Genomic DNA, 57,503 nt, shown 5'->3' on the forward strand with positions numbered 1-57,503 from the left:
GCCACCAGCGTCCCATTCCCCGCGGCTGTCGCCGCGCCCTCTTTACTGAAGGGGGCTGTGCCGCCAGATGGGTTGCGTGGGCTTTATTCAAATGCGGTGTTTGCTGCGGGTCTCGTAGAGCCACCCCATGGGTGGCTGCTGTTCGTTCCGGCGTCGCGTGCAGCCACCCATGGGGTGGCTCTACCTTTTCGGCGTCGCGTGCAGCCAGCCTTGGGGTGGCTCTGCCTGCGCCCAGCTCGCGATCAGCTGCCGTAGAGGGCCTTCCTTGGGGCGCCGGTGAGTTCTGCGGCCAGCTTGGCCGCGGTGGACGGCGGGAGGTGCTCGCTGAGCTTGGCGTACATGCGGCGGCCGGCGGCCAGTTGCGCCTGCTCGTCGTCGGCGGCGCCCTGCACCATCACCACGAACTCGCCCTTGCGCTGGTTGTCGTCCGCTTCCACCTGCTGCAACAGCGAGGCCAGGGTGCCATCGAGGACGGTTTCGAACAGCTTGGTCAGTTCGCGCGCGAGCACCGCCGGGCGCTCGGCGCCGAAGGCGGCGACCATGTCGGCCAGCGATTCGGTGATGCGGTGCGAGGATTCGTAGAACACCAGCGTGCGGGTTTCCCCGGCCAGGCCCTGCAGGCGTTCGCGGCGGCCCGAGCCTTTGGCCGGCAGGAAGCCTTCGAAGGTGAAGCGGTCGCTGGGCAGGCCGGCCACGCTCAGCGCGGCAATCGCCGCGCAGGCTCCCGGCACCGGGCTCACCCGGATGCCCGCCTCGCGCGCGGCGCGCACCAACCGGTAGCCCGGATCGCTGACCAGCGGCGTGCCCGCATCGCTCACCAGGGCCAGTGATTCCCCGGCCAGCAGGCGCGCGACGATGCGCTGGGACAACGCGTCTTCATTGTGGTCGTGCAGCGCCACCAACGGCTGCTGGATGCCGAAGTGGGCCAGCAACTGGCCGCTGCGGCGGGTGTCTTCGGCGCAGATCGCGGCCACCGAGCGCAGCACGTCCTGCGCCCGCGGCGTCAGGTCGGCCAGGTTGCCGATCGGGGTGGCAACGACATACAGCGTGGGGACAGCACTCATCGCAACGGCACTCGTGGGTCAAGGGTAGAATCGTACCGTTCCCCGGCCCTGGCCGCTGCCCCCATCGAATGGACCTGATCATGAACAAGCCCGTCGCACGGATCTCCGCCCTGTCGTTGTCGCTGCTGCTGATGGCCGGCTGCGCCACGACGAGCCTGACCAGCGCGCCCGAATCGCCGGCCCAGGCCCAGGCGCTGGCATTGATCGATCAAGGCAAGCCACGCGATGCCGCCGTGCAGCTGGAAGCGGTGGCCAACACGCTCAAGGGCAGCGCGCGCGCCGCCGCGCTGGCCGATGCCGCCTTCGCCTGGCATGAAGCAGGCGACAACGCGCGCGCCCGCAGCCTGCTGGCGCAGGTCACCGCACGCCAGCTCAGCGGCGCCAGCCAGCAGCGCTTCCACCTGACCACCGCCGAACTGGCACTGGCCGACAAGCAGCCGGCACAGGCGCTGGCCGCGCTGAAGGAGTCGGCCGACACCGTCGCGCCGCAGCTGCGCACGCGCTGGCAGCTCGCCCGCGCCGATGCGCTGGCCGCCAACGGCGACATCGTCGGCGCCGCGCAGGAGCGCGCGCGCGCGCACGCCGCGCTGACCGGCAAGGCGCGCAGCGACAACCAGCAGACCATCGCCAGCCTGCTGGGCAGCCTCGACGACGCCACCCTGCGCAGCCGCGCCGCCGCGTTGCCGGCCAACGAGCCGCTGTACAACTTCGCCGGGCGTGCGCTGATCGCCCGCGGCCTGCCGCTGCCGCGCCCGTTCGATCGCGAACAGGCCACCCAGTTCGATACCAGCAAGCGCCCGCCGGCCGCCCGCGACGGCTACCGCCCGCCGGTCAAGATGGCCGTGCTGCTGCCGCTGAGCGGTCGCCTGGCCACGGCCGCGCAGCCGGTCCGCGACGGCCTGCTCAGCGGCTACTACGGTGAAAGCCGCCAGCGCCCGGACATCCAGTTCATCGACACCGCCGGCACCGCCGCCGGTGCGGTGGCCGCCTATGACAAGGCCGTGGGTGCCGGCGTGGACTTCATCGTCGGCCCGCTCGGCCGCGACGAAGTGGATGCGGTGTTCGGCCGTGCCCAGCTGCCGGTGCCGGTGTTGGCCCTCAACCGGGGCAAGAGCAGCCCGCCCGCCGGGAGCGCCGGTTTCTCGCTGGCTCCGGAAGACGACGGCATCATCGCCGCCGAATACCTGCGTGGCCGCGAGCGCACCAAGGTGCTGGTGGTGCACAGCAATGACGACAACGGCCGCCGTGCCGCCGCCGCGTTCCGCGAGCGCTTCACCCAGCGCGGCGGCCAGGTGGTGGCCACCATCGGCGTGAACGAAGCGGTCGGCGACATCGGCGCGCAGGTCCGCGCTGCCGGTACCGTGGAGGGCGTGCTGCTGGCGGTGAAGGCCCCGCAGGCACGCGCGCTGGCGCCGCAGTTGGCGCTCGCCGGCGCCGGTGGCGCCACCCGCGTGGGCACCTCGCAGCTGACCATCGGGGCGGGCAAGGTCGAGGACGACATGGCGCTGGACGGCATCGTCTATCCCAACGAAGCATGGAACGTGCGCAGCGTCGCCGGCCTGCCGTCGGCCAGCACCGCCGGGCAGATCCTGCCCAACGCGCGCGGCGCGGCCGGGCGCCTGTTCGCGTTCGGTTTCGATGCGTGGAAGATCAGCGCCTACCTGGACAAGATGGCCAATGAGGGCGGCCTCGACGGTGCCACCGGCACCCTGTTCCTGGACAGCAATGGCAACGTGCTGCGCGTCCCGGCCTGGTCGACCTTCAGCGGCGGCCGGCCGATGCCGATCGCCAACTAAGCCGGTGCCAACCGCGCGGGCGCAGCGTGGCGCGGCGGTGGAAGCCGCCGCGCAGGCCTACCTGTGCAGCGCCGGGCTGACGCCGGTCACCCGCAATGCCCGGTATCGCGGCGGCGAGCTGGACCTGGTCATGCGCGACGGCGACACCACTGTCTTTGTCGAAGTGCGCTACCGCGCCAGCGCCGGCTTCGGCGGCGGCGCCGCCTCGGTGGACCTGCGCAAGCGGCGCAAACTGTTGCTGGCCGCGCAGCTGTTCCTGATGGCGCACCCGGCGCTGGCCGACCGACCGTGCCGGTTCGACGTGATCGAGGCCAGCGGCGAGCCGCCGCGGTTGAACTGGCTGCGCGATGCCTTCCGGCTGGAGGATTGTTGATGGCGAGCGTTTCCTGATGCCCAGTGTGTTCACCCACGCCGCGATCCCGCTGGCGCTGTGGTGCGCGTCCGATCGCGGGCGCGTCTCCACGCCGCTGCTGGCCGCCGGCGTCGTCGCGGCGATGCTGCCCGATGCCGACGTGCTGGCCTTCGCCCTGCACATTCCCTATGCCGACAGCTTCGGCCATCGCGGCGCCAGCCACTCGCTGCTGTTCGCCGCCTTGCTGGCCCTGCTCGCCGCGCTGCTGCATGCACGCCTGCGTGCCGGCGCGGTGCAGGCGGCCGCCTTCGTAGGCCTCAGTGCGCTGTCGCATCCGCTGCTGGATGCCTTCACCTCCGGCGGCCTCGGCGTGGCGTTGTGGTGGCCGTGGAGCGGCGAGCGCCTGTTCGCCCCGTGGCGCCCGATCCGCGTCTCGCCGTTTGCCGGCCAGTTCTTCAGCGCGCGCGGCCTGGCCACCGTTTTCTCCGAGCTGCGTTGGGTATGGCTGCCACTGGCCGCCGCCGTGGTCGGCTGGAAGTTGATCCAACGCGCCCCTGCCACTCCCCGGACGCCCTGATGCATACCGACCTGCCCGCCGCCTTCCTGTCCACCGTGCACGCGCTGTTGGGCGAGGACGGCTGGCGCACCGATGACAGCGCCCTCGCCGCCGCCGCGCAAGACAACTCGTGGCGCCAGCAGGTGCCGCTGGGCGTGGCGTTCCCGCGCGACCGCGGCCAGGTGGTGGCGTTGGTGCGGGCCTGCCGCGACCATCGCGTCGCCCTGGTGGCACGCGGTGCCGGCACCGGCACCACCGGCGCAGCGGTGCCGGTCAACGGCAGCATCGTGCTGTCCTTCGCGCGGATGGCACGCATCCTCGACATCCAGCCCGGCAACCGCTGCGCGGTGGTCGAGCCGGGCGTGCTCAACGGCGACCTGCAGCATGCCCTGGCACCGCATGGCCTGTTCTGGGCACCGGACCCGTCCAGCGCGGACATCTGCAGCATCGGCGGCAACCTGGCCTGCAATGCCGGCGGCCCGCGCGCGGTGAAGTACGGCACCAGCCGCGACAACGTGCTCGGCCTGGTCGCGGTCACCGGCGCCGGCGAGCTGATCCAGTGCGGCGGCGCCTATACCAAGGATGCCACCGGCTACGACCTCACCCACCTGCTGGTGGGCAGTGAAGGCACGCTGGCCCTGATCGTGGAAGCCACGCTCAAACTCACCCCGCTGCCGGTGGCGCAGGCTGGCCTGCGTGTGCTGTACCGCGACGCCGATGCGGCCGCCGCGGCGGTATCGCGGCTGATGGCGCAACCGGTGGTGCCCACGCGGCTGGAATTCATGGATGCGCGCAGCCTGCAGCTGCTGCGCCGCAATGGCGCCGAAGTGCCCGAGGCCGGCGCGATGCTGCTGGTGGAGGCCGACGGCGACCACGACACCCTGCCCTACCTGCTGCAGGCGCTGGCCAACGCGGCCGAGGGCGATGGCATGCTCGCACTGGACGTGGCCATGGAGGGTGCCGCACGCGAGAAGCTCTGGGCCGCGCGCAAGGCGCTGTCGCCGGCGCTGCGCAGCATCGCGCCGGGCAAGATCAACGAAGACGTGGTGGTCCCGGTCTCACGCATCCCCGCACTGGTGGCGGGGGTGCAGGCGCTGGCGCGCGAGCATGACCTGGTCATCGTCACCTTCGGCCATGCCGGCAACGGCAACCTGCACGTCAACATCCTCTACCACCCCGACGATGCCGCCGAGAACGCACGCGCGCATGCGGCGCTGCCGAAGATCTTCGCCTTGACCCTGGCGCTGGGCGGCACGCTGTCGGGCGAGCATGGGATCGGCCTGGCCAAGCGCGATTTCATGGCGCAGGCCTTCAACCCGGCCACGCTGGCGGCGATGCATGCGATCAAGCGGGCGCTGGACCCGGACGGCATCCTCAACCCGGGCAAGGTGCTGCCGCCGGCCGCCTGATGCCGCGGGCCTCGCCGAGCCCGGCGATGCTCAGTCGGCGAAATGCTGGTAGCCGCCCGGGCCGCGCTCGCCCTCGCACTGCACGCCCTGCCCGTCCACGATGCGGCCGATGCGGGTGAGTGGCAGGCGCAGCGATTCGGCCAGCGCGTGCAGCGCGTCGCGCTGGTCGGCGGCAGCGGTGAAACACAGCTCGTAGTCATCGCCGCCGCGCAGCGCACAGTCGCGCGCGGCATCGCGGCCGAGCACGCCACGCAGCGCGGCCGACAGCGGCAACGCGTCGGCGTCCACCTCGGCGCCGACGCCACTGCGCGCGGCGATGTGGCCAAGATCGGCCAACAGGCCATCGGAGATATCCACGGCCGCGTGCGCGAAGGCGCGCAGGCGCAGGCCCAGCGTGACCCGCGGGATCGGGCGCAGCAGGCGCAGGCGCAGCGCTTCGTAGTCGGCCAGCAGCGTCGCGGTGGCGACGTTCAACTCACCGCGTTGCCACAACTGCAGCGCGCCGGCGGCATCGCCCAGCGTGCCGCTGACCCAGATGTCGTCACCCACCTGGGCACGGTCGCGGCGCAGCGCCTGGCCACGCGCGACCTGCCCCATCGCGGTGACCGAGAGCGACAGTGGGCCACGCGTGGTGTCGCCGCCGACCAGCGCGATGGCGTGTTCGTCGGCCAGCGCGAAGAAGCCGTCGGCGAAGGATTCGATCCAGTCCGGGGAGGCATCGGGCAGGGACATCGCCAGCGTGCACCAGGCCGGGCGCGCGCCCATCGCCGCCAGGTCGGACAGGTTGACCGCCAGGGTCTTCCAGCCGATATCGAACGGCGCGGTGTCGTCCGGAAAATGCACGCCGCCGTTGAGCGTATCGGCGGTGACCACCAGGTGTTCATTGGGACGCGGCTGCAGCAATGCGGCGTCGTCACCGATGCCGAGCAGCACGTCCTCGCGTTCGGCGGTACGGGCGCGGATGCGGTCGATCAAGGCGAATTCGGCGAGGGACATCGGCAACTCCGGCAGCGGAACATCCGCCGAGTGGGGCCCGACCGTGGGTCGGATCCGGCAAGACCGTTGGGGTGTAGCGCCGACCGTGGGTCGGCTGCCATGAAACCGGAGATCATCCCGGCTGCGACGGACCGCGCTTTGCGCGGTCAGCCGACCAGCGGTCGGCGCCAGGGACGCGCAGCGGCGGGATCAGCCGCCGGCGGACACTCGACCGGCTCAGTGGCCGCTTTCGACCTTGCGCCATTCCACGGCCGCGCGATCGAGCACGCCGTTGACGTAGGTGTGGCCGTGTTCGGAGCCGAAGCGTTTGGCCGATTCGATGGCTTCGTTGATCACCACGCGGTACGGCACGTCCATGCGGTAGCGCATTTCGTAGGCGGCCACGCGCAGCGCGGCACGCTCGATCGCATCCACCTCTTCGATGCCGCGGTCCAGGTACGGGGTCAGTGCCTCGTCCAGGTCCTTGCGGTTGTCCAGCACGCCATGCACCAGCGCTTCGAAGTAGGCCAGGTCGGCGATTTCGCGGGCCTGTTCGTGGGCGAACTGGGCGATCACCGACTGCGCGTTGCCACCGGAGATCTGCCAGGCATAGATCGCCTGCAGGGCACGACGGCGCGCACGCGAGCGCAGCACCGGGTCGATGCCATCACGGCGGACCGGCTTGCCGGACGGCTTGCCCGGGTTTGACTTGTTCACGGCAACTGCTCCAGAAGATTGACCATTTCCAACGCCGTCAGTGCGGCTTCCTCACCCTTGTTGCCATGGCTGCCACCGGCGCGTGCCTCGGCATCCTCGGCGTTTTCCACCGCCAGCACGCCGTTGAGCACCGGCACGCCGAAGTCCAGCTGCACGCGCATCAGGCCCTCGGCGCAGCCATCGGCCACGTGTTCGTAATGGCGGGTATCGCCACGGATCACGCAGCCCAGGGCGATGATCGCCGCATGCTCGTGCGCGGCGGCCAGGCGGGCGGCCACCAGTGGCAGTTCCCACGCGCCGGGCACGCGGATCACGTCGATGGATGCTTCATCGATGCCGTTGCCGGCCAGGCTGGCGCGCGCCCCGGCCACCAGGACATCGGTGATGCGGGCGTTCCAGCGGCTGGCGAGGATGGCGAAACGGCCCTTTTCCGGGGTACGGAGGTCGCCTTCGTAGTGGCTCATGTTCGGCGTGGGGTCCAAAAGGTTGATTAGTTTACCGCGCACGGGCGCGCCAGAGGCTCAGCGGTCGCCAATTCGGCCACCGCATCGCCGTGCGCCCGGGCAGGGGCGCGTCAGGCCGGGCCGTCCAGCCGGGCACGGCCGGCGGAACGGGCCCGGGTCCACCCGGCTCAGGGCGTGACCGTCTCGACCACTTCCAGGCCATAGCCGGCCAGGCCGACCTGCCGGCGCGGGGTGCCCAGCACGCGCAGCTTGCCCAGGCCCAGGTCGGACAGGATCTGCGCCCCGGCTCCGTTGCGGCGCCACTGGCTCACGTCCTTGTCCTTGCCGGGGGTGACCGGCGCCGGCTGCTGGCGCAGGCGGGCCAGCAGGCTGTTGCTGTCGCGCGGGGCCGACAGCACCACCATCACGCCACGCCCGGCGGCGGCGATCGCGCGCAGGGCATCGGTGGAGGCCACGCCAAAATCATCGCGGCGCCAGTGCAGCAGGTCGGCCAGCGGGTTTTCCACCTGCACCCGGACCAGGGTCGGCTCGGCATCCGGGGTGCCACGGACCAGGGCGAAATGCAGGTCGTGGGCGATCCGGTCGCGATAGGTGACCAGCTTGAACGGGCCGAACTCGGTGTCGATGTCGCGTTCGTCCACGCGTTCGACGGTCTTCTCGGTGGCCAGGCGATACGCGATCAGGTCGGCGATCGAACCGATCTTCAGTCCGTGCTCGCGGGCGAAGACTTCCAGCTCGGGGCGGCGCGCCATGCTGCCGTCCGGGTTGAGGATCTCCACCAGCACGCCGGCCGGCTCCAGCCCGGCCAGCATCGCCAGGTCGACCCCGGCCTCGGTATGCCCGGCACGGGTCAGCACCCCGCCCGGCTGGGCGATCAGCGGGAAGATGTGGCCCGGCTGGTGCAGGTCGGCCGGCCTGGCGTCCGGCTTCACCGCAGTGCGGATGGTGTGCGCGCGGTCGTAGGCCGAGATGCCGGTGGTGACGCCCTCGGCGGCCTCGATGCTGACGGTGAAGTTGGTCTGGAACTGCGCCGTGTTGGCCTGGACCATCGGCGCCAGGCCCAGGTCGGCGGCGCGCTCGCGGGTCAGCGGCAGGCACACCAGGCCACGGCCGTGGGTGACCATGAAGTTGATGTCCGACGGCTTGACCAGCTCGGCGGCCATGATCAGGTCGCCTTCGTTCTCGCGGTCTTCGTCATCGACGACGACGACCATGCGGCCGAGGCGGATGTCCTCGAGGATCTCGGGGATGGAGGCGAAGTTCATGCGGTGGCTCCCTGCTGCGGACCATGCGCCGGCACGGCGATCAGCCGTTCGACGTAGCGGGCGACCAGATCGATTTCCAGGTTGACCGCACTGCCCACGCCGGTGGCGGCGAAGGCGGTGTGGGCGACGGTGTGCGGAATCAGCGCGACCTCGAAGCCCTGGTCGTCGACCTCGTTCACGGTCAGGCTGACCCCGTCCACGCAGATCGAGCCCTTCCTGGCGATGTAGCGCAGCAGCGCGGCCGGCGCGGCGAAGCGCCAGCGCTGGGCGCGGGCGTCGTCATGGATGGACAGGACCTGGCCGAGGCCATCGACATGGCCGCTGACCAGGTGGCCGCCGAGGCGGTCGGTCGGGCGCATCGCGCGCTCCAGGTTGATCACTGCGCCATCGGTCAGCTGGCCGAGCGTGGTCAGCCCGAGCGTCTCGGTGGAGGCGTCGGCCTGGAAGGTGGTGGCGTCGTGGGCAATGACGGTCAGGCAGACCCCGTTGATGGCGATGCTCTCGCCCATCTGCACGTTCTCGAACGGCAGGCTCCCGACATGGAAGGTGAAGCGGACATCGCCGCCCAGGGTCTCGCGTGCGGCCAGGTGGCCGACGCCTTCGATGATTCCAGTAAACAAGGAACGTTCTCCGCGGAAAGTGAGCGAAAAACGCCGCAAGGCATATAGGCACGCACCAGGCCGAAGGCCTGGTCGCACCGTCTTCTTTCATCCGGACTATACCGTCGGCTCCGGCATCGGACCGGATCTGCTGACCTTCCGGCGGAACCGGAAGCGCTCGCGGGCTCGTGCTTGCGCACCTACCGCCGGTGGGGAATCGCACCCCGCCCTGAAGACGTTTGTGTACCGGCGAACCGGCCTGGCCATTGTAGCAAGCGAAGCTGACTGCTCGCTTTTTGTGAAGATATGGTTAAAATCTGCCCGCGCGGCAGTGATCGCCGCCCCTGCCGCCCACGAAGGGCTGGCTGAAATGGACCTCAACGTCATCAAAGGAACCTGCATGCGCAAGATTCTCCTGGCCGCCGCCCTGCTGGCGACCACTCCGTTCGCGGCCTCCGCCGCTGAAACCATGAGCTACACCTTCGTGGAAGGCGGCTGGACCCAGCTGCAGCTGGACCGCAACGGCGCCGACTCCAAGCCGAAGCTGGACGGCGGCTACCTGCGCGGCTCGTTCGCCATCGCCGAACAGGTGTACGTCTTCGGTGGCTACAGCATGGTCTCCAAGACCTACACCTGGGACTACTACGGCTACAACGGCCGACTGAAGCAGGAGCTGCGCCAGCCGGAGCTGGGCATCGGCTACCACATGCCGCTGACCGACCGCCTGGACTTCACCACCGACATCGCGTGGCTGCGCATCAACAACGAAGCCAAGCTGTCCTACGACGGCGAGGAAGTGGATCGCCTGAAGGACCACACCAACGCCGGTCGCGCCACCCTGGGCATTCGTGGCAAGCCCTCGGCCCGTACCGAAGCCTGGCTGAAGGCCGGCTACATCGACGGCAGCGACATGGACGGCACCTGGGTCGGCACCCTCGGCGGCCAGGTCAACTTCACCCAGGCCTGGGGCCTGGTCGGTGAAGTGCAGGCGTACGACGACGTCACCCAGTTCTCGGTGGGCGTGCGCGCGAGTTTCTGATCGGGCAGCGACGGCTTCCGCCGCGCCATGATCGAACGGGCCCCGAAAGGGGCCCGTTTTTTTTGGGTTGCTCTCCCAATGGAGGGGAGTCGTGCGGGCCGCGCACCTGACTGCCCTTCGCCAGGCGCGGCTGCCGGGAAACGCGTTAGGCTTCGCCCCCTTCGCAGTGGACGCTGAACATGATGACGACCTCCCGGCTGCTCGCCCTCCCTCTCCTGCTGTGCGCGCCGCTGCTCGCCACCGCCGCGCCGGCGGCGGGGCTCACTCCCGAACAGACCTTCGACCTCTACGCGCGCGTTCTGCTCGAAGACGACGCCGGCGCGGCGCGCACGCTCAATGATGCGCTGCGCCCCGCGTTCGACGGCAAGGATGCGGTCACGCCGGCCCACGGCGAACTGGCCGGCGCGATGGCCGCGCCGTTGCAATCACTGTTGGCGAAACAGGCGGGCGGCGCCAGGGACAGCGCCGCGGTACCAGCGCTGATGGCGGCCAACCTGCGCCAGACGCGCTGTCGCGCCACCCATGCCAAGGTCCGGGACAATACGTACGTGGACGATGCAAAGATCGCCAGCGTCAGCTTCACCTGCCAGGTCACGGTGCTGGACGCGCTGCGTCCCTTGTTCAGCGCAGGGCTGCGCGATGATTCGGCCGAGAACCTCAAGCGCTTCACCGACGCCTACCTGCTCGCCCTGCGCGATGCGCCGCGACGTGAATTGAGCGGGCGCCTGGATCTGCATCCGGCCAAGGACAACGGCTACTGGTACAGCGGCAATCTGGACGCACTGGTGTCGCCGGTCGTGGACGCAGTGTTGCCGTTCAACGCGTGGCGCCAGGACGCCCTGGCCGACGCGGCGCCCAAGGTCACCGGCGTGCCGGCCTGCGATCTCCTGCTGCTGCAGCACCGCCAGTGCATCGCCAATACCGCGCCGGACCAGCTGCCGGGCGTGGAGGCGATGGCCGACGAGCTGAAGGCCAAGGCCGCGACCTCGACGCCGGCGGCGATGACACAGGAATGCAAGGCACTGCGCTCGATGGCCGAAGCGATGTGGGACGACGACTGCCGGTGAAGGGCGCGCACCGGCTGCGCGATCTGCAACCGATTGCATTTCAACGCCACCCCGGGAACGGGAGAATGTCCGATCACTCACGTTCGGGCCTGCTCGCATGTATCGCTCTCTGTTCCCGGTCCTGTTGCATGCGTCAACGGTGGTCGCCCACCCTGCGGTGTCACCCGAGGTCGAGTACACCCTGCAGGCCCGGGTACTGCTCCAGGACGACAACGACGCACGGGCGACGCTGTTGGCGGTCAGCCAGGATGCCGTGCCCGAGGGCACCCTCGATTGGGACGATGTCATCGATGATCTTCCCGCATGGCTGACCCGCGAGGGCATCCAGCCACCGTCCCGGGCAGTGATGCAGGAGCTGTCCGAGGCGCTCCGGATCCGGCTGCCACGGGTCACCTGTACGGCACGCGACGTCGTGCCGTTGGGCAGTCCCGAGATCGCGCAGTACACGCTTGCGTGCATGGTTCCGGATGTCGAACCGGCCTTCGCCGCCTACCGCGCGATGCGCACTGGGGATGATGCAGACCGCGACGCCCTGAGCGATGCTTTTTTTGCGACGTTCGCCGCACGCCTGCGCGGCGACACCGCGGTGGCCCATCTCTCCACGGCCGTCGGCTGGTCGTCGTTCCGTCATGGCGATGTCCATGCCGCGCGTGCCGAACACCTCTACCGCACCGTACTGTTCGGCCTGCTGCCGTTCGCCGAGTGGGATCGACGGATCGCGTCGGACGCGGGCCGGGACGGCCACGAAGGGCCGGGCGACTAACATCACCGGGACGTTGATGGGGCACGGAAAAGAGGGCCCAGGAGCTGGTCCGGGATGTGAACGAACAGCAGACGTTGGACTACTGCAACAACGAGGTCCAACGGCTCGTGATCGCCGCGACGGGGGATTTCAATGCTTATGAATGGCGCGGCCTAGGGCCGCAGCAGCAGCCGCAGGTCCTCGCCGACCTGACGCTGGTCGACCACGCGCAGACGGCGCTGCTGGTCCATCGCATGGATGCCCAGCCCGGACAGCAGCGGCAGGCCATGCTCGCCGAGCACCGTGGGCGCCTGGTAGAGCAGCAGCTCATCGACCCAGCCACCGGCCAGCAGCGCGCCGGCCAGGGTAGCGCCGGTTTCGGTGTGCACCTCATTGATGCCACGCTCGGCGAGCAGGCGCAGCACCGCGCCCAGGTCCAGGCGGCCGTCCTGGCTGGGCACGCTGGCAAACTCGGCGTCGGCCGCGTCCGGCGGGCTCACCGACGCATCGTGCACGTACAACGTCGGGGCCCCGCCTTCGCGCACGCGCGCGCACTCCAGCGAGCGCAACCGCGTATCGAGCACCACGCGCAGCGGCGGCAGCACCTCGGTGTCGGGCAAACGCACGGTCAGCATCGGGTCGTCGGCCAGCACCGTGTCGGCGCCGGTCAGGATCGCGCCGGCACGCGCACGCCAGTGCTGCACGTCCTCGCGCGCGGCCGCGCCGGTGATCCATTTGGAGCGGCCATCGGCCATCGCGGTGCGGCCGTCCAGGCTGGCGGCGAGCTTGACCCGCAGCCACGGCCGGCCGCGCTCGATGCGCGACAGGAAGCCGCGGTTGAGTTCGCGCGCCTGCGCTCCCATCAGTCCTTCCCCCACCGCGATGCCGGCCTCGCGCAGCAGCACGAAGCCGCCGCCATCCACCTTCGGGAACGGATCGCGCATCGCCGCGACCACGCGACCCACGCCGGCCTCGATCAGCGCCAGCGCGCACGGCGGGGTGCGGCCATGGTGCGCGCAGGGTTCCAGGGTGACGTAGGCGGTGGCGCCGCGCGCGCGCGCGCCGGCCTGGCGCAGCGCGAACACCTCCGCATGCGGCCCGCCGGTGCGCTGGTGCCAGCCCTCGCCCACCACCTCCTGGCCCTGGGCGATCACGCAACCGACCATCGGATTGGGCCGTGCGGTGTACGCCGCGCGTTCGGCCAGGCGCAGCGCGTGCGCCATGTGCAGGTGGTCGAGGGCGGAGAAGTCGGTCATGGCAACGGGAATCCGGCGGCAGGCATGCAGCGCAGATGGTAGCCCGGCAAGGGTGGCCGCGACGCGGCCGGGTTCAGCCCTTTTTCTTCTTGGTCAGCGCGATCACGTCGCCCAGCAGTTGCAGCTGTTCGGTGCTGGAGGGCAGTTCGCGCTCCAGCTTTTCGATCTCTTCGCGGAAATCGGCCACGTCTTCGAAGCTGCGATAGACCGAGGCGAAGCGCACGTAGCCGACATGGTCGAGCTTGCGCAGTTCGTTCATCACGAACTCGCCGACCTTGATCGAGGGGATTTCACGTTCGCCGCAGATCCGCGCCTGCTGCATCACCGCGCGCACCGCCAGCTCGATCTTGTCTTCGGGCACCGGGCGCTTCTGCAGCGCGCGGTCGAAGCCGCTGCGGACCTTGCGCGAATCGAATGCTTCACGACTGCCGTCGCTCTTGACGATGGCGGGCAGCTTGAGTTCGATCGTTTCCAGCGTGCTGAAGCGTTCGTTGCAGGCCTCGCACTCACGCCGACGCCGGATCGTCGCCCCGTCTTCAGAGACGCGCGAATCGATCACACGGGTATCGGCATGCTGGCAGAACGGACAGTACATGGAACGCCTTGCATCAGGAAAACGTCGTGCCGTGGTCACGGCAGCGTCGCAACGGTACCTGAGAGGGACCGGCTACAGCAAATGGCAGGGCCGAAGGCCAGCCCCGCCTAGGCGGCCCGCCGACGCAGCCAGACCAGGTGCGCCGCGCAGGAGAGCAGCGGAATGCCGGGCAGCAGCAGGATCAGGGCAACCGCCCGCTGGGGCGCCCCGGCGACCTCCACGGGGAACAGCGCCTGCAACAGGCCCAGCCAGGTCGCGGCTGTCGCCACGATGCCGACCCGCAGGCCGGCCCATCCCGCCGGGCACGCCCGCAGCGCCTCGGCACCCCCGCGCCACCAGCGCAGGGCCAGCGCGGACCACGCAACAACGATGAGGCCGACGCTGGCGAACCAGGCCATCGCCCAGCCAGGCACATCGCCCGGCCCACCATACTGATGCAGCACGTCGCGCAGACACAGCCCGACCCCCACCGCGACCGCCACGGCATGCGGGACGCCAACCAACCCCAGGTGCAGCAGCAGCGCGCGCTGCTGCCGGTGTGGCGGCACCATCCGCTCAGCTGCCCCGGGTCCGACGCAGTTGCACCAGCCGGGCGGCGGGCAACGCCATCGGCGGCCCGGCCAGCAGCAGGACCAGCCCCAGCGGGCTCTCGGTGGCGTGCCAGACCGCCATCCCCACCACCGGCACCGACGCCAGCATCCCCAGCCACAGCGCGGCCCACGCCCAGCGGCCACTCGCGCGCAGCCCGTCGCGGCCGTGACGCAGATAACAGCCACTCAACCACAGCCAGCCCGCGATCCCGATCAGGCCGGCCGCCCCCCAGCCGCCCAGCAACAACCGGGAGGCGCGGTCCAGGTAGGCCGGCTCAACGAAGGCGACCCACACCCCGATCACCGCCAGGGTGCCGCCCCCGGCCATCCCGAGGATGCCGGTGACCAGGGCCAGCACGGCGTAGGTACGCCGTTGCCGGCCCTCGTCCATGTCAGCCGTAAACCGGGTACTTGCGGCACTGCGCGCTGACCGCCTCGCGGACGCGGGCGATCACGGCCTCATCGGCCGGGGCGTCGAGCACGTCGGCGATCCAGTTGGCCAGGTCCACGCAGTCCTGCTCGAGGTAGCCGCGGGTGGTCACCGCCGGGGTGCCCAGGCGCAGGCCCGAGGTCACGAACGGCGAGCGCGGGTCGTTGGGCACCGAGTTCTTGTTGACGGTGATGTGGGCCTGGCCGAGCGCGGCTTCCGCGTCCTTGCCGGACACGTCCTTGCCGATCATGTCGACCAGCATCAGGTGGTTGCGGGTGCCGCCGGAGACGATCTTGTAGCCGCGCGCGATCAGGGTGTCGGCCATCGCCTGGGCATTCTTGACCACCTGCTGCTGGTAGGCCTTGAAGCCCGGCTCCAGCGCTTCCTTGAACGCCACGGCCTTGCCGGCGATGACGTGCATCAGCGGGCCGCCCTGGATGCCCGGGAACACGATGGACTGCAGCTTCTTCTGCAGTTCTTCGCTGGCGCCCTTGGCGATGATGATGCCGCCGCGCGGGCCGCGCAGGGTCTTGTGGGTGGTCGAGGTGACCACGTGGGCGTGCGGCAGCGGGCTCGGGTAGACGCCGGCCGCGACCAGGCCGGCGACGTGGGCCATGTCCACGAACAGGTAGGCACCGACCTTGTCGGCGATGGCGCGGAAGCGCGCCCAGTCCACCACCTGCGAGTAGGCAGAGAAGCCGGCGACGACCATCTTCGGCTTGTGCTCGACGGCCAGGCGCTCGACTTCGTCATAGTCGATCAGGCCGGCCTCGTCCACGCCGTACTGCACGGCGTTGAACAGCTTGCCCGACGCATTGACCTTGGCGCCGTGGGTGAGGTGCCCGCCGTGGGCCAGCGACATGCCCAGGATGGTGTCGCCCGGCTGCAGCAGCGCGAAGTACACCGCCTGGTTGGCCTGCGAACCGCTGTGCGGCTGCACGTTGGCGTAGTCGGCATCGAACAGCTGCTTGAGGCGGTCGATGGCCAGCTGCTCGGCGATGTCCACGTACTCGCAGCCACCGTAGTAGCGCTTGCCCGGATAGCCTTCGGCGTATTTGTTGGTGAGCTGGCTGCCCTGCGCTTCCATCACCGCCGGGCTGGTGTAGTTCTCGCTGGCGATCAGCTCGACGTGGTCTTCCTGGCGCTGGGTTTCGGCGGCGATGGCCTTGGCCAGTTCGGGATCGTAGGTTTCGATGCGGACGTCACGCGGGAACATCGGTTACTCCAGGCAGGTGAGAGAAGCGATAAGCGGTTCATTGTAAGCCCGACGACCGGGACTGGCCCCTGCCGGCAGGCACGGGCGCGATCATCGAACCGGCGCGCCCAGATGCACGATCTGAGATGGCGTTCCTTGAATTGTTCAGATTAATTCATTTCAAACGCTAAAGTCGTTCAGCCAACAGCCGATACCGCCGACTCAGATCAAAACAGGGGTTGGCTGTGAATCATGTTTACCGCGTGGTCTTCAACCACGCGCTCAAGTGCGTCCAGGTGGTATCCGAATTCGCCCGCGGCGGCCGTGCGCCGGCCCGTGCCGGCGCGCGCCGCGCGCCGCGCCTGGCGCCGCTGTTCAGCGGCATCGCGCTGGCCTGCGCGGCCCCGGCCGCGATGGCCGGCGTCAACGGCTGGAACGAGTGGCGCGCCTCGATCGACAACAATTGGGGCACGGGCGGCAACTGGGAATTCGGCGAGCCCACCGCCGGCTCGGTGGCCGCCTACATCGACGGCAGCCGCACGGCGGTGGTGTCCCAGCCTGGCGAGCAGACCGACCACCTGCACGTCGGCTATGCCAGCCGCGGCGATCTGTCGGTCCTGGGCGGCGGCACGCTGACCTCGGGGACCATCTTCGTTGGCACCGGTGACGGCGGTACCGCTGCCACCGCCGACGGGCGGGTGCTGATCTCCGGCGCCGGGTCGACCTGGACCTCGCTCACCACCCTCGGTGTCGGCCACCTCGGCCGGGGCCTGGTCGACATCGACAACGGCGGCACGCTGTCGATCGGCCTGGATTCCTACATCGGCGCCGGCATCAGCGGCGTGGGCGCGATCAACGTCAGCGGCGCGCAGTCGCTGTTCCGCACCGATCGCAACCTGCTGCTGGGCAACCAGGGCAATGGCACGGTGCGCATCCTCGATGGGGCGCAGATGACCAGCCTCGCCGGCTTCGTCGGCAACACCGACACCGGCGTGGGCCTGGCCGAGATCTCCGGCACTGGCAGCCGGTGGGTGAACACCGACGTGCTCAACATCGGCCAGCTCGGCAAGGGCACGGTCAGGGTCGAAGACGGCGCCAGCGTGGAAGTGGGCGGCGCGCTGTACATCGGCAACCAGGCACTCTCGGCGAGCAACCGCTCGCGCGGCGACCTGCTGGTCTCCGGCACCGACGCGCGTTTTGTCCAGACGGGTAGCGTCGCGGTGATCGGCAACGCGGGCGTTGGCGCGATCGAGGTCTCCGACGGCGGCGCGGTCAGCCTGGGCGCCACCACGTTCGGCCTGGCCGGCAGCGGCGTCGGCACCGCCTGGGTGACCGGCACGGGCTCGCGCCTGGAGGTGGCGTCGCTGCGGATCGGCGTGGATGGCTGGGGGCGCGTGGATATCGCCGACAGTGCCACGGCAACCGTGCGCGGCAACATCCTGCTGGGCAGCAACGCCTCGGGCGTCGGCACCCTGGTGGTCGGCCCGCAGGCGGTGCTGGCGGTCGGCGGCGCGCTGCCGGCCAGCATCACCACCGGCAACGGCACCGGCACCCTCGAACTGGGCGGCGGCACCCTGCGTGCCAACAGCGTGCTGCGCGTGGACAGCAACGTGCTGCTGGCGGCCGATTCGACCGTGGAGACGGTCAACAACGTACTCATGCAGCGCGCCATCAGTGGCACCGGCCAGCTGCGCAAGACCGGCGCCGGCAGCCTCACGGTGAGCGCCGACAGCAGTGGCTGGAGCGGCGGCACGCTGGTCGATGCCGGCACCCTGGCGGTGTATGGCAGCAAGGCGCTGGGCACCGGCCTGGTGGCCTTGGCCGACGCGACGCGCCTGGAACTGGGGGATGCGGTGGTGCTGGACAACAGCGTGCAGCTGCGCGGCGAGGTGGCCGTGTCCGTCGGTACCGGCAGCAGCGCCACGCTGGCCGGCGGGCTCAGTGCCGGCAGCGGCGGCGTGCTGGTCAAGACCGATGGCGGCCAGCTGGTGCTGGCGGGCAGCGCCTACAGCGGCGCCACCCGCGTGGACGATGGCCGCGTGCTGGCCACCGGCAATGCCCTGCCCACCGGCAACATCGCGATCGGCAGCACCGGCACGTTCCAGATCGACACCACCCGCGTGCTGCAGTACGCCGGGCAGCTCAGCGGCACCGGCACCTTCGCCCAGGGACGCCACTGGCTGACCCTGAGCGGCGACAGCAGCGCCTTTGCCGGTACCACCGTGGTCGACCAGGGCCGGTTGATGGTGGACGGCGCACTCGGCGGGCAGGTGAACCTGGACAACGGCGCCTACCTGGCCGGCAGCGGCCGCGTGGGCAGCGTGCACCTGCGTTCGGGCAGCGTGCTGGACCCGGGCCCGAACAGCGCCGTGGGCCGGCTGACCATCACCGGTGACCTGGTGTTCGATCCGAGCGCGACCTACCGCGTCCACGTCGCCGCCGATGGCAGCAGCGACCACGTGGACGTGGCGGGCGTGGCCACCCTGGGCGGTGCCGGCACCGTGGCGGTGGCGGCGGACGGTGACTGGAAGGTGTCCACCCGCTACACCGTGCTGAGCGCTGGCGACGGCGTTGCCGGCACGTTCGGCGGCGTCACCAGCAACTTCGCCTTCCTCGACCCGAGCCTGGCCTACGACGCCAGCAACGTCTACCTGACGATGGCACGCAACGACGTGTCGATGCCGGACGTCCAGCTGGCGTTCCCGGACGTGGTGGTCAACGACAACCAGAAGGCAGTGGCCGGTGCGGTGGAAGCCCTCGGCGAGGGCAACGCGGTGTATGACGCAGTGGTGCGCCTGGAGATTCCGCAGGTGGTGCCGGCCTTCGACAGCCTCAGCGGTGAAGTGCATTCGGCCAACCGCGGCGCGCTGCTGCAGAACCGGTTCCTGCACGACGGCATCGACCGGCACCTGGATGGCCTCGCGATGAGCGGCGGCATCGCCCCCGGCGTGCGCGTGTGGCTGGCCGGCAGCGGCGGCCAGCTGCACACGGACGCCACTGCGGCCAATGTCGGCACGCGCACGCAGCAGCACGGGCTGATGGCCGGTGCCGGCTGGCAGGTGGGCGAGTCGCTGCAGTTCGGCGTGGCCGCCGGCCAGCAGCAGCTGGACACCCGCCTGCGCGAGCGCGACGCACGCGCCGAGACCGATGCGACCGAGTACGGCGTCTACGCCGACTATGGCTGGCAGGGCCTGCGCCTGCGTGGCGGCGTGACCCGCGCCGATTACCGCACCGACAGCATGCGCACGGCCCAGATCGGCACGACGTTCGCCGAGTCGCTGTCGGCCCGCGAAGATGCCACCGCCACCACTGCTTTCGTGCGTGCCGGTTGGACGTTCGGCGGACCGCGTGTGCAGCTGACGCCGGAAATCGAGCTGGCCCAGGTGCGTCTGGAGAGCGATGGCAGCCAGGAACACGGTGGCCATAGCGCGCTGCAGATCGCCTCGGCCGATAGCCGTTACCGCACCGGTCTGGCGGCGTTGAAGGCCGACTGGGATATCAGCGGTGGCCTGCAGGACAAGGCGGTGGTGACCGCACGCGTGGGCTGGCAGTACGCCGACGGCGACCGTCTGCCGACGACCACGGCTCGCTTCGTGGAGGGCGCGCAGGAGTTCGGTATCGCCGGCGCGCCGCTGGCACGCAGCAGTGTGCTGGCCCAGCTCGGTGTCGCCGTGAGCCCGAGCGCCAACAGCCGCGTGTCGCTGCAGGTGCAGGGGCGCGATGGCGATGGCCAGCGCGACATGGGTGCCCAGCTGGACTGGTCGGTCGGCTTCTGATGTGAGGGGGACCCGGATGTGCCGGCCAATGGCCGGCACAGCCGGGAAAGGGCGCGCCTGCGGGCGCGCCCTTTTTTCTTTTCTCTCACTGGAGGGGAGCGTCGCGTTCCAAGGTCCGCAACACATGGCGCACCGCGTTACGTGGGGTCGCGCAGTCCAGGCGCCGTGGGGATCGGAGGGTGTCTCCGCTGGGGATGGTCGCGAGCCCGAGGGCCCCTTAGCGGCCGGTAGGCCCCTGGTGTAGTGTCCCCCGGCCGCGGAGCGGCCTCCTCCTTTATTTTGCCCAGGAGCCTACCGGCCGCAAAGGGGCTCGGCTGCGCCAGGCAGGTGGAAGCCAGGCTTTTCTGACGTCCGTCGGTGGGTCGGGCGCTGGGCCCCCATGCCCTTTCCGGCGAATGTCCCCCGGCCGCTGCGCGGCCTCCTCCTTTATTTCGCCTCCAAGGGCATGGGGGCCCAGCGCCCGACCCGCCGACGACCGCGTCTGGAGAGCCCCAACGCGCGCCTAGCGCAGCGAATGCGAACCGTTTTAGAGCGGGCTACGCGGCTCCACAACGAAATGCGGCGCCCCTGAGGGCGCCGCATGGGTTGGACAGAAACGGTGGGCTTACCGGCTGTTGATCACGTAGTCGGCGATGATGCCGGTGGCGATGGCGACCAGCAGCAGGTTGCCGCGGTCGTCGCGGATCCAGTGGTGGCCATACGGCGGACGACGCACCGAGTAGCGGTTGTAGTCGTTGACCACGTAGACCGGGCCCCGGTAGTACTCGTTGTAGCGGTGACCCCGCGCCCACCCGTAGCCGCGACCCGGGCCCGGGCGATAGACCACGCGCGGCGGCGGCGGTGCCGGGCGGTAATGGCCACGGTTGTCGTAGTAGCGACGATCGTGGTGCGCCTCGCGGCGGTCATCGCGCCAGTCGCGGCGGTCATGCCGGCGATCATGGCGGTCATCGTGGCGGTCGTGGCGGTCGTGCCCACGACCACGGTGGTCGTCATCGGCGAAGGCCGGTGCCACCGCGCCGAGGGCAAGCAGCGAGGCAACGGCCCCGACGACAAATCGATTCATGCGCATGATTGGCCTCGCTTGGTGGATTGATGGCTCCATCATGCGCACGGCATCTGAACGGTTTCCGGCTGGAAACGGTTTCCACTTCAAGGGCCTTGACGGCCCATTCAGGCCCCGGCAAGCCCCGCCCCATGGGCCGACCGGCGACTGTCATCGCTTCCGGCTATAATCGGGAGTACCCCTTTTATTCATCTGTTCCCGTTCCGCATGGAACGGGGGCAGGGTCGCGCCTTCGGAGACCTCATGTCCTCGCAATACATCTACACCATGAACCGCGTCAGCAAGGTGGTCCCGCCCAAGCGGCAGATCATCAAGGACATCTCGCTGTCGTTCTTCCCGGGTGCCAAGATCGGCCTGCTGGGCCTGAACGGCGCCGGCAAGTCCACGGTGCTCAAGATCATGGCCGGCGTGGATACCGACTTCGAGGGCGAAGCCCGCCCGCAGGCCGGCATCAAGGTCGGCTACCTGGCCCAGGAACCCGAGCTGGACCCGACCAAGACCGTGCGTGAAGCGGTCGAGGAAGGCGTGGGCGAAGTGCTGCAGGCCCAGGCCCAGCTCGACGCCGTCTACCTGGCCTACGCCGAGGAAGGCGCCGACTTCGACAAGCTGGCCAAGGAACAGGAGCGCCTGGAGGCGATCCTCGCCGCCGGCGACGCGCATACCCTGGAAAACCAGCTGGACGTGGCCGCCGATGCGCTGCGCCTGCCGCCGTGGGATGCCGTCATCGGCAAGCTCTCCGGTGGTGAAAAGCGCCGCGTGGCGCTGTGCCGCCTGCTGCTGCAGAAGCCGGACATGCTGCTGCTCGACGAACCGACCAACCACCTCGACGCCGAGTCCGTGGAGTGGCTGGAACAGTTCCTGGCGCGCTACACCGGCACCGTCGTGGCGGTCACCCATGATCGCTACTTCCTGGACAACGCCGCCGAGTGGATCCTGGAACTGGATCGCGGCCGCGGTATTCCGTGGAAGGGCAACTACACCGACTGGCTGATGCAGAAGGACGAGCGCCTGAAGCAGGAAGACAACCAGGAGAAGTCGCGCCAGAAGGCGATCCAGAAGGAACTGGAATGGTCGCGCCAGAATGCCAAGGGCGGCCGCACCAAGGGCAAGGCCCGTCTGGCCCGCCTGGAAGAGCTGCAGTCGGTGGACTACCAGAAGCGCAACGAAACGAACGAAATCTTCATCCCTCCGGGCGAGCGCCTGGGCAACTCGGTGATGGAGTTCAAGAACGTGTCCAAGAAGTTCGGCGACCGCCTGCTGTTCGACGAACTGAGCTTCCTGGTCCCGGCCGGCGCGATCGTGGGCATCATCGGCCCCAACGGTGCCGGTAAGTCGACCCTGTTCAAGATGATCACCGGCCAGGAAAAGCCGGATTCGGGCGAAATCACCGTCGGCCCGACCGTCAAGCTGTCCTACGTGGACCAGAGCCGCGATGCGCTGGAGGGCAACCACAACGTCTTCCAGGAAATCGCCGGCGGCCTGGACATCCTCAACATCAACGGCATCGAGATCCAGTCGCGCGCCTACATCGGCCGCTTCAACTTCAAGGGCCAGGACCAGCAGAAGCTGGTCGGTTCGCTGTCCGGTGGTGAGCGTGGCCGCCTGCACATGGCCAAGACCCTGCTGCAGGGTGGCAACGTGCTGCTGCTCGATGAACCGTCCAACGACCTGGACATCGAAACCCTGCGTGCGCTGGAAGATGCGCTGCTGGAGTTCCCCGGCAACACCTTCGTGATTTCGCATGACCGCTGGTTCCTGGATCGCATCGCGACCCACATCCTGGCGTTCGAAGGCGACTCGCACGTGGAGTTCTTCCAGGGCAACTACCGCGAGTACGAGGAAGACAAGCGCCGCCGCATGGGCGACGACGCCGCGCCGAAGCGCCTGCGCTTCAAGGCGCTGAAGTAACGGAACGAGAAACGGCCGCGCACTGCGCGGCCGTTTGCATTTGGGTAGGTCATGACCGTTGGTCATGACACAGGCGCGCACCGCGCGGCCGTTTGCATTCTGGCAGGTCACGACCGTGGGTCGTGACGCCTTATCGTCACGAGATTCCACCATGTCCCTCCCCGAGCGCCTGTTCCAGCTGCAGCAGCACGGCACCTCCGTGCGCACCGAAGTGCTGGCCGGCCTGACCACCTTCCTGACGATGTCCTACATCGTCTTCGTCAACCCGGACATCCTGGCCACCACCGGCATGGACCCGGGCGCGGTGTTCGTCGCCACCTGCCTGGCCGCGGCACTGGGCTCGCTGGTGATGGCGTTTGCGGCCAACTTCCCGGTCGGCATGGCCCCGGGCATGGGCTTGAACGCGTTCTTCGCCTTCACCGTGGTCGGCGCAGCCGGGCTGCCCTGGCAGCAGGCGTTGGCCGCCGTCTTCATTTCCGGGCTGGTGTTCCTGGCGCTGTCGCTGACCGGCGTGCGCGCCTGGCTGGTGGCCGGCATCCCCAGCTCGCTGCGTGCGGCGATCGTGGCCGGCATCGGCCTGTTCCTGGCGATCATCGCGCTGCAGAAATCCGGCGTGATCATCGCCAACACCGATACCCTGGTCGCGCTCGGGCCGCTCAACACCGCCCCGCCGCTGCTGGCCCTGGGCGGCTTCCTGCTGATCGCGATCCTGGAAGCGCGCAAGGTGCGCGGCGCGATCCTGATCGGCATCCTGGCCGTCACCGGCGCCGCATGGCTGCTGGGTGATGTGCAGTTCCATGGGCTGGTGTCGCTGCCGCCGAGCCTGGCCCCCACGTTCCTGCAGCTGGACCTGCCCGGCCTGCTGCACCACAACGGTGGCGCGCCGATCGCCGTGCTGCTGCAGGTGGTGCTGGTGTTCGTCCTGGTGGAGGTGTTCGATGCCACCGGCACGCTGTACGGCGTGGTCGGGCGGGCGGGCCTGTTGAAACTGCCGGGCGCGCAGAAGCGGTTCGGGCGCGCGTTGCTGGCCGACAGCACCGCGATCGTGGCCGGCTCGCTGCTGGGCACCAGCAGCACCACCGCCTTCGCCGAGAGCGCCTCGGGCGTACAGGCCGGTGGCCGCACCGGGTTGACCGCGCTGGTGGTCGCCGCGCTGTTCCTGGCCGCGCTGCTGTTCTCGCCGCTGGCGGCGATGGTGCCCGGCTATGCCACCGCCCCTGCCCTGCTGTTCGTGGCCGGGCTGATGCTGCGCGAGCTGGTGGACGTGGACTGGGGCGACCTGACCGAGTCGGTGCCGGCGGCGCTGTGCGCATTGGCGATGCCCTTCACCTATTCCATCGCCAATGGCCTGGCCTTCGGCTTCATTGCCTATGCGGTGCTCAAGGCCGGCACCGGCCGCTGGCGCGACGTGCATCCGGCGGTGTGGCTGGTGGCCGGCCTGTTCGTGCTGCGCTACGCGCTGGAGTAAGCGCCACGGTTCACCCCTCCGCAACGCGGCTCTGGGATGATGGCGGCATGAGCGATGCTTCCCTGCCAGCCGATCTTTCCTCGCCATTGCGTCGCCGCCTGTTGCGTGCGGCGCTGCTGGCGCCTGCGGTGGGCGCGTTGGCGGCCCTGCCCGGCTGCTCGATGCCGGTCCAGGTGGATGGCACCTTCCTGCAACCCTGGCGCAGCCACCTGGACTGGACGATGGTCGACTGGCAGCGTTCGATGCAGCTGGCCGGTCGCCTGGGATGCAAGAGGCTGGTGCTGCAGTGGGCCGGCATCCACGGCGCGCCGGAGGGCGATTGGCTGCTGCCGGACGCGGGCCTGCGGATGCTGTTCACCGCCGCGGGCGAAGCCGGCATCACGGTGCGGGTGGGCCTGCCGTTCGAGCAGTCGTGGTGGACGGCCATCGGCGGCGATGATGCCGCGCTGCAAGCGTTCTTCGCCGACAGCCTGGCGCGCGCGCAGCAGTGGCTGGCGCAGGCCCCATGGGCACGCCTGCAGGCGTTCGGTGGCTGGTACCTGCCCTACGAGATCGAGCAGTACCACTGGGCCGACCCGGCCCGCGTGCAATGGCTGGTGCAGTGGCTGCACGGCCTGCAGCAGGCCGCGCAGGCGCGCGGTGGCGACTGCGCGATGTCCACCTATTTCAGCCGGCTGCAGACCGAAGGCCGGCTGGAGACGGTGTGGGCCAGCGTGCTCGACCAGGTCCCGCTGCGGCCGATGGTGCAGGACGGCGTGGGCGTCGCCGGCGCTGGCAACGTGCAGGAACTGCGGCCGCTGCTGGCGCTGCTCAAGCAACGCGGCGTGGCCTTCGATGCGATCGTCGAGTTGTTCCGCGAACTACCGGGCGGAAACGCCGACGGTACCCAGTTCAAGGGTGAAACCGCCGACCCGGCGCGTATTGAACGGCAACTGGCTTGGGCGCGCGACAGCGGGGCCGAGCACGTGCTGGTGTATGCGCTGGACCCCTGGCTGTCGCAGGACACGCCGCAGGCCAAGGCATTGCGGCGTCACTGGGGCCTGTAAGGCCTGCCTCCGCCACCGACCGACGGTCGGTAGCGACAGGTTCGTGCCGTACGCGCGTTACAGCGTGCGGCCGATGATCTCGCGCAGGATCTCGCTGCTGCCGCCGAAGATGCGCAGCGCGCGTGCATCGGTCCAGGCGCGGCCGATGCCGTACTCGCTGCTGTAGCCGTAGCCGCCGTGCAGCTGCAGCAGGTCATCAAGCACCGTGCCCTGCAGTTCGGTGGCATTGAGCTTGGCCATCGCCGCCACCGTCGCATCCAGCCGGCCCTGCATCTGCTCGCCCAGGCACTGGTCGAGGAAACTGCGCAGCATCGCCAGTTTGGCAGCCGCATCGGCGAGCACGAAACGGGTGTTCTGGTGGTCGATCAGGAAGCGCCCGAATGCCTTGCGCTGGCGCACGTAGGCCACGGTCTCGGCGAGCATGCCTTCGGCCGAGGCCGCCGCACGCAGCGCGATGGCCAGGCGCTCGGCGGCCAGTTGTTCACCCAGGTAATCGAAGCCGCGCTGTTCTTCGCCCAGCAGGTGCGAGGCCGGCACCACGACGTTGTCGAAGAACAGTTCGCTGGTGTCCTGCGCATGCTGTCCGATCTTGGGCATCGGCGCGCCACGGGTGACGCCGGGCCACGCGGTATCCACGCAGAACAGGGTCAACCCGCGCGCACCCAGCTCCGGCGCGACGGTCGCCACCACCACCACCACGTCGGCATTGCTGCCGTTGGTGATCCAGGTCTTCTGGCCGTTCAGCAGGTAATGCTCGCCCTGGCGCTCGGCGCGGGTGCGGATCGCCTTGAGGTCGCTGCCGGCGCCGGGTTCGGTCATGGCAATGGCACCGATGGCCTCACCGCGGGCCATCGCCGGCAACCACGCATCGCGCACGACATCGCTGCCGTACTGCATCAGGTACGGCGCCACCATGTCCGAGTGGATCGAGAATCCGATGCCCAGGTAGTTCGCGCGCGCCAGTTCTTCGGTCACGCACGCGGCATGCCCGTAATCACCGCCGAGGCCATAAGGCTCGGGCAGCTGGCAGTTGAGCAGGCCGGCCTCGCCCGCTGCGCGCCACAGCGACCGCGGGGTGATGCCGTCGCGCTCCCACTGCGCGTAATGCGGCGAGATGTCGCTGTCGATGAAGCGACGCACCTGCGCGCGGAACAGGGCGTGGTCGTCGCGGAAAACGGAACGCTCGGACATGGGATCAGCGGCCCACCGCGTCGGTGCCACTGAGCTGGCCCTGCAGCACCGGGGCGGCCGCCGTGCCGGTCAGGAACAGGCTGTAGTGATCGCCGGGCTGTAGCGCCGGCAGCGCCAGCGGGGCGCTGTCCTTGTTGCCGCAGCCGGCTACCAGGCGCGCCTTGACCGGGTTGATGCCGCGCGCACTGCTGCTGCCGGCGGGCACCGCCGGGAACACCACCGGCCCCTTGTCGGCCATGGCCAGGCGGCCCTGCGTGCAGCCGCTGGCAAGATTGTAGAAACGGATCTCGGCCTTGAGCGCGTCGCTGGTGCCGCCGCCATCGGCCAACACCGCCAGCGGCTTGGTTGGCGTGGCGGCATCCAGCACCAGCGTGGTGAAGCTGCCGGCGGCGACCTGCGCCTGGCTGCGCGGCTTGCCGGCCACGCGCAGGTTGAACGGCTTGCCGCCTTCGACGATGGCGTAGCGGGTGGCGCGGGTGGCCGGGCCGATGCTCTGCTCGGCACCGTTGCCGACGGCAACCTTGAGCGCGGCGCTACCGGGATTCAACACGCGTACGAAGGCCGAGCCGGCCGGCGGCCGCGGCGCGTACAGCTGCGCGAGGCGGCCTTCCTGGCCCCCCTGCTGCGCGTAAGCGGCCAGCGGGGAAAGCACCAACAGGGCGGCGGTGAGCGGGATCAGGGTGCGCTTCATGGTCTGGGTTCCTGGCTGCGGAGCGTGCGCGCCAATGCATAGCGCTGCTCCAGTTGTCTGCGGTCGACCTTGTTGCTGTTGCCGGTGGGCAACGCATCCACGGCGATCAGTTCGGAGGGAATCATGTAGGGTGGGACGCGGCGGCCGAGCTGTTCCTTCCAGTCGTGCAACGCGGCGGGCAGCGGCTGCACCAGGCCTTCGCCGGGCTGGGCCAGTTCGACGAAGCCGATCATCCGCACCAGGCTGCCGTCGGGCCGGCGCAGCACCACCGCTGCACCCGCCACCACGCCGTCCAGCGTGGACAGCGAGGCATCCACTTCCGCCAGCTCGATGCGGTAGCCGTTGAGCTTGATCTGGTCGTCCCTGCGGCCGCGGAAGTACACGCGGCCCTGGTCGTCGAGATCGCCGAGGTCGCCACTGCGGTAGGCGCGCTTGCCGTGGTGGTCGAACAACACGCCTTCGTCCAGGTCCGGGCGGTCCAGATAGCCGCGCATGACGTGGTCGCCGGCCATGCAGATTTCGCCATCGTCGATGAAGACCTCGGCATACGGCTTGGCCACGCCGATCGGGAACGGGTTCGGGGCGGCCGCACGCAGCGCCGGGTCGATCTCCACCCAGGTGGTCGAGCAGGTGGCTTCGGTGGGGCCGTAGGAGTTGATGATGCGCGCCTGCGGGAAACGCACCCACAGTTCCTCGGCCACGCGCGGGGTGAGCGATTCGGCGCCGAACACGAAGACCTTCAGCGACGGCAGGTGCTCGGCGTTGAAGCGTGGGTTGAGCATCTGCTGGCGCACGAACGAGGGCGTGGAGGCCCACACCGCCACCGCCGAATGCCGCAGGTGCTCGACGAAACGCTCGCTGTCGGCGATCACCTCGCGCGGGCACAGCACGCAGCTGCCGCCCAGGCCGAGCGCACCGCACAGGTCGAACAGCGAGAAGTCGAAGCTGAAGAGCATCTGGTTGAGGAACGCCGGTGCTTCACCCAGCTGCAGGCAGTCGCGGATCCAGCCGGTGAACAGCGCCACGCTGTCGCGGCCGATCTGCACGCCCTTGGGGTCGCCGGTGCTGCCCGAGGTGAACATGATGTAGGCCAGCTCCGGCACGCGCAGCGCGCGCGGCGCATCGGCGCCAGGGCCGAAGGTGTCCGTGGCCGCATCGTAGATCGCCCCGGCATGGGTGAGCTGGGTGATGCGCTGCAGCCGCGCCGCCGGGTTGATGGTGTCCACCGGTACGTAGGTGACGCCCAGTTGCAGGCAGCCCAGCATGGCCACCACGAACGCGGACTGCTTGTGCCCGGAGATCACCAGCGCATGCCCCGGCTGCACGCCGGCCACCTGCGCGCGCACGATCCAGGCCTGGGTCGCCGCGTGCAGCGCGGCCCAGTCCAGGGTGCCATCGGCATCGTGCAGCGCCGGCGCGTGCGGCGCGCGGTCCAGCTCGACGAAGCGGCAGTGGTCGAAATCGAAGCGCATGCGGGCGGCTCCTGAAGAGGGGGAAGGCTCAGCGCTGGTGCGCGGCCACGTAGTCGGCCAGCACCTGCACCGAATCGACCAGCGCATCGATCTCATCGACCGGCAGGGTCACGCCGAGGCGGTCCTTGACCTCGACCATCAGCTGCACCTTGGACATCGAGTCGAACAGGGACTCCATGTATTCGTCCGGCTGCACGCGGGTGCCGATCACCGCTTCGACGATGTCGATCAACTGGGCCTGGAGGGTCTGGATATCCATCGGGTTCACCTTGTCAGAACTGGAAGTAGAGGAAACGGGATTCTTTGTGCAGGCTCAGCAGCGACAGGCCCAGCATCAGCAGCATCACCAGCAGCCATTGCCAGTTGGGCTGCCAGCGCATCCACGCGCGCGGGGCCGGGCTCGGCTTGGCCAGCGACGGGCCGTACACGCCCATGATCTGCTGCGCATTGGGTGCCAGCCAGACGATGGCCAGCAGCACCAGGATGTAGAGCAGCTGCACGTGGTGCCCGGCCAGCAGGCGCCAGCTGTCGCCCAGCCCCATGCCGCCAAGGTAGCCCAGGTTCTCCAGGCTTTCCCAACCACGCACGCCGAACATGGCCTGGACCAGCTCCCAGGCATCGTGCACGCCGTCGGCGCGGAAGAACGCCTGTGCCACCAGCACCGCGCCAAAGGTGAGCAACACGTAGCCGGCCTGCTGGTACCAGCGCAGCTGGCGCAGCGCGGCCGGCTTGCGGCCACCGACGAACACGCGCCAGGCATGGTTGATGGAGAGGTAGCCGGCATGCAGCAGGCCGAAGATCAGGAACTGCAGGCCGGCGCCATGCCAGATGCCGGCCAGGCCCATCGCCCACACCGTGGGCAGCACGATCATCGACAGGAAGCCGCCGGCCGAGGCCACCGCGGCCGGGCCGGTGGCGCGGCCGTGGCGGGTGCGCCAGCGGGTCACCGCCATCGCCACCGGGTAGTACAGGTAGGCGGTGATGTAGCGGGTGAGGGTCATGTGCCAGCGCGCCCAGAAGTCGATCACGCTGGTCGCCTTGTACGGCGAGTTGAAGTTGAGCGGGAAGCGGATGCCGAACATCCGCGCCAGGCCCAGCGCCATGTCCGAGTAACCGGAAAAATCGAAGTAGAGCTGCAACGCATAGCTGAGCGCGGTGGCCCAGGCCCCCCAGAACTGGACCTCGCCCGTGGACGCGAAGCCGGCATCGGCATACGGGGCGATGGTGTCGGCCAGCAGCACTTTCTTGGCCAGACCGATCACGAACAGCATGCCGCCCACCGAGAGGTTGTCGGCCTGGAAACGGTAGGTTTCGCGCTTGCTGAACTGCGGCATCATCTCCTTGTGGTGGAGGATGGGGCCGGCGATCAGGTGCGGGAAGAAGGTCACGAACAGCACGTAGCTGAGCGGGCTGCGGTCGTTGACCACGCCGGCACGGCAGTCGAGCAGGTAGCCGATCTGGGTGAAGGTGAAGAAGGAAATGCCCAGCGGCAGGATCAGCGCGTCCATCGGGCCGACGTTGAAACCCATCTCGCCGACGAAATTCACCATCGCCGCGAAGTACTTGTAGTGCACCAGCAGCAGCAGGTCGGCGGCCACGCCCAGCGCGGTGGCCAGCAGCTGCAGCCTGGGCCGCCTGGCCAGCGACAGGATCACCAGGCTGACCAGGTAATTGAACACGATCGAGCCGGACAGCAGGATCACGAACTGCGGGTTCCACCAGCCGTAGAACACGATCGAGGCCACGCACAGCCACAACGCGGCCAGCCGCGGTCGCACCGCACCCAGCGCGTAATGCACGCCCAGTGCGATCGGCAGGAACACCAGCAGGAACAGGAAGGAGTTGAAAAGCATCGTCCGTAGCGCTCAGTGGATCTCGGCCAGCGTTGCCTGCTCACCGTCGGTCAACGGCAAGGACAGGGCCATTTCGGAGAATTCCCAGACCACCAGCTTCACTGTCGATGGCCACTGCGCACGCTGCGGCCAGGCGGCCAGCAACGCGCCCGAGAACTGCCCACCATCCAGGCTCTGGTTCCACACTTCGCGCCCCAGCGCATGGCCCAGGCGCTCGGCAAACAGGCTGCGGCGGCCATTGGAGCTGCCCAGCAGCAGTACCTCCACCGGCGGGGTGTCATCGAGCAGGCCGCCGCTGCGCAGCGGGGTGATCACCTGCTCCGGCTCGCGGTCGAGCGCCGGGCGCCAGGCCGGCGGTGCCTTCTCCAATCCGGCCAGCACGATCAGGTCGCCCATGCGCGGTTTGGCTGCGCCCGGCGCGCCGACCTCGAAGGCCTGCCCGCCCGGCCCCCCCAACAAGGGCAGCGCAGCGGCGGCCACCGCGTCGGCCGCGCGCTGCGCGCCGAGCCGGTTCATGTGCACGTCGGTACGGAAGAACATGGGCGCGTCGGCGCCCTGCAGCACCGGGAGCAGGTCGGCCGACGGCACCTGGGCCGCCTGCAGTGCCTGCTGCCACTGGCCGAGCCGCGCGCGCATGTTCGCCGAATGCCGCAGCCCGCAGGTGTGCGCCTGTTCGACCCGCGACTTGTCCGGCACCACCACCACCAGCAACTGCACGCCCTGCGCCTTGAGCTGGGCCGACCAGTGCCGCATCAGGCGCACCCGCTGCTGGACGACCTGGTCGCCGGCACCCGGCTGCGGGCGCAGGCCGTCGCGATAGAACAGCCAGTCCGGGCACCCCAGTGCGACCTGCGGGCCAAGGTCGCCCAGCAGGCGATAGCGCACCGCCGCCGTGGCCAGGTCGGCCTGGGCCTGCACCGGCAGCTTGAGCGCTTCGTTGATCGCGCGGCCCGCCTCGCCATCGGCCCAGCGCGCCGGTGCCAGCGACGCCGCCGGAATCTTCGCCCTGCCCAGCATCCAGCCGCCAGCGAGCAGGCCGACCACCAGCAGCGCGATCACCACCACCGTCGTGGGCAGGTGGGCACGCGCCGGCGCGGCGGGGGGCAGGGGCGCGGGCGCGCCGGGACGAGCACTCATCGGGTTACTGCCCCAGTGCCTTGTTCAAGCGTGCGGTCCATTGCTGCGGGGTCATGATCGAGGCGTTGTCCCACTGGCCACGTGCATCCGGGCCCTGCACGTAGGACGGCTCGAACATCTGCCAGACCAGCACCTGCGGCTTGTGCGCGCGGAACTCGGGCGACTCCAGGTACTCCAGCAGCATCACCCAGTGGCCGACGTTGCCCGGCTTCCAGTTCACCGAGACCGGGCGGTCGAGCACGTTGGAGAGCTTCTGCGGGAAGCCGAAGTACGGCTGCACCATGCTGTGGCCGGTGACATGGACCGGCGCCGGCGCATCGTCCAGCAGCGACTGCTGCTCGGCCTGGCGGCGCACGGTGAAGGTGTCACGGCCAATGGACCTGCGCTGCTCTTCGGTGAGGAAGAGTTCGGCCAGGTCGCCGAAGCGGCGTTCCTTGATCTCGCTGCCCAGCGCCATCCCGGTGCCGGCCTCGCCCGCCAGGCTGGGCACCTGCTGGCGGATCTGCGCTGCCACGGCCGAGGCCACGGCGTCGGCCGCCGGTTGGGTCCAGTGCTGGTCGCTGCGGTAGAACACCTCCTGCCCGCCCTGTTTGACCTGGCGCAACACCTGCAACGCATCGACCGAGGGCACGCCGGAGGTTTCCAGCCCGTCATGGACCAGCGCATAGCGGCCGCGTACGGCCTCGCCCAAGCGCTTGCCGTCGGGCAGCTTGTCTTCGTAGAACAGGGCCTTGTCCGGCAGCACCAGCACCTCCAGCTTGACCCCGGCCGCGGCCAGCGCGGTGCGCGCCTCGGCGATCAGCTGGGTGTTGCGGGCAATCGCCGGCGCATCGACGTCGGTGAGGCTGCCCCACGCCGGGAACAGCCAGCCATCCTTGCCGATCAGCACGATCGAGGAGTCCTGGTTGGCCGCGCCGGCCGCCGCCGGCGGCGTCTGTGCGATCGCCGGTGCCGTGGCGCACAGCGCGCCGCACAGCGCGGCCAGCAACAGCGGCCGCAGGCGGGAGGGGCGGGCGGAGGATCGGGCGTGGGTCATCGTCGGGTCCTTTTCCTGGATCAGTAATAGAGCGTGGCAGTGGCGAACAGGCCCTTGGCCCGCTGCGTATCGCCGCCGCCGATGGCGAAGCGGTACTGCACCGCCACGTCGAGATACGAGCGTGCGGCGTTGTAATGGTCTTCGCGGAACCAGTAACGCACGCCAACGCCGGGACCGGCCCCCAGCGACCAGCTGCTGGCGGTGTCGGACAGGGTGAAGGACTGCGCGCCGATCAGCGGGTACTCGATGCCACGCACCTTCGAGGTCTGGTCGATCCAGTCCGCGCCGACGACCAGGTACGGGTTGACCACCCAGCGGGTCTGCGCGGCGCCGAAGCGGTAGCTGCGCCCGGCGCGGACTTCGGCCGCACCAAACCATTGCTGGCGGCGCAGGCGGCCATCGGACTGCAGGATGCGCTGCGACGGATCGCCATTGGCGTCCAGCGCATCGATGGTGAAGTGGGCGCGGTTGTCGTCCCAGCTCAGGCCGGCCTGCGCGTAACCGCTGAGCGTCCACCACTGGTTGACGTCGGTACGCACACCGGTGCCCTTGTAGAAGCCGTAGGTCAGGTAGGACATCCAACCGCCGGCGTTGCTGTCCAGGCGATACCGGGCCAGCGTGTTGATCTGCAGCGGACGATTGGAGTCGAGCTGGATGCGGCACTGGATCGCGGTGGAATCGGGATAGATGCCGCCGTTGCGGGTGGCGGTACCGGCGAACTGGCGGCGCTCGATGCCCGCGCTCAGACCGGTCTGGCCAAACGCATAGCGCACGCCGAAGGAGGCGATGGTGGACGGCCAGCCGGCGATCGAGCGCGAGCGGCTCAGGCGTTCGGCCCGGGCGCGGGCGTCCTCGGTGGCTTCACCGGTGCAGGGGTCCACGGCCAGGATCGACTCGAACGTGCCGCCCTCGTCGTACAGCGTGTTGGCGATGCGCGCGTAGGCTTCGAGCGTGCCGTGGCGGGTGTTCAACGCGGGCGGCCGCCAGAATGCTTCGAGCGTGCCGAACACCGAATCGCCCGGCGTGCTGATCGCCGCGCCGCCGAGGTTGGTGGCTGCCTGGCGCGCGCCGCGGTAGCCGGCCGAGGCGATCACGCCCCACTCGCGCGAGAGGTTGGCGATGGAGCTGCGGGTGTTGTAGCGCTGCGCCGTGTCCAGTTTCAGCGTGCCTGCGTCGGCACTGTCGATCGCGCCGCGCAGCAGGGTCACCGCGTCGCGGTTGGCGCCGCTGGCCGCACTGGCATAGGCCTGGTCCAGGATCACGGTGGGCGGCGCCTTGCCGGTGGCCTGGGCCGCGCGGAAGTCGGCCAGCGCCTGCTCCGGCTCGCCGACGCGCTGGTGGAGGTAGCCGCGCTGCATCAGCAGGGCGGCGTCATCGGGCGTGGCCGCCAACGCGGTGTCCAGGCGCTGTCGCGCCTGCGCCGCCTGGGCACGGTCGCCGGCCGACAGGGTGGTGGTCAGCAGCGCCTGCAGGGTGCGGTTGTCGGGGTCATCGCTGACGGCCTGCTGGGCCTGGCGGATGGCTTCCTGGTAGTCCTGCCGGCCGAATGCCGCGTAGGCGCGCTGCGACGCCCCGCCCTCGCCCTGCAGGTCGGCCGGCATCACTTCGCACTGCGTGCCGTAAGGGGTATCGCGACACTGCTGGAACGGTGCCGGGTAGTCGGCCAGGGTGAGCGCTTGGCCGGGCCGGGCCCGTGCCAGCGCCTTGCTGCGTTCGGCCACCGCATCCTGCACGGCCTTGCGTGCGTCGGCGTCCAGGTCTGCATAGGTCTCCTGCTGCAGCGGCTGCAGCAGCTGGGCCGCGCGGGCGCGGTCACCGGCGGCGATCGCCGCATCGGTGGCGAGCAGGCGCACGTTGCGCAATTGCTGGCCATCCAGCCAATCCTGCTTGAGCGCAGCGTCGAAGTCCGCGTTGGCTTGCGCGGTCTTCATCTGGCGCTGGCGCAGGTAGGCGCGCATCACCAGGGCGACGGTGTCGTCGCTGTCATTGGCCAGGGCCTGGTCGGCGGTGGTCTCGGCCGCCGGCAGTTGTTCATCGAGCATCTGCGCGGTCATCAGCAGCAGGCGGTGCGAGGCGACATCCGGCGCGTGCTCGACGGCCTGCTGCGCGGATCGGGTGGCCGCGCCGAAGTCCTGCGCGATCAGTGCCTGATAGCCTTCCTGCGCCGGCTTGACCGCCCGCTGCCGGCCCAGCGCGACCCGCTTGGCCTGCAGGTCGCCGACGTTGGGCGCGCCGAGCTGGATCGCCGTGGCCGCCGCGGCGTCAGCCTGTTCCAACTGCTGCTGGGCCTCCAGCGAGGCCACCCACAGGGTCGCCCACGCGCCCTGCTGCGGTTGCTGGCGGAACGCCTGCTCGGCCTTGCTGGCAGCTTCTGCCATGCGGTCGTTGTTGTAGGCCTCGTAGGCCTGGGTGGCCAGCGCGAACGCGCGCTGGTACGCCAGCTCGGCCGCCGTGGGTTTCGCGGCGGTGGCAGCCCGGGGCCCGGCGGCGGCATTGCCGCGTGCCGGGGCGGCCGCCAGCGCCGGCAACGCCGGATCGGTGATGCCCGCGGCGATGGCACGCTGTGCCAGGGCGCGCGCCTCGTCGTTGCGGCCCAGCTTCTGCGCCGCGTAGATCTGCAGCAGCCGCAGCCGCGCCACGTCCGGACGCAACCGCACCGCCTCGCTGGCGCTGCGGTAGGCCTGGGGGAAATCGCCGCGCTCATAGGCACCGAACGCCTGCTCGGCGATGCGGTAGGCGTTGCCCGAGAGCGGCAATGATTCCTGCGCGTGCGCACAGGCACTGCCCAGGCCGATCAGACTCAGCGCGATCACGCTGGAAAGCAGGGTGGTCCTCATGCCTTCAGCTCTCCGTCGGCGCTGTATTGGGGTTGCCCGGACCGGCGATGCTGCTCGCGCACCGCTTCGGCGATCGCCGCTTCGGTGGCCACGCCGTGCTTGACCAGGTAGTCGCCGATGCGCCCGTCGCGCTGCGGCTTGTATTCGTCCAGCACGCGCTCGAATTGGTCGCGGGCGATCAGGCGCATCTCCACCAGCAGGTCGCCGAGCAACGGCACCGCGTCGATGCGGTAGGTTTCACCGCTGATCAGACGCAGGCCGGCATTGATTTCGCTTTCGCGCGCGATCGACTGCTCCACGGCACTGGCGTGCACGTCGTGCAGCAGCTGGGCCTGCTCGGCCTCGCTGAGCGGGTTGGCCACCGCGACCGACAAGGTATCGGCCGTGCTGCGCGGCAGCGGCAACAGGCGCCACTGCACGCACGCTTCCACCGACAGCGGGAACACCCCGGCCTGCAGGTAGTCCACGTCGATGACGGCACGCGCCAGGTCGCCCTGGAACGCGATGGCCTCGGCCAGGGTTTCATCATCCAGCCAGCCCTGCGAGACCAGGATCCGGCCCAGCGGCTGCTGGCGCCCGCCCTGCTGTTGCTGCAGCGCTTCTTCCAGGCGTTCGGGCTCGACCGCCTGCCAGGTGGTGAGCAGCTCGCCGAGGCGCTTGCGGGTCTGCACCAGCTGCGAGGCACTGGGGAAATCGTGCATGGTCTTGTCCCACACCATGCGCTTGCCGAACAGCAGGTACAGCAGGAACATGCGCCACGCGCGCGCGGTGGCCATGAAGTTGATCATGTTGCCGACCACCATGCGCGGGATCGACATCAACGCGTGTTCCCATCCGTACAGCTTGTTGACGAAGTAGAAGCGCTGCACCACGCGACTGGCCAGGGCAGCGGTGGTGATCAGGGCGATGTTCATCTGCCAGGTGCCGGCCTGGAAGATGGTCGGGAACTGGGTCTGCCACAGCCCGGTCATCTTCAAGACCCAGAACAGCAGCAGCTGCAGGAAGATGATGTAGGCGATGATGCTGACGAACGAGGTGACGATGCCCTTGCGGTCGCGCGCCAGCAGGTACTTGGTGGCCAGCGAGCCGCGCCAGCCCAGCGTTTCCCAGCTCTGCAGGCCGATGCCGAGCACCCAGCGCGCCTTCTGCCGGTAGGAGGCGCGGAAGTTGTCGGGGAAATACTCGCGCACGCATAGCGCCATCGACTGGGTGCTTTCGCGCACCGGCCCCCAGCCGAACCACGAGGGGCGGCGCACGCGGAACTGCACCGGGAACCGGGCGAAGATCGAATGCATGCCCATCGCCGCCAGGCGCGCGCCCACGTCGTAGTCCTCGGTGAGGCTGTCGGTGTTGAACGGCTGGTTGTTGGTGGCCGCGCTCAATGCCAGCAGCGCCTTGCGCGAGAAGCAGGTGCCGACGCCCGCCGAGGGCACCATGCCGGACACACTTTCGCGCACCACCAGGTCCTTGGCGTGCCATTCGGCGAACTCGTCCATGTAGACGCCGGCGATCAACTCGTACCACTCGCGATCCAGCGAGGTCACCGGCAACTGGATCATGTCCTTGCGCGGCAGCAGGTAGTTGAAGAAGCGCAGCTCCATCGGGTGCAGCACGTCCTCGCTGTCGTGCAGGATCACCCCGGCAAACTCGATGTCGTGGCGCTTCTCGTAATCGAAGATCGACAGGATCAGCCAGTTCAGGCAGTCGGCCTTGCTGGTCGGGCCGGCATGCGGCACCTCCACCCGGCGCAGGCGCTTGTAGCGCCGGCGCATGCGCTCCACCTCGGCGATGGTCTCGGCATCGTTGGGATAGGTGCCGACGAAGACGATGTACTCGCGGTAGTCGAGTACATCGATCATGTTCTCCACCATCTGCGCGATCACGTCGTACTCGGCCCAGGCCGGCACCATGATCGCCAACGGTTGCTCCGGGCGCTGCAGCAGGTCCTGCTGGGTCAGCGGGCGATACTCGCGCCGCTTCTTGACGGTCAGCGTGCGCCAGCTTTCGCGGACCCAGTACCAGATGTCGATGAACAGGTCATCAAGGCTGGAAATCAGGATCAACACGGCCACCGCCGCCGCCACTGTTTCCAGGGCGGCGTAGTAGTTGGCCAGGTGGATATCCCAGGGGAGACCGTTCACGGTCGATCAGTGCCCGCTGCTGCCGGACGCGCGGCGACGACGGATCTGGGCGACGCGTGCGGCCAGCAGCGCAAACACCACCAGGCCGACCAGCACCAGCAGCCACACCATGTGCTGCTGCCACCACGGCTGCGGGTTGCCGACATCGGCCAGCCGTGCGCCATACGGATCCTGGCTGTTGAAGTCGCTCACCACGCCACTGCCATCGAGCACGGCGAGGTCGCCGCGCAGCAGCCGGAACGGCTGCTCCAGCAGCGGGCCCTGCGCACCGAGGTCGGTATAGAGCACGCCGGTGTGGCCACCGCCGTCCACCACCTGCACGGCGGCGGCGCGGTCCAACCCGGTCACGTCGAGCAGCGGCTGGTTGCCGCCGTTGACCACCAGGCGACCGTCCTTGAGCCCGGCCGGGCTGATCCCGGACGGGGCCAGCGCGAAGGCCAGGTATGGATGGCCGGGGCTGATCGCGGTACCGGCGGCCACCACCTTCAGCTCGGCCGCCTGCGGCGACACGCCCACCGCACTGGCGATGGCGATCACCTTGGCCAGCGATGCCGGGGCATCCTGCAGCCAGGTGGTCGGCACGAACACTTCATTGGCGTGCGCCAGCTGGCTGGCCGCGCCGATGAAGTCCGCATCGAGGGTCCGCTTGGCCAGGGTCAGGTGGCTGCTGGGCAGCACGGACACCGGGAAGGCGGTGGCCGGGTCGTGGCAGTACGGGCGCGCCGGCTGGCGCAGGAAGCTGATCCGCACTTCGTTGCGTGCCGCCAGCGCATAGGCCGGCACCTTGGCGACCAGTCGCTGCGGCTTGCCGTCGCTGGCCAGCACCTTGGCGCCCAGCAGATAGTCGTTGAAGTAGATGCTGGCTACCGCGCCCTGCCCGGCCGCGTTGGGCGCGGCCGAGACATCGACCACCACCTGGTCGGGCAGGCGGCCGTCGGCCGAGAGGGCGCCGAGCTCGAAGCTGGCGGTCCGGTCGCCGCGGGTGACGATGTCCAGGGTGCCGGCGATGTTGCCCAGGCGGCTGAGCAGCACGGCGTCTTCGCCGACCGGCGCTGCGCTGGCCTGCGCGACCTGAAGATTGCGGCCCAGGGCATAGGCACGCCATTGCTCGCTGAGCAGCCCGGCCACCTTGGCCCCGGCGTCGGCGGCGACCACCAGCGTGGGACGCCCGGCGACCGCGGCCACGCTCACCGACGCGGTGCCGGTGCCCTTCTCCAAGGCGGCCATGTCGCTGCCGCGCCACGCGGTGAATGCAGCCGCGGCGTCGCCACCGCTCGCGCCGACTTCCGTTGCCAGGGCGTCCAGCGCAGCGCGCACGGCGGCGCGCAGCGGATCGGTACTGATCGCCACGTCCACCGCCAGCGGGCCGCTGTCGCGCAGTGACAGCAGCGCGCCCACCTCGGCCAGCGAGGCGATCCGGTGCTGGCTGCCGCCAGCGGCCAATGCCGCGTAGGCCGGCACGCCCTGCAGGCTGGCCGGAATGCTGATGCCGGTCAGGTCGACGGTACCGCCCACCACCGGCAGCGCCACCACGTCCACCTGCTTGCCACCGTTGCGCAGCGCCGCACCCACTCGCCACGCCGCGTCGTAGGCCGGTGCCTGCAGCGCCTTGCCATCCACCAGCAGGCGCACCCGCGCCGGCAGGGCGCCCCAGGCCTTGGCCACGGTGTTCACCGCGCGGCCGTCGAAGCGATAGCTGAAGCGCGAGTCCGGCGACAGCCGCAGCACGTTGGCCGGGGCGCTCTGGTCGGCGCAGCGATAGTCGGATACCACCGACCACCAGCCGACGTTGACCCGCACGAAGCCGTTGTCGCGCGGCAGCCCGTCGATGGCCAGCAACTGGCTGGCATCGCCCTGCGGATCGGTGATCGAGCGCGCGGCGACCGGGTCGCCATCCACCGACCACAGGCCCGAGCTGCGCCCGGTATGGCCGCGCACGTAGCGGCCATCGAGCTGCAGCTGCGCATCGCGGGTGGGCACGCCCGCCGGGACCGGCAGGTAGATTTCGCGCTGGCTCTCCTGCCCGCTGAGGGTCAGCGCCTGGCGGAAGCCAAGCTCGCGCAGGGTCATGCTGCGGGTCACGGTGGCATCGGCGGCCCACTCGCTGAACTGCCCGGCCGCGGTGTCGGCGGCGTGGGCAGGACTGAGTGGGAGGGCCAGGACCAAGGCCAGCGGTACTACCTTGGGGAAACGAGCGGTAATCCGGTTGGTCTGGGTCATGGCGTCAGTTCGGAAAGGGAGGTATGGGACATCGGCGCCGGGTGGGCCGCCACGAACTCGTCGAACGGCTCGCCGCGCAGCGCGGCCACGATCCGTGCCGAGGCACGGCCATCGCCATAGGGGCTGGCGTCGGCGATGAAGTGCGCCGCCACCCGCGGCCCGTCGCAGGCGGCATGCACCGCGGCGACGATCCGTGCCGGATCGGTGCCGACCAGGCGTACCACGCCGGCCTGCACGGCCTCGGGGCGTTCGGTGACGTCGCGCATCACCAGCACCGGCCGGCCCAGCGCCGGCGCTTCTTCCTGCACGCCGCCGGAGTCGGTCAGCACCACGTGCGCACGCTGCATCAGGCGGACGAAGTTGAGGTAGTCCTGCGGCGCGATCAGGTGCACGTTGTCCAGCCCGCCCAGATGCGCATGCACCGGGCCCTGCACGTTCGGGTTCAGATGCACCGGGTAGACGATCTGCAGGTCCTCGCGCTGGGCCAGCTCGGCCAGCGCGCGGCAGATGTTCTCGAAGCCGCCACCGAAGTTCTCGCGGCGGTGGCCGGTGACCAGCAGCAGCTTGCGTTCGGACTCCAGGAACGGGAAGTGGGCATCGATCTCCGCGCGCAGATGCGCGTCGCGGTCGATGCGCTCGACGGTCTGCTTGAGCGCGTCGATGACGGTGTTGCCGGTGACGCTGATGCGCCCGGCCAGGTTTTCCTGTTCCAGGTTGTAGCGCGAGCTGTCGGTGGGCGCGAACAGATGGTCGGCGACCACGTCGATGACACGTCGGTTCATTTCTTCCGGCCAGGGCTGCTGCAGGTCACCGGTACGCAGCCCGGCTTCCACGTGCGCCACCGGAATGCGGCGGTGGAAGGCGGCCAGTGCGGCGGTCATCGCCGTGCTGGTATCGCCGTGCACCAGCACGCGATCAGGCTGCACCTGCTCGTAGAGCGCGTCGAGCTTGGCGAACAGGCGCGAACACAGCCCGTTGAGGGTCTGGTTGGCCACCATCACGTCAAGGTCGTGGTCGGGGTGGATGTCGAACAGCGACATCACCTGGTCGAGCATCGCCCGGTGTTGCCCGGTGATGCAGACGATGGAGTCGATATCGGGCGCCGCGTGCAGCGCGCGGACCAGTGGTCCCATCTTGATGGCTTCAGGACGGGTACCAAAAACAGATAGAACCTTCACCGGACAGCTCCCTGTGACGACCAACGAGTGTGACTTCCATCACGCAAATCGTAGGCCAAGTGGCGAGAGCTAGCCAGTGCAACGTGATGTGGATCACATTTCCCCGTATAAGTGACGCTCAGCGTCACTTAATGCCCCGGGTTACACCCCATTGTGGCGTTTATGCGCGTGTCACCCGGGTGAAAGTTCGAATACCTGCCGCAGGTAGGCCAGGTAACCGGGGTCGTCGCACATGCTCTTGCCAGGCGAATCGCTCAGCTTGGCCACGGGCTGGCCGTTGCAGCGGACCATCTTGATGACGATGTTGAGCGGCGTGGGGCCAAGGTCGTTGGTGAGGTGCGTGCCCACCCCGAACGCGACCTGGCAGCGCCCGCGGAAGTAGTCGAACAGCTGCATCACCTTCTCGATGTTCAAGCCATCGCTGAACACCAGCACCTTGCTGCGCGGATCGACGCGGCGGTCCTTGAAGTGCGCCAGCATGCGGTCGCCCCAGGCGAACGGATCACCGGAGTCATGCCGCACGCCGTCGAACAGCTTGCAGAAATACATGTCGAAATCGCGCAGGAACGCATCCAGCCCGACCACGTCCGACAGCGCGATGCCCAGGTCGCCACGGTATTCTCGCGCCCACGATTCCAGCGCTGCCACCTGCGAATCGCGCAGGCGCGGGCCCAGCGCCTGGAACGCCTGCAGGTACTCATGGGCCATGGTGCCGTGCGGGGTCATGCCGTACAGCCGGGCAAAGTGCACGTTGCTGGTGCCGACGAACTGCGCGCCGAGCGCATCGCGCATCATCGGCAGCATGCGGGCGTGCCACTCCCGCGAGTAGCGGCGGCGGCTGCCGTAGTCGGCGATGCGGCACAGCTCGAAACCGGGGGTATCGCGCAGCAGCGCGGTCTTGGCCTGGAGGCGGCGCTCGCCCTCGGTGAAGTCCGGCGTGGTGGTGTTGCGGAACCAGACCTCGTTGATGATCGCCAGCAGCGGCACTTCGAACAGGATCGTGTGCAGCCAGGGGCCGGTGATGTCCAGGTCGATCTCGCCGGGCACGGTGGCCGACGGGCGCAGGTCGATGTACTTGCGGTCCAGGTGGAACAACCCGAGGAAATCGGCGAAGTCGGGTTTGACGAAGCGCAGGCCGCGCATGTACTCGAGTTCGTCGGCGCTGAAGCGCAGCCGGCACAGGTGGTCGATCTCGTCGTTGATCTGATCGATGTAGCTGGCCAGGTCGATGCCGGGGGTGCGGCACTTGAACCGATACTGGACCTGGGCGCCGGGGTGCTGGTGCAGCACCGCCTGCATCATGGTGAATTTATACAGGTCGGTGTCGAGCAGGGACTGGATGATCATGGACGCGATTATGCGCCTGCCCGGATGTACCGACCAACGCCCGGCACTCAGCGCCGGCGGAGCAGGCGCGGAACCTGGATGAGGGCGTGCGCCCAGATCGCGGCGAACACCGCGCCCTGCACCGGCAGGCTGCGCTGGCGCGCCTCGAACTTGCGGAAGTAGCGCCACAGCCCGCGGTGCTTGTGCCATTCGACGAAGAACGGCCGCGAGCGGCTGGATACGCCGCGCACATGCACCACCTGCAGGTCGTTGGCGATGGCCACCAGCGCGCCGGCCTGGCGCACGCGGCGGCACAGGTCCAGGTCTTCGGCGTGCAGGCGGTAGCCGGCATCCCAGCCGCCGATCCGCTCGAACAGCGCCCGCGGCATCAGCAGCAGCGCGCCGGACAGGGCCGGCACCGGCTGCAGCGCCTGCGCGGGGTCGGGCGGGATGGCCAGCTTCGCGCCCTGCCCCGGCGAGCGCAGCATGGCGCCGAAATCCGGGTCGCGCCGGCGCACCGCCGCGTCGGGCTGGCCGTGTTCGTCCACCTGTTCGACCCCCAGCAGGCAGTCGCCGATGCCGATCGCGCGCTCGCAGAGCAGCGCCAGGGTCTCGGTATCCACCATCAGGTCGGGGTTGATGAAGGCCAGCCACGGCGCCTGGCTGTCGGCTGCGCCCTGGTTGTTGGCGGCGGCGAAGCCGGGGTTGTCCGGGTTGGCGATGAAGCGCACGCGCGGATCGGCGCTGGCGTGGCGCTGCATGATCTCCAGCGTGCCGTCGCTGGAGCCGTTGTCGACCACGCGGATCTCGACCACGCCACGGGCGGCGCGCAGCCGGGCCAGGCAGCCATCCAGGGTGCTGGCACTCTGGTAGCTGACGATGATCGCGGCGATGGCAAGGCTCAAACAGGTGACTCCGGTGGGGCGGCGGGCGCGGCGAAGAGATCGCCCTGGGACCGCGGCATTATCGCCTGCCGATGCAGTTGCTGCAGCGCCTGGCGCGTGCCGAGCAGCGGGTCGCCCATCAGGAACGCCGCCAGCCGCGGCTGCCAGCCCGGCCAGCGCGTGCCCAGTGCGTCCATGTCGCCGTCGAACGCCTGCGCTTCGCTGGCACGGGCGACGAAGGCGGTTTCGCACAATGCGTTGCGCCAGCCCAGCCCGGCCATGCGCAGGCTCAGGTCGATCAGCGCGGCATTCCACGAACCGTAGCTGTGCATGTCCAAGCCGCCGGCCTTGCGCCGCGCGTTGGCGCGCAGCAGTACCGCGTGGGTCACCGCCGAGGGCAGTTCCGGGTGCATCGGCGGCAGCGCCGCGCAGGCCTGCGCCATCGCCGGCAGATCGGCCGGCACCGGATCGATCTCGCCCAGCCGCGGCCAGGCGGCGGTTTCGCCGGCGTTGCACCATGGGGTAGCCGACCCGATCGAGGGATCGCGCGCCAAGCACGCATCCATCTGCTGCAACCAGCCCGGCGCGGGGATGGCGTCGGGCGCCAGCACCACCACGTCGGCGCCGGCGCAGGCCCGCAGCATTTCATCCAGGTGGGCCACCTCGCCGATGCTGCTGGCACGCCGGGTGTACTCGGCCTGCAACGGGGTGTGCAGCAACCAGTGCGCGATCACCGCCTGTGCGCGGGGGCCGGCCTGGCCATCATCGGCCAGCCACGCGGCGGTGCCGGCCGGGGTGCCGGCATCCAGCGCCGCCAGGCAACGGTCGAGGGCGGTGTCATCGACCCCGATCGGCAGCAACACGATCGTCCCCATCGGTCCCCCTGTGCGCGGCGTGCGGTTGGCGACCGGGGATGCCGGCCGCCGCTTGGCCGCAGCGTAGCAGGCGCGGCGGCTGCGATGACAGCGCCGCGCCGGCTCAGTTTTTCTTCGGGGGGTTGGGGAACGGCTCCATCGCGCGGAAGCGGCTGCTGTACTCGTCGGTCAGGTTGCGCGATTCCTGCGCGTTGCGCACGATCGTCGGGGTGAGCAGCACGATCACTTCCGAGCGTTCGTTCTTCTGGCTCTTCTTGCCGAACAGCGCGCCGATCACCGGGATCTTGCTCAGGCCCGGCACCCCGTTGGAACCGTCTTCGTCGGAGTTGGTGATCAGCCCGGCCAGCATGATGGTGTCGCCGCTCTGCACGGCGGCCTCGGTGGAGATCTTGCGGGTGTTGATCGGCGGATTGCAGGTGCTCTTGGTCGGATCGCACCCGGCCGGGACCGCGCCGGCCGAGCTGACTTCCTGCACGATATCCAGGAACACCACGCCATCGCGAGTGATGCGCGGGCGCACCTTGAGGATCACGCCGGTGTCCAGGTACTGCACCTGGCTGTAGGTACTGTCGCTGATGCCGGTGTTGACCGAGACCGAGTTGATCGGAATCTGGGTCCCCACGTTGAGCGTGGCCTCGGCGTTGTTGCGCACGAAGATCGATGGGGTCTGCAGCAGGCGCAGGTTGGTCACCTTGTCCAGCGCACTGACGACCGCGGCGGCATTCTTGCCCAGGAAGGTCCAGCCCACCCCGCCGTCGCCGACGGTACCGGAGATGCTGCCCCAGATGGAACGGCCCAGCGCGCTGGGCAGGTCGAGGCCGCTCTCGGTCTTGCCGGTGGTCACCGCCTGCTCGAAGAACCAGTTGACGCCGTAGCTGAGGTCGCCGGTAAGCGCCACTTCCGCCACCTGCGCTTCGATGTGCACCTGCATCGGCATCACATCGAGCTTTTCGATGACCTCGCGGATCGAGCGCCATGCCTGCGGCGTGGAGCGCACCAGCAGGGTGTTGGTTTCTTCCACGGCCGACACGCCGACGCTGTCGCCCTGCACTTCCAGGTTGAAGCTGGCATTGCCATTCTGCCGCTGCGGCAGGCTCAAGCTGCCATCGCCCAGCCCACCACGGCTGCTGCCGGCGCCAGAGGTGCTGTTGTTGAGGTTGGTGGTGGTGCCGTTGTCGCGGTTGCTGCCCAGCTCCATCTGGGTCGCCCCCGGGGCCAGCGAACTGCTGCTGCCCCGCCCGCTGCGGCCGTTTTCGTTGGCGAAGGCCTCGGCCAGGCGCTCGGCCAGGTCCTTGGCCTTGACGTAGCGCAGCTCATAGGAGAACAGGCGCGCACTGCCGCCGGCGCTGTCGATGCGTTCCAGCCACTGCTGGATCTGGTCCAGGTAGCGCGCCTGCGGCGTGATCACCAGCACGGCGTTGGCGTTTTCCAGCGGCAGGAAGCGGAACATCCCGGCACTGGGGGTCTTGCTCTCCTCGCCGAACACTTTCTCCAGGTCGGCGGCGACCTGCTCGGCCTTGCCGGACTGGATCGGGAACACCCCCACCGACATGCCCGACAACCAGTCCACATCGAAGATCTCGACCGTGCGCAGGTAGTTTTCCAGCTCGCTGCGGGTGCCGCCCAGGGTGATCACGTTGCGGCCGCTGTCGACATTGACGATCGCGTTGGGGCGCGCATACGGCTCCAGCACCTTCTTCATCTCGGTGGCCGAGATGTACTGCAGCGGCACGACCCGCACTTCGAAGCCGCGCGCACTGGCGGCCGGCGCGGTGCTCGGTGCAACGGTACCGGCCAGCTCCTGGTCGGCGGCCACGATGTTGTAGCGGCCGCCGCTGTAGACCATGCGGGCGTTGTTCCAGCCCAGCACCATCTCCAGCAGGTTCAGGGCCTGCGCCGAGGAGACCGGCTTGGGCGTGGCCAAGGTCACCGTGCCCTGCACGCCCGGGGCGATGACGTAGTTCTGGCCCAGCATGTCGCCGAGGATCGCCTTGACCACCGCGTGCACCGATTCGCCTTCGAAATTGAAGGTGGCGGTGCCGTTGCCGGCCTGGGACAGCGCAGGTGCGGCGGCGGCCGCGGCGCTGCGGTTGATCATGGTGCCGGTACCGCGACGGATGACCGCCTGCGGCGCGCCGTCGGTGTCCAGCGGCTGGGCGTCGATGCCGTCGCGCGAGCCGTCGCCGGCCACCACCTGGTGGCTGCCGTCGAGCACGGCGTTGCGACGGACGTCCGGTGCGGGCACCGAGGCACACCCGGCGAGCAGGACCAGGGCGAGAGACAGGCAGAAATGACGCGGGGAGAAAAGACGCAGTGTCATGCTTTGCACTCTAGTTGTTCTGGCCGGAGCCGCCCGTGGGCGGCCGCTGCGACTGTTGTTGTTGTTGCTGCAGCTGCTGGCGGCGCGCCTGGATACGCGCACGGATGGCTTGCATCTGCGCATCGCTGGGGCCTTGTGCCGACGGCGTCTGCGTCTGCGTGGCCGGTGGAGTGGCCGGCGCTGGCGCCGGCACGGAGGGATTGGCGGCCTGGACCGGGCGCGCAGGGGGTGCCATGGGCGGCGGCGCCGTGACCCCGGCGCCGGCCGGCGGCACCGCACCATTGACCGGATTGCCGAGCACCGTCGGGGGCTCCCCGCCCTGCCCGTTGAACACGCTCAGTTCCAGCGTCTGGGTCCCGCCGGGGCCACTGACCGTGGCGCTGCGTGGCTCCAGTGCGAGCAGCTGCCAGCCGTTGACCGGCTCGCCATTGAGGCGCAGGCGCAGCGACTGCTTCTGGTCGGTGGTGAGGATGGCCATGCTGAACTCGCTGGTGAGCAGCACGCCGGTCAGGCTGACCGCGCTGGAGGCGCCCGGTTCGCTGCCACCGAGCAGGTAGGGGCGCGGCTTGCGGTCTTCGGCGAACAACGGGCGCGCGCCGATCTGCGCGTAAGCCTCGGCCGAGGCAAGGCGCTCGGGTGCGGCCGCCGGCAGGACCGGCAGCGGCGACGCCGTGCGATCGCCCTCGGCGGCGGCGGGGATGCGGCCGCCCAGGCCGAACAGGCCGGCCACCCAGATCGCCGCGGCCCACAGCAGTGCCGTGGCCAGCCACCAGCTGCGCAGGGAGGCCAGCTCAATCTTCATGGGCGTCCTCCTCCGGGCCGTCGGATGCGCGGTCGGTGGCGTCGGCAGCGGCTGCGGCCGCCGCGTCGGCCCCGTCCGAAGGCACGTCGGCGGCGGCCTGCGGGCCGGTCGGCACCGCCATCGCCGGCGCGGGACTCAACCCGGCACCGCCGGACAGGCCCACGGGCGGCGGGGCGAGCGGCGCGCCGGCGGCTGACGCGCCTGCTGGCGCGTCGGCCAACGCATCGGGTTTGAGGTAGCCCACCAGCTCGAAGGACACATCCAGCCCGGTCCCGGTTTCATTGGGCGACTGCTGGAAGCGCTGCGCGAGCAGGTTGAGGTTGTTGATGAACAAGCGCGGGCTGCCGGTCTCCAGCGTGTGCAGCACCGCGGCCATCTCCGGAATCCCACAACGCAGGCGCACCTGCAGGGCGATCCTGGGGAAGGCGTTGTCGCCGCCGCCGGTGTCCTGCAACGGCGAGCGGTTGCTGATCGTGCAGCTGCGGTTGCCGGGGCTGGCCGAGGCGACCGCATCCTGCAGGCGCGACGACAACGCGGCGGCGGCCGACTCGGCCGTGGCCTCGCGCAGGAAGCCCGGGCGCCCGGCCAGGGCGGCCTGGGCCTGCTGCAGGCCGCGTGCCACCGGCACCCGCTGCTGCAACTGCGCCTGCACGCGCTGGCCGCGCTCCTGCAGTTCGCTGATCTCGGCATTGATCGCCAGCAGCGGACGGGTGAACCACGGGTGCACCAGCAGCAGGTAGGCCAGCGCGATCACCGCCACCAGCAGTGCCAGCGCCAGCCAGCGGTCACGGCGTGTCGTTGGCATGGCCATCGGCACCCTCCGCAGTGGTAGTGGCGGCAGGCGCGCTGGCGGCAACCGCGCCCGGCAAGGGCTGCAGTTCGGCGGTGAGAGTGAAGCGATCGCGCCCGGCGGCGCCGCCATCGGCCTGCAGTACGCCGGTCAGGTTGACCTTGCGCCACAGCGGCGAATCCTGCAGCAGCGGCACCAGTTGCGAGGCTTCGCGGCTGAGCCCGATCAGCTGCAGCGAGTCCCCCTCCACCGACAACTTCTCCAGGTAGGTGCCATCGGGCAGCAGCCGGGTCAGTTCATTCCACAGTTCCACGGTGCTGGCATGCGCCGTGCGCTTCTTTTCCAGGAATGCCGCGCCTTCGACCAGGGTCTGCAACTGCTGGCGTTCGGCCGCGACCTGGCGCGCATCGCGCGCGGCCGCATTGACCTGCTCGCGCAGCACATCGGCCGCGGCCTGGCGGTTGTCGAGGATCTGCTGCCCGGCCAGCGCCAGCACCACCAGGGTGGCTGCGGCCATGAGAAGGTTCCAGCGCCGCATCGGATCGCGCAGGGTCTGGCGCTGCTCGAGCGGCAGCAGGTTCACGCCCAGCGGCTGGCCCTCCGCATCGGCGACGTCGATCCCGGCCAGTGCCTGCGCCCACGGCCCCACCTGCCCGGCCCACTGCTCCAGCGCCAGGCGCGGGATGACCACCAGCTCGACCTGCAGCTGGCCATCATCGCGTGTTCCGAGCTCACGCACATCGAAACTCACCTGCGCCGGTTCGAACGGGGTCTGTCGATCGATCTCGAAGCCGACCACGTCACGCAGGCGCGCGGCGGCGGCGGCAGGCAGGCGCATCGGCCGGCGCAACGCCGCGGTGGCCGGCAACAGCCAATGCCGCGGCAGCGTGCGCAGGCGGGCGTCCAGGCGTTGTTCCAGCGTGGCCGGCGTCTGCGGCCAGGGCAGTTCCAGCAGGGTGTCGCGGTGCAGCCCGATATCGCGCTGCACGACCAACTGCTCGCCCTGCCGTTGCAGCAGCAACCGCGCGCGCGACCAGCCCAGCGCCCATTGCCAGCGCTCGGGCAGCCACGCCAGCAGCGAACGCCGCCACCAGCGCAGGCCTTTGCCCACGCCCGGCGCCACCTGCCCCTGCGCCCGCACCAGACTGTCCCGCCATGCCGTCATCGTGCTGCCATTCCCTGTTCCCAACGAAGTACTGTGTAAGTCGTTCCCGGCGTGCCGGACGCCCCCATGCGCACCACGCCCTGCAGGACCGACACCCGGCCGCGGTCATCCATTGCGCGGCTCTCGATACTATAGGTGCCGCTGCCACTGGCAAGCGTCGCACCGCCCACTTTCTGCTCTTCGTCGCCTTGGGACTGCTCACGCTGGGCCAGCAGCTGGTTCGCATCCAGGCCCAGCGCGGTGAGCACCGGGCCGGCGGCGAAGCGCGGATCCGGACGCGACTGCCGACTGTACAGGGTCAGCATCGGCGCGAGTTGTTCATACAACGCTGCATCCATGCCCAGCACGCGCTGCAGCTCGCCCAGGGTCTCGAAACGGTTGTTGCGGGGCCCGTAGGGCAGGCCGGCCGCGACATACTCCGGCAATTCCGCGCCCCCGACCGGCTGCTTGAGGCTGTCGGCGTCGCGCCAGTCCACGATCGCACCGGCCAGTTGCCGCGCACGCCCGGTTTCCACGCCCATCGCCCGCAGGAAGGCCTCCAGCAGGGCGGCATCGGCCAGGTTGAGGTTGATCTTGCCGTTCTCGTCGACGATGCGCAGGTCGATCCGGCGCTGGTCGAACTGCCAGCGATAGCGGCGCCCGTCGGCCACCCACGCCGGCCGGGTGGCGGTGGGCTGCAGGCGGTAGAGCGCGTACTCCAACCCGGCGCGCGCATGCTCCTGGCCGATCGCATCGTCGCCGACCACCCGTTCCTGCAGGTGCTCCACGCGCGCACTGAGCGCGAACGCGCCCACCACGGCGGTCAGCAGCGCGATCAGCCACAGCACCAGCACCAGCGCCGCACCACGGGCCCGGGTCATGGGCGCGCCCCGCGTTGTTGCGGCAACGCGGCCACCATCGGCGGCCATGCCTGCCCCTGCTGCGGGGTGACGGTGATCGAGACCAGGCTGGGCAGGCGACGGGTGTCCTCCCAGGTGTCCTGCCAATCGCCAAGTTCGCCGTTGCGTGGGTCGATACCGCGATAGCGGAAGCGGACCTCGCGCAGTCCATCGGCCAGCACTTCCGGCGGACGCACCGGGTTTTCCTCGATGCGTTCGCCGTTCTGTACCAGGGTCAATGCCAGCTCCAGGCGCTGCGCCCCGTCGCTGCCGCGCACCTGCAGGTCGTGCACGTACGGGCCGCCACGGCCCAGATAACCGGGCAGGTCGGACACGAACAGCATGCTCTGCGCCTGCCCCTGGAAGTACACCGGCTCACGGGTGGGATCGGGCGGCGTGGTGGCGGTGAGCATGGCCATCGACAGGCGCCGGCGCAGGAAGCCTTCGACCGCGCGCATGCGCTCGTTCTGCGCCACCATGCGTTCGCCGCGCTGGCTGATCGCCATCGCCGAGCGCACCGTGGCGAACGCCAGGGCCAGGCCGCCAACCAGCAACGCGGTGGCCAGCAGCACCTCGATCAGGGTGAAACCACGCGCGCCGCGCAGGCCGATGCGAGTCATCGCGGGGCCCCGGGCGTGGCCGGCAGCAGGCGCAGGCTGCGCCACTGCAGCTGTTCACCCGCGCCGTCGCCCCAACGCACGTCCAGGCTGAGCTGCGCCAGCACCGGGCCGGAGACCGGCTCGGCGGCGTTCAACGCGCCGCCACGCGGATCCACGTAGGGCGCCACCTGCAGGTGCCAGCGGTAGCGGCCCGCGTCCCATTGCCCGCTGCGCTCGCCGGTCTGCAGCGGCGCCTCGACACCGGTCACGGCCAGCAGCGACTGTGCGTGCAGCACCGCGCGGCTGCGCAGGTCGGCTTGCCTGACCTGCCGCGAGGCACCGGACAGACTGCCCAGCAGCAGGGTCAGCGCCAGCGCCAGCAGCGCGAAGGCAACGATCACCTCCAGCAGCGAGTAACCGCGTTGACGCTTCATCGGCGCTCCCGTGGCTGGCCCGAGCGCACTTCACCGGTGATCCAGCCCACGTCGATCCGCCACACCGCCTCGCGCACCTGCAACTCGATGCTGCCGCCACTGGAGGCCCCATCGGGATAGAACGCGATGGCGCCCTGGCCGGCGGCGGCAGCCACTTCACGCGCACCGCGGAAGCGCACCTCCAGCGACTCGGGCAGCGTGCCGTGGCGACCGCTGGCCCCCTGCCAGGTGCGCGCCTGCGGATCGATCACGAAGCGCTGGCGTTCGCCGCTGGCGATGGCCTGGGTGCGCGTGTAACGCAACTGCGTGGCCAGCTCCTTGCCCGCGTTGCGCAGGCGCATGCCGTCGATGCCGCCGTTCATCGCCGTGGCGGTGACCACCCCGACGATGGCGATCAGCGCCACCACCAGCAGCATCTCCAGCAACGACAGCCCGGCTGCGCCACGCGCGGAGCGCGGCAGGCAACGGGGCAACGCGCAGCGATGCAGGGCGGCGACCGGCAAGCAGGCTTACTCGTAACGGATGTCGGCGTCGTAGCTGCTGCCACCCACCTTGCCATCCTTGCCCAGGCTGATCAGGTCGAACGGCTGGCCTTCGCCGGGCGCGCGGTATTCCAGCGGGTGGCCCCACGGATCGTTGAGGTCGGCCGGCTTGGCGTACGGCCCCAGCCAGCCAGTGCTGCCCCCCGGCTGGGTGACCAGGTCGTCCAGCTTGGTGGGCAGCTTGCCGGTATCCAGCTGGAAGTTTTCGACCTTGCCGGCCACGGTCTGCACCTGGGCCTTGGCGATGTTGGCCTTGCCGCGATCGGCACCGCCGAGCACGCGGCTGCCGACCAGGGTGAGCACCGCACCGATCAGCACGATGACGATGATGATTTCCAGCAGGCTCATGCCCGACTGGTGGCGAGGCGAGGAAAAACGGGTCAGGCGGCGTTGCATGCGGCAGGCTCCTTGCGGGATGTCAGGGGCAGCGCCATCGTCAGCCGATGGCGTTGGTGAGGTCGTACAGCGGCACCAGCACGGCCACGATCACCAGGCCGACCACCGAGGCCAGCACCAGGGTGATCACCGGCACCATCGCCGACAGCAGCCGGTCGATCGCGCGTGCGCTTTCCTGTTCAAACGTGTCGGCGGTCTTGAGCAGCATCGTATCCAGCGCGCCGGATTCCTCGCCGACCTGGATCATCTGCAGCGCCAGCCGCGGGAAGCGCTTGCCGCGGGCCAGCGCCAGCGACAGGCCACTGCCGTTCTTGACCTCGTCGCTGGCGGCGTCCACGTCGTCGGCCAGCGCGCGGTTGCCCAGCACGTTGCGCGCGATGCCCAGCCCGGCCAGCAGCGGCACGCCATTGCGCAGCAACGTGCCCAGCGTGCGCGCCAGGCGCGCGGTTTCCAGCTTGGCCAGCAGTGGGCCGATGCCCTTGCGCTGCAGCAGCCAGCCATCCATCGCCAGCCGGAACGCGGGTTGCCGCAGCTTGCGCTCGATCACCAGCAGTGCCAGCGCGGGCACCACGATCATCGCCAGCCAGCCTTCGCGCACCACCAGGCCGGCCGCCAGCACCCATTGGGTGAACCACGGCAGCGCCACGTCCAGGCTTTCGTACATCAGCGCGAACTGCGGCACCACGTAGCCCAGCAGGAACAACAGCGCCCCGCCGACCACCGCCAGCAGGATCGCCGGATAGATCAGCGCATTGATCACCCGGCCCTTCAGTTCGGCGCTGCGTTCCAGGTAATCAGACAGGCGCTGCAGCGTGTCGTGCAGGCTGCCACCGGCTTCACCGGCACGCACCATGTTGATGTACAGCCGCGAGAACAGGCCGTGCTGGCGTTCCAGCGCGGTCGACAGCGACGCGCCACCCCGCACCACGTCGCGGATCTCGGTGATCACCCGGCGGCTGCGCTCGTCTTCCGGCAGTTCCAGCAGGATGGTCAGCGCGCGGTCCAGCGGCTGCCCGGCACCGAGCAGGGTCGCCAGCTGCTGGGTGAACTGGACCAGCGCGGCGCCGTCGAACGGCTTGCGCCGCAGCAGCGAGGCCCAGGAGGTGGTGGTGGCCACGCCCTCGCTGGCCAGTCGCGCTTCCATCGGCAGGTGGCCCTGGTCCTGCAGGCGCGCGGCCACCTCGGCTTCGCTGGCGGCCTCCATCTGGCCGTCGAACAGCTCGCCATGGGAATTGAGCGCCTTGTAGCGGTACTGCGCCATGCTCAGTGGCCTGCCGGCCGGCGGACGCGTGCGTGCATCAGGATTCCTCCGTCACGCGCAGCACTTCCTCGATGGTGGTGTGGCCGAGCAACGCCTTGGACAGGCCGTCCTCGTACATGGTGCGCATGCCGGCCTCGCGCGCGATCCGCTCGATCTCGCCCATCCCGGCGCGGCGCATCACCGCCCCGCGCAGCGCATCGTTCATCACCAGGAATTCCATGATGGTGGTGCGGCCCAGGTAGCCGGTGGGCGCGATCGCCGAGGGCTGCGCCCGATACAGGAAGATATCGCCCTCCGGCTGCAGCCGGCGCAGGTCGAACTTCTCGATCTGCTCGGGCGAGGCGGCGTAGCGCTGCGCATGCTGCGGCTCGAGCCGGCGCACCAGGCGCTGGGCGAGGATGCCGTTGATGGTGGAGGTAAGCAGGTAGTCCTCCACGCCCATGTCGAGCAGGCGGGTGATGCCGCCGGCCGCGTTGTTGGTATGCAGCGTGGACAGCACCAGATGGCCGGTGAGCGCGGACTGGATCGCGATGCGTGCGGTTTCCAGGTCACGCATTTCGCCGATCATGATGATGTCCGGGTCCTGGCGCACGATGCTGCGCAACGCATGCGCGAAGTCCAGCCCGATCTGCGGCTTGGCCTGGATCTGGTTGATGCCCTCGATCTGGTACTCGATGGGGTCCTCGACGGTGATGATCTTCACGTCGGCGGTGTTGAGCTGGCTCAGCGCGGTATACAGCGTGGTGGTCTTGCCCGACCCGGTGGGTCCGGTCACCAGCAGGATCCCGTGCGGCTGTTCCAACACCTTGCGGAACTGCGGCAGGAACGCATCGGTGAACCCGAGCCGATGGAAATCGAACACCACCGTGTCGCGATCGAGCAGGCGCATCACCACGCTCTCACCGTGCGCGGTCGGCACCGTGCTCACGCGCAGGTCCAGCTCCTTGCCCTGCACGCGCAGCATGATGCGCCCGTCCTGCGGCAGGCGACGCTCGGCGATGTTGAGCCGGGCCATGATCTTGATGCGGCTGATCACCGCGGCGGTCAGGTTGGCTGGCGGGCTCTCGCCTTCGATCAACACGCCGTCCACCCGATAGCGCACCTTCAGGCGATTCTCGAAGGGCTCGATATGGATATCCGATGCCCGCAGTTCGAAGGCGCGCTGGATGACCAGATTGACCAGCCGGATCACCGGTGCTTCGGACGCCAGGTCGCGCAGGTGCTCGATATCATCGACCACCGCGCCCTCGCCATCGGCGGTCTCCACGATCGCGCCCATCGCGCTGCGGCCCTGCCCGTACCAACGCTCGATGAGGTCATCGATCTCCGAGCGCAGGCCCACCTGCAGCCGCACCGGCACGCCCATCGCCAACTGCACCGCATCGGCCGCATAGGGATCCTGCGGATCGCTCAACCACAGTTCCATGACGCCGTCGCGCAAGGCCAGCGGGCAGACATGGAACTGCTTGAGGAAGCGCAGCGACAGCGGCAGCGCGTCGAGCAGCGACTCCGGCGCCACCTCGGGCACCGCACGCGCCTCCAGCAAGGGCAGCCCCAGCACGTCGGCACTGGTCTGCGCGTGGTCACGCTCGGACACCAGCCCCAACCGCACCAGCAACTGCAACAGGCTGCCACCGGCTTCGCGGTGCAGCGGCCGCGCCCGCGCCAGGTCACCGTCCTTCAGGCGCCCGCTGCGCAGCAACGCCTCGACGATGCGGCTTTCCGCGCTGGAATCTGCAATGGGATCGTGGGCAACCGCGTTCACAGAAGCTCTCCTGGCGACCCCGCGACTTTAGCAGTTCATCGCCGCCCTGCACCGCTTTGGAGGCGCCTGGATGAAAAGGATGGAATGCTCACCTGGCGACAACGATTGATCCCGTATGCGGGGACAAGGAGCAATCAACGGCCGCGAATATTCGACCTGCCACGGGCGTGGGTGGCTACACCGCGACCCACAACAGGCGCAGCCCTTTGCCTGGCCGCTGCACGCCGTGTTCGACGCGCGGGCGCCGGATGGGCAGCGCCGGCATCCGGGATGCAGCGCCAGAGTCAGCTCCGGGTCTCGCTGAAACGAAACCCCCAAACAAAAAGCGGGCGCCCGTCACAAAGACGGACGCCCGCAAACCACACACGCTGTTACTGGTTCGCGATCAGGCTCACACCGCTGAATGCGGACTCGCCGACCAGCTTGATGTAGTACGTGCCCGCCACCGGCGCGGTGAAGCGCACGGTTTCACTGTTGCCCGGACGGGCCGACTTGGCGTCGTATACCGTCGCCGTCGGTTCCTTGCCCTGGCTCACGTACACCGACACATTGCCGCTGCCGCCGTAGGTCAGCAGGCTCAGCACCTTGCCCGCCTGCGCCTCGAAGCTGTACAGCACTTCGCTGCCGCCGGCCCCGCTCAGCCCGCCCACCGCCACCTTGTTGGTCAGCGGAATCGCGGTCGGGCCGCAGTTCTCGGTGCATTCTTCTTCCAGCGCCTTGGCCAGCGCGGCCTTGGCGTCGACGATACCGGTCCCGATCGGCGTCGCCGCCGGGATGGTCACCGGGAACTTGCGTGCCGTCGACTTCAACAGCGCTTCCAGCTCGGCCGGCGTGAACGCGTCGCGGTTGTTGGCGATGCGGGCGCTCTGCACCAGCGCGGCCACCGCGGCCACGTGCGGGGACGACATCGACGTACCGCCCTTGCCGCCGTAATCGGAGGTGCCCAGCTCGGGCGAGGTGGTGCTGCTGGAGATCGCCTGCCAGATGTAGCCACCCGGATTGCCATCGACGCTGCCACCGCCACCCGGGGCCGACAGATCCACCGCCGCGCCGTAGTTGGAGTAGTACGTGATCCCGCCGGTGATGCGCGTCGCGCCCACCGCCACCACGTTGTTGCAGTTGGCCGGACGCGCGTTGGAGACATTGCCACCGGCGTTGCCCGCGGCCACCACCACCAGCGTGCCGCGCGACACCGCACCGTTGATCGCGGCCTGGTAGACCGGATCGCAGGCGCCGCTGCCGCCCAGGCTCATGTTGATGATCTCGGCCGGATTGGCGTTGGCCGGGATCCCCGCCACCGTGCCACCCGAGGCCCAGGTAATCGCGTCGGCGATATCGGCCAGGCTGCCGCCGCACTTGCCCAGGACGCGCACCGGCAGCACCTTGGCCTTGTACGCCACGCCGGCCATGCCGACGCCGTTGTTGGTCGCCTCGGCTACCGTACCGGCCACGTGCGTGCCGTGCCAGGAGCTGTCTTCGGCCAGCGAGCCGGTGTAGCACTCGTTGTCATTTTCCACCCAGTCGCCGTAGTCCAGCGCACCCGGCACGCGGGCGTCGGTCGGACGCCGCGAGGTCTCCGCGTCGCTGATGAAATCGTAGCCCTGCAGCAGGTTGCCGCTGAAGTCCTCATGGTCGGGCAGGATGCCGGTATCGATCACCGCCACCACCACGCCCTCGCCCTGCGAGACATCCCACGCCGACGGCGCGTTGATGCCGCCGGTGGCGCTGCTGAAGTGCCACTGGTACTGCGCGTAGTACGGATCGTTGGGAACCAGCTGCTTGGTCTCGGTCGGCTTGGCGCGCAGGTCGGCGCGCTGCATGCGCGCATTGACCACCGCGTATTCCACGGCCGGATCGGCCTTCAGCTCGGCCAGCACCTTCTGCAGTTCCGCATCGCCCAGGCGGCTCTGCAGGCGGATCAGGTCCGCGCCGATGCCGAGCTTGCGCACCACCTGCGGGCTGAGCGCACCGGCGCGTGCAGTGCCACCGTTGAGGCTGGCGCGCGACAGGGCCGAATTGACCACCGCCAGCTTCGCCGAACGGTCCGACGCGGCGGCGGTGCCGGTACGGTACTTGACGATGATGCCGTTGCTGGTCTGCTGCGCGGCGGTTGCCGGACGCTGCGGTTCCTCGGTACGCGGGCTGGCGGCGAACGCCGAACCGGCGGAGATCGACAGCATCGCGGCTGCCAGCACGTTGATGCGAAGGTTCTGCTTACTGGTCACGTTGAAATCCTCTTCAAGGTCATGGATCAAACGACTGTTCAGGCCAACATTCCATGCGAGTTCCCTGGCCGGCCCTGGCCAGGGTCCCCGTGACCCGCCCCCTCAGGCCTTGC

At 69.5% G+C, this 57,503-nt stretch carries 49 protein-coding genes and 1 riboswitch; of the genes, 11 read left to right on the forward strand and 38 right to left on the reverse strand.

The features are described from left to right. Positions 1-242 precede the first annotated feature (242 nt). Positions 243-1,064 (reverse strand): 16S rRNA (cytidine(1402)-2'-O)-methyltransferase, encoded by an 822-nt coding sequence (gene rsmI, locus AC06FD_RS15600; RefSeq protein ID WP_394163856.1) that lies wholly within the window; start codon positions 1,062-1,064, stop codon positions 243-245. 80 nt (positions 1,065-1,144) lie between these two features. On the opposite strand from rsmI, the gene AC06FD_RS15605 reads away from it, so the two are divergent. Genes AC06FD_RS15605 through AC06FD_RS15620 form a run of 4 tightly spaced genes read left to right on the forward strand, consistent with a single transcriptional unit; the run spans position 1,145 to position 5,177 of the window. Further along, the gene (locus tag AC06FD_RS15605) at positions 1,145-2,860 is read left to right on the forward strand and encodes a penicillin-binding protein activator (RefSeq protein ID WP_259209265.1); all 1,716 of its coding nucleotides are present in this window, start codon (positions 1,145-1,147) and stop codon (positions 2,858-2,860) included. 4 nt (positions 2,861-2,864) lie between these two features. After that, positions 2,865-3,233 carry a YraN family protein gene (locus tag AC06FD_RS15610; RefSeq protein ID WP_259209269.1) on the forward strand — a complete coding sequence of 123 codons (369 nt, stop codon included), beginning with the start codon at positions 2,865-2,867 and terminating at the stop codon, positions 3,231-3,233. A 16-nt stretch (positions 3,234-3,249) separates the two neighbouring features. Continuing rightward, the gene (locus AC06FD_RS15615; RefSeq protein WP_259209270.1) at positions 3,250-3,789 is read left to right on the forward strand and encodes a metal-dependent hydrolase; all 540 of its coding nucleotides are present in this window, start codon (positions 3,250-3,252) and stop codon (positions 3,787-3,789) included. Continuing rightward, positions 3,789-5,177 (forward strand): FAD-binding oxidoreductase, encoded by a 1,389-nt coding sequence (locus AC06FD_RS15620; RefSeq protein WP_478078295.1) that lies wholly within the window; start codon positions 3,789-3,791, stop codon positions 5,175-5,177. Before AC06FD_RS15615 ends, AC06FD_RS15620 begins: the two co-directional genes overlap by 1 nt. A gap of 30 nt (positions 5,178-5,207) precedes the next feature. Here the strand turns inward: AC06FD_RS15620 and thiL are convergent, their stop codons facing one another. The 5 genes from thiL to AC06FD_RS15645 form a co-directional block, all read right to left on the reverse strand. Next, the gene (thiL, locus tag AC06FD_RS15625; protein ID WP_259209275.1) at positions 5,208-6,173 is read right to left on the reverse strand and encodes a thiamine-phosphate kinase; all 966 of its coding nucleotides are present in this window, start codon (positions 6,171-6,173) and stop codon (positions 5,208-5,210) included. Positions 6,174-6,389: 216 nt separating this feature from the next. Next, complete coding sequence (nusB, locus tag AC06FD_RS15630) at positions 6,390-6,869, reverse strand: transcription antitermination factor NusB (protein WP_259209277.1); 480 nt, start codon at positions 6,867-6,869, stop codon at positions 6,390-6,392. Further along, positions 6,866-7,333: a 6,7-dimethyl-8-ribityllumazine synthase gene (gene ribH, locus AC06FD_RS15635; RefSeq protein WP_259209279.1), complete on the reverse strand. Its 468-nt coding sequence runs from the start codon at positions 7,331-7,333 to the stop codon at positions 6,866-6,868. The genes nusB and ribH overlap by 4 nt, the downstream gene beginning before the upstream one ends. Before the next feature lie 167 nt (positions 7,334-7,500). After that, complete coding sequence (ribB, locus tag AC06FD_RS15640) at positions 7,501-8,598, reverse strand: 3,4-dihydroxy-2-butanone-4-phosphate synthase (protein ID WP_478078296.1); 1,098 nt, start codon at positions 8,596-8,598, stop codon at positions 7,501-7,503. Then, on the reverse strand, positions 8,595-9,218 hold the full coding sequence (locus tag AC06FD_RS15645) for a riboflavin synthase (protein ID WP_259209282.1): 624 nt from the start codon (positions 9,216-9,218) through the stop codon (positions 8,595-8,597). Before AC06FD_RS15645 ends, ribB begins: the two co-directional genes overlap by 4 nt. A gap of 75 nt (positions 9,219-9,293) precedes the next feature. Beyond that, positions 9,294-9,438: riboswitch (FMN riboswitch) on the reverse strand. A gap of 159 nt (positions 9,439-9,597) precedes the next feature. On the opposite strand from AC06FD_RS15645, the gene AC06FD_RS15650 reads away from it, so the two are divergent. From AC06FD_RS15650 to AC06FD_RS15660, 3 genes are all read left to right on the forward strand, one after another. Then, on the forward strand, positions 9,598-10,236 hold the full coding sequence (locus AC06FD_RS15650) for a hypothetical protein (protein WP_394163850.1): 639 nt from the start codon (positions 9,598-9,600) through the stop codon (positions 10,234-10,236). Between the two features lie 179 nt (positions 10,237-10,415). Then, positions 10,416-11,303 (forward strand): hypothetical protein, encoded by an 888-nt coding sequence (locus tag AC06FD_RS15655; RefSeq protein ID WP_478078297.1) that lies wholly within the window; start codon positions 10,416-10,418, stop codon positions 11,301-11,303. Between the two features lie 139 nt (positions 11,304-11,442). Next, positions 11,443-12,066: a hypothetical protein gene (locus tag AC06FD_RS15660; protein ID WP_478078298.1), complete on the forward strand. Its 624-nt coding sequence runs from the start codon at positions 11,443-11,445 to the stop codon at positions 12,064-12,066. Positions 12,067-12,218: 152 nt separating this feature from the next. Here the strand turns inward: AC06FD_RS15660 and ribD are convergent, their stop codons facing one another. The 5 genes from ribD to glyA all read right to left on the reverse strand — a co-directional run bounded on the left by ribD (position 12,219) and on the right by glyA (position 16,132). Beyond that, on the reverse strand, positions 12,219-13,301 hold the full coding sequence (ribD, locus tag AC06FD_RS15665) for a bifunctional diaminohydroxyphosphoribosylaminopyrimidine deaminase/5-amino-6-(5-phosphoribosylamino)uracil reductase RibD (protein WP_478078299.1): 1,083 nt from the start codon (positions 13,299-13,301) through the stop codon (positions 12,219-12,221). Positions 13,302-13,374: 73 nt separating this feature from the next. Beyond that, complete coding sequence (nrdR, locus tag AC06FD_RS15670; RefSeq protein WP_259209293.1) at positions 13,375-13,896, reverse strand: transcriptional regulator NrdR; 522 nt, start codon at positions 13,894-13,896, stop codon at positions 13,375-13,377. A gap of 107 nt (positions 13,897-14,003) precedes the next feature. Further along, on the reverse strand, positions 14,004-14,447 hold the full coding sequence (locus AC06FD_RS15675) for a hypothetical protein (protein ID WP_478078300.1): 444 nt from the start codon (positions 14,445-14,447) through the stop codon (positions 14,004-14,006). Between the two features lie 4 nt (positions 14,448-14,451). Continuing rightward, positions 14,452-14,877 (reverse strand): hypothetical protein, encoded by a 426-nt coding sequence (locus AC06FD_RS15680; protein ID WP_259209296.1) that lies wholly within the window; start codon positions 14,875-14,877, stop codon positions 14,452-14,454. Between the two features lies 1 nt (position 14,878). Beyond that, complete coding sequence (gene glyA / locus AC06FD_RS15685) at positions 14,879-16,132, reverse strand: serine hydroxymethyltransferase (protein ID WP_259209298.1); 1,254 nt, start codon at positions 16,130-16,132, stop codon at positions 14,879-14,881. Positions 16,133-16,356: 224 nt separating this feature from the next. Between glyA and AC06FD_RS15690 the strand changes: the two genes are divergently transcribed. Beyond that, positions 16,357-19,887 carry an autotransporter outer membrane beta-barrel domain-containing protein gene (locus AC06FD_RS15690; RefSeq protein WP_478078301.1) on the forward strand — a complete coding sequence of 1,177 codons (3,531 nt, stop codon included), beginning with the start codon at positions 16,357-16,359 and terminating at the stop codon, positions 19,885-19,887. A gap of 604 nt (positions 19,888-20,491) precedes the next feature. Here the strand turns inward: AC06FD_RS15690 and AC06FD_RS15695 are convergent. Further along, a complete protein-coding gene (locus AC06FD_RS15695; protein WP_259206952.1) occupies positions 20,492-20,956 on the reverse strand; it encodes an RcnB family protein in 465 nt (154 codons plus the stop codon). A gap of 237 nt (positions 20,957-21,193) precedes the next feature. Between AC06FD_RS15695 and ettA the strand changes: the two genes are divergently transcribed. From ettA to AC06FD_RS15710, 3 genes are all read left to right on the forward strand, one after another. Next, positions 21,194-22,858, forward strand: a complete 1,665-nt coding sequence (gene ettA / locus AC06FD_RS15700) for an energy-dependent translational throttle protein EttA (protein ID WP_259206955.1) — start codon at positions 21,194-21,196, stop codon at positions 22,856-22,858. 151 nt (positions 22,859-23,009) lie between these two features. Further along, on the forward strand, positions 23,010-24,326 hold the full coding sequence (locus tag AC06FD_RS15705) for an NCS2 family permease (RefSeq protein ID WP_449335587.1): 1,317 nt from the start codon (positions 23,010-23,012) through the stop codon (positions 24,324-24,326). Positions 24,327-24,373: 47 nt separating this feature from the next. Beyond that, positions 24,374-25,372 carry a DUF4434 domain-containing protein gene (locus AC06FD_RS15710; RefSeq protein ID WP_394163841.1) on the forward strand — a complete coding sequence of 333 codons (999 nt, stop codon included), beginning with the start codon at positions 24,374-24,376 and terminating at the stop codon, positions 25,370-25,372. Positions 25,373-25,429: 57 nt separating this feature from the next. Here AC06FD_RS15710 and AC06FD_RS15715 read toward each other — a convergent pair whose 3' ends face one another. The 26 genes from AC06FD_RS15715 to AC06FD_RS15840 all read right to left on the reverse strand — a co-directional run bounded on the left by AC06FD_RS15715 (position 25,430) and on the right by AC06FD_RS15840 (position 57,390). Continuing rightward, the gene (locus AC06FD_RS15715) at positions 25,430-26,563 is read right to left on the reverse strand and encodes an acyl-CoA dehydrogenase family protein (protein WP_478078302.1); all 1,134 of its coding nucleotides are present in this window, start codon (positions 26,561-26,563) and stop codon (positions 25,430-25,432) included. 4 nt (positions 26,564-26,567) lie between these two features. Next, positions 26,568-27,254 carry an alginate O-acetyltransferase AlgF gene (locus AC06FD_RS15720; protein ID WP_478078303.1) on the reverse strand — a complete coding sequence of 229 codons (687 nt, stop codon included), beginning with the start codon at positions 27,252-27,254 and terminating at the stop codon, positions 26,568-26,570. Then, a complete protein-coding gene (locus AC06FD_RS15725) occupies positions 27,251-28,726 on the reverse strand; it encodes an AMP-binding protein (RefSeq protein ID WP_478078304.1) in 1,476 nt (491 codons plus the stop codon). The genes AC06FD_RS15720 and AC06FD_RS15725 overlap by 4 nt, the downstream gene beginning before the upstream one ends. A gap of 28 nt (positions 28,727-28,754) precedes the next feature. Beyond that, on the reverse strand, positions 28,755-28,985 hold the full coding sequence (locus tag AC06FD_RS15730) for an acyl carrier protein (RefSeq protein WP_038690541.1): 231 nt from the start codon (positions 28,983-28,985) through the stop codon (positions 28,755-28,757). Between the two features lie 13 nt (positions 28,986-28,998). Further along, entirely contained in the window at positions 28,999-30,579 is a 1,581-nt protein-coding gene (locus tag AC06FD_RS15735) for an MBOAT family O-acyltransferase (RefSeq protein ID WP_478078305.1), read from the reverse strand. A gap of 12 nt (positions 30,580-30,591) precedes the next feature. Then, a complete protein-coding gene (locus AC06FD_RS15740) occupies positions 30,592-31,716 on the reverse strand; it encodes an alginate O-acetyltransferase AlgX-related protein (RefSeq protein WP_478078306.1) in 1,125 nt (374 codons plus the stop codon). Between the two features lie 4 nt (positions 31,717-31,720). Then, the gene (locus AC06FD_RS15745; protein ID WP_478078307.1) at positions 31,721-32,752 is read right to left on the reverse strand and encodes an alginate O-acetyltransferase AlgX-related protein; all 1,032 of its coding nucleotides are present in this window, start codon (positions 32,750-32,752) and stop codon (positions 31,721-31,723) included. A 20-nt stretch (positions 32,753-32,772) separates the two neighbouring features. After that, complete coding sequence (locus AC06FD_RS15750) at positions 32,773-35,589, reverse strand: NfrA family protein (protein WP_478078308.1); 2,817 nt, start codon at positions 35,587-35,589, stop codon at positions 32,773-32,775. After that, entirely contained in the window at positions 35,586-37,730 is a 2,145-nt protein-coding gene (locus tag AC06FD_RS15755) for a glycosyl transferase family protein (protein WP_259206982.1), read from the reverse strand. Before AC06FD_RS15755 ends, AC06FD_RS15750 begins: the two co-directional genes overlap by 4 nt. Positions 37,731-37,736: 6 nt before the next feature. Then, positions 37,737-39,950 (reverse strand): hypothetical protein, encoded by a 2,214-nt coding sequence (locus tag AC06FD_RS15760; protein WP_478078309.1) that lies wholly within the window; start codon positions 39,948-39,950, stop codon positions 37,737-37,739. Next, positions 39,947-41,128, reverse strand: coding sequence for a non-hydrolyzing UDP-N-acetylglucosamine 2-epimerase (gene wecB, locus AC06FD_RS15765; protein WP_478078310.1), 1,182 nt, complete (start codon positions 41,126-41,128; stop codon positions 39,947-39,949). The genes AC06FD_RS15760 and wecB overlap by 4 nt, the downstream gene beginning before the upstream one ends. 171 nt (positions 41,129-41,299) lie before the next feature. Beyond that, positions 41,300-42,475, reverse strand: a complete 1,176-nt coding sequence (gene pncB / locus AC06FD_RS15770; RefSeq protein WP_259206991.1) for a nicotinate phosphoribosyltransferase — start codon at positions 42,473-42,475, stop codon at positions 41,300-41,302. Between the two features lie 47 nt (positions 42,476-42,522). Next, complete coding sequence (locus AC06FD_RS15775) at positions 42,523-43,359, reverse strand: glycosyltransferase family 2 protein (RefSeq protein WP_394163832.1); 837 nt, start codon at positions 43,357-43,359, stop codon at positions 42,523-42,525. Next, complete coding sequence (locus tag AC06FD_RS15780; protein ID WP_478078311.1) at positions 43,356-44,213, reverse strand: glycosyltransferase family 2 protein; 858 nt, start codon at positions 44,211-44,213, stop codon at positions 43,356-43,358. Before AC06FD_RS15780 ends, AC06FD_RS15775 begins: the two co-directional genes overlap by 4 nt. A 103-nt stretch (positions 44,214-44,316) precedes the next feature. Further along, on the reverse strand, positions 44,317-46,533 hold the full coding sequence (gene gspD / locus AC06FD_RS15785; protein ID WP_478078312.1) for a type II secretion system secretin GspD: 2,217 nt from the start codon (positions 46,531-46,533) through the stop codon (positions 44,317-44,319). Between the two features lie 10 nt (positions 46,534-46,543). After that, a complete protein-coding gene (locus AC06FD_RS15790; RefSeq protein WP_259207000.1) occupies positions 46,544-47,335 on the reverse strand; it encodes a general secretion pathway protein GspN in 792 nt (263 codons plus the stop codon). Beyond that, a complete protein-coding gene (gene gspM / locus AC06FD_RS15795; protein WP_259207003.1) occupies positions 47,325-48,146 on the reverse strand; it encodes a type II secretion system protein GspM in 822 nt (273 codons plus the stop codon). The genes AC06FD_RS15790 and gspM overlap by 11 nt, the downstream gene beginning before the upstream one ends. Continuing rightward, entirely contained in the window at positions 48,121-49,290 is a 1,170-nt protein-coding gene (locus AC06FD_RS15800) for a PilN domain-containing protein (protein ID WP_478078313.1), read from the reverse strand. The genes gspM and AC06FD_RS15800 overlap by 26 nt, the downstream gene beginning before the upstream one ends. Next, entirely contained in the window at positions 49,287-50,150 is an 864-nt protein-coding gene (locus tag AC06FD_RS15805; protein WP_394163826.1) for a type II secretion system minor pseudopilin, read from the reverse strand. The genes AC06FD_RS15800 and AC06FD_RS15805 overlap by 4 nt, the downstream gene beginning before the upstream one ends. Beyond that, entirely contained in the window at positions 50,147-50,788 is a 642-nt protein-coding gene (locus AC06FD_RS15810; RefSeq protein ID WP_259207008.1) for a prepilin-type N-terminal cleavage/methylation domain-containing protein, read from the reverse strand. Before AC06FD_RS15810 ends, AC06FD_RS15805 begins: the two co-directional genes overlap by 4 nt. After that, positions 50,785-51,201: a type II secretion system protein XpsI gene (gene xpsI / locus AC06FD_RS15815; protein WP_259207010.1), complete on the reverse strand. Its 417-nt coding sequence runs from the start codon at positions 51,199-51,201 to the stop codon at positions 50,785-50,787. The genes AC06FD_RS15810 and xpsI overlap by 4 nt, the downstream gene beginning before the upstream one ends. After that, positions 51,198-51,617, reverse strand: a complete 420-nt coding sequence (xpsH, locus tag AC06FD_RS15820) for a type II secretion system protein XpsH (protein ID WP_259207411.1) — start codon at positions 51,615-51,617, stop codon at positions 51,198-51,200. The genes xpsI and xpsH overlap by 4 nt, the downstream gene beginning before the upstream one ends. 93 nt (positions 51,618-51,710) lie before the next feature. After that, on the reverse strand, positions 51,711-52,139 hold the full coding sequence (gene gspG / locus AC06FD_RS15825; protein ID WP_259207012.1) for a type II secretion system major pseudopilin GspG: 429 nt from the start codon (positions 52,137-52,139) through the stop codon (positions 51,711-51,713). Between the two features lie 40 nt (positions 52,140-52,179). Next, on the reverse strand, positions 52,180-53,400 hold the full coding sequence (xpsF, locus tag AC06FD_RS15830) for a type II secretion system protein XpsF (protein WP_478078314.1): 1,221 nt from the start codon (positions 53,398-53,400) through the stop codon (positions 52,180-52,182). 37 nt (positions 53,401-53,437) lie between these two features. Beyond that, on the reverse strand, positions 53,438-55,165 hold the full coding sequence (gene gspE, locus AC06FD_RS15835; RefSeq protein ID WP_259207015.1) for a type II secretion system ATPase GspE: 1,728 nt from the start codon (positions 55,163-55,165) through the stop codon (positions 53,438-53,440). A gap of 371 nt (positions 55,166-55,536) precedes the next feature. Continuing rightward, positions 55,537-57,390: a S8 family peptidase gene (locus AC06FD_RS15840; protein ID WP_478078315.1), complete on the reverse strand. Its 1,854-nt coding sequence runs from the start codon at positions 57,388-57,390 to the stop codon at positions 55,537-55,539. Positions 57,391-57,503: the final 113 nt, after the last annotated feature.

The organism is Stenotrophomonas sp. Steno-Z1, from assembly GCF_056393175.1.

What these genes read in the sequence shown, in the direction of transcription:
- AC06FD_RS15605 (WP_259209265.1), top strand. Translation starts at nt 1,145, where the DNA reads ATGAACAAGCCCGTCGCACGGATCTCCGCCCTGTCGTTGTCGCTGCTG.
- AC06FD_RS15750 (WP_478078308.1), bottom strand. Translation starts at nt 35,589, where the DNA reads ATGAGGACCACCCTGCTTTCCAGCGTGATCGCGCTGAGTCTGATCGGC.
- AC06FD_RS15730 (WP_038690541.1), bottom strand. Translation starts at nt 28,985, where the DNA reads ATGGATATCCAGACCCTCCAGGCCCAGTTGATCGACATCGTCGAAGCG.
- AC06FD_RS15735 (WP_478078305.1), bottom strand. Translation starts at nt 30,579, where the DNA reads ATGCTTTTCAACTCCTTCCTGTTCCTGCTGGTGTTCCTGCCGATCGCA.
- xpsF (WP_478078314.1), bottom strand. Translation starts at nt 53,400, where the DNA reads ATGGCGCAGTACCGCTACAAGGCGCTCAATTCCCATGGCGAGCTGTTC.
- pncB (WP_259206991.1), bottom strand. Translation starts at nt 42,475, where the DNA reads ATGATCATCCAGTCCCTGCTCGACACCGACCTGTATAAATTCACCATG.
- rsmI (WP_394163856.1), bottom strand. Translation starts at nt 1,064, where the DNA reads ATGAGTGCTGTCCCCACGCTGTATGTCGTTGCCACCCCGATCGGCAAC.
- AC06FD_RS15620 (WP_478078295.1), top strand. Translation starts at nt 3,789, where the DNA reads ATGCATACCGACCTGCCCGCCGCCTTCCTGTCCACCGTGCACGCGCTG.
- AC06FD_RS15790 (WP_259207000.1), bottom strand. Translation starts at nt 47,335, where the DNA reads ATGAAGATTGAGCTGGCCTCCCTGCGCAGCTGGTGGCTGGCCACGGCA.
- AC06FD_RS15695 (WP_259206952.1), bottom strand. Translation starts at nt 20,956, where the DNA reads ATGCGCATGAATCGATTTGTCGTCGGGGCCGTTGCCTCGCTGCTTGCC.
- AC06FD_RS15710 (WP_394163841.1), top strand. Translation starts at nt 24,374, where the DNA reads ATGAGCGATGCTTCCCTGCCAGCCGATCTTTCCTCGCCATTGCGTCGC.
- AC06FD_RS15680 (WP_259209296.1), bottom strand. Translation starts at nt 14,877, where the DNA reads ATGGACGAGGGCCGGCAACGGCGTACCTACGCCGTGCTGGCCCTGGTC.
- AC06FD_RS15655 (WP_478078297.1), top strand. Translation starts at nt 10,416, where the DNA reads ATGATGACGACCTCCCGGCTGCTCGCCCTCCCTCTCCTGCTGTGCGCG.
- AC06FD_RS15760 (WP_478078309.1), bottom strand. Translation starts at nt 39,950, where the DNA reads ATGACCCAGACCAACCGGATTACCGCTCGTTTCCCCAAGGTAGTACCG.
- AC06FD_RS15705 (WP_449335587.1), top strand. Translation starts at nt 23,010, where the DNA reads ATGTCCCTCCCCGAGCGCCTGTTCCAGCTGCAGCAGCACGGCACCTCC.
- gspG (WP_259207012.1), bottom strand. Translation starts at nt 52,139, where the DNA reads ATGCAACGCCGCCTGACCCGTTTTTCCTCGCCTCGCCACCAGTCGGGC.
- xpsH (WP_259207411.1), bottom strand. Translation starts at nt 51,617, where the DNA reads ATGCTGCTGGTGGTGGCGCTGATCGCCATCGTCGGGGTGGTCACCGCC.
- gspM (WP_259207003.1), bottom strand. Translation starts at nt 48,146, where the DNA reads ATGGCCATGCCAACGACACGCCGTGACCGCTGGCTGGCGCTGGCACTG.
- AC06FD_RS15805 (WP_394163826.1), bottom strand. Translation starts at nt 50,150, where the DNA reads ATGACCCGGGCCCGTGGTGCGGCGCTGGTGCTGGTGCTGTGGCTGATC.
- AC06FD_RS15715 (WP_478078302.1), bottom strand. Translation starts at nt 26,563, where the DNA reads ATGTCCGAGCGTTCCGTTTTCCGCGACGACCACGCCCTGTTCCGCGCG.
- AC06FD_RS15675 (WP_478078300.1), bottom strand. Translation starts at nt 14,447, where the DNA reads ATGGTGCCGCCACACCGGCAGCAGCGCGCGCTGCTGCTGCACCTGGGG.
- AC06FD_RS15800 (WP_478078313.1), bottom strand. Translation starts at nt 49,290, where the DNA reads ATGACGGCATGGCGGGACAGTCTGGTGCGGGCGCAGGGGCAGGTGGCG.
- AC06FD_RS15810 (WP_259207008.1), bottom strand. Translation starts at nt 50,788, where the DNA reads ATGACTCGCATCGGCCTGCGCGGCGCGCGTGGTTTCACCCTGATCGAG.
- nrdR (WP_259209293.1), bottom strand. Translation starts at nt 13,896, where the DNA reads ATGTACTGTCCGTTCTGCCAGCATGCCGATACCCGTGTGATCGATTCG.
- thiL (WP_259209275.1), bottom strand. Translation starts at nt 6,173, where the DNA reads ATGTCCCTCGCCGAATTCGCCTTGATCGACCGCATCCGCGCCCGTACC.
- ribB (WP_478078296.1), bottom strand. Translation starts at nt 8,598, where the DNA reads ATGAACTTCGCCTCCATCCCCGAGATCCTCGAGGACATCCGCCTCGGC.
- AC06FD_RS15650 (WP_394163850.1), top strand. Translation starts at nt 9,598, where the DNA reads ATGCGCAAGATTCTCCTGGCCGCCGCCCTGCTGGCGACCACTCCGTTC.
- AC06FD_RS15740 (WP_478078306.1), bottom strand. Translation starts at nt 31,716, where the DNA reads ATGAGTGCTCGTCCCGGCGCGCCCGCGCCCCTGCCCCCCGCCGCGCCG.
- ribH (WP_259209279.1), bottom strand. Translation starts at nt 7,333, where the DNA reads ATGAGCCACTACGAAGGCGACCTCCGTACCCCGGAAAAGGGCCGTTTC.
- AC06FD_RS15745 (WP_478078307.1), bottom strand. Translation starts at nt 32,752, where the DNA reads ATGACCCACGCCCGATCCTCCGCCCGCCCCTCCCGCCTGCGGCCGCTG.
- ettA (WP_259206955.1), top strand. Translation starts at nt 21,194, where the DNA reads ATGTCCTCGCAATACATCTACACCATGAACCGCGTCAGCAAGGTGGTC.
- AC06FD_RS15725 (WP_478078304.1), bottom strand. Translation starts at nt 28,726, where the DNA reads ATGCGCTTCGATTTCGACCACTGCCGCTTCGTCGAGCTGGACCGCGCG.
- glyA (WP_259209298.1), bottom strand. Translation starts at nt 16,132, where the DNA reads ATGTTCCCGCGTGACGTCCGCATCGAAACCTACGATCCCGAACTGGCC.
- AC06FD_RS15615 (WP_259209270.1), top strand. Translation starts at nt 3,250, where the DNA reads ATGCCCAGTGTGTTCACCCACGCCGCGATCCCGCTGGCGCTGTGGTGC.
- xpsI (WP_259207010.1), bottom strand. Translation starts at nt 51,201, where the DNA reads ATGAAGCGTCAACGCGGTTACTCGCTGCTGGAGGTGATCGTTGCCTTC.
- ribD (WP_478078299.1), bottom strand. Translation starts at nt 13,301, where the DNA reads ATGACCGACTTCTCCGCCCTCGACCACCTGCACATGGCGCACGCGCTG.
- gspD (WP_478078312.1), bottom strand. Translation starts at nt 46,533, where the DNA reads ATGACACTGCGTCTTTTCTCCCCGCGTCATTTCTGCCTGTCTCTCGCC.
- AC06FD_RS15720 (WP_478078303.1), bottom strand. Translation starts at nt 27,254, where the DNA reads ATGAAGCGCACCCTGATCCCGCTCACCGCCGCCCTGTTGGTGCTTTCC.
- AC06FD_RS15780 (WP_478078311.1), bottom strand. Translation starts at nt 44,213, where the DNA reads ATGGGGACGATCGTGTTGCTGCCGATCGGGGTCGATGACACCGCCCTC.